Here is a 53,950-nt window from a genome sequence, read left to right as displayed (position 1 = left end):
GGAGCTGCTGCTGCTGGACGCCGACACCGCCGTGCAGGCCGTGGAGGGAAAGCCGCTGCTGGCACGTGCGATCATTTCTGACGTGGAGGCCCTGGCGAAAGCTGCAGAGCCGAAGGGGAAGCTGGTCATCCTCAACGCTGTCTGGTATGACCAAACTCTTAAAAAAGCAGTGGCAGCGAAGCCTGTGCCTGAGATGGAGTCCAAACCAAAGAATAAGGAAGTCCCTGCTTTTACCAGCAGCCAAAGCTATGCAGGCAAGGTCGTCGTCATTCCCGTGGGCCAAGATGATCTGATCCTGCCAGCGCGCTTTGAGTTCATGAAGCGAACGCTGACCCGCTGCAACAATGACGGCGCTGAGGCGGTGATCTTTGAACTCGACACCCCCGGAGGCCTGGCCTGGGACACGATCAGCCTGATGATGCAGGACCTGCAGAATCTCAAAGCGCGCAGCTTTGCCTTTGTGAACACGCGGGCCATCTCTGCCGGCGCCATGATCGCGATGGCAACGAATACCATCTACATGGCACCCGCCAGCGCCATCGGCGCCTCCACGCCGGTTTCAGGTGATGGCACACCGCTGGCCCAGGCGGAGCGTGCGAAGAACAACTCTGCCTTCATGGGTATGGCCCGCACGGTGGTGCGTGAGAAGGGGCACGATGTCCGTATCATTGAGGGGATGATCGACATGGACCGTGGACTCAGCATCAACGGGCAGGTGATCATTCCCAAAGGGGAGATTGTGACGCTGGATTCCGCGCAGGCGACGATGCAGATCGATGGCAAGCCGCTGCTGGCCAAGGGGATCGTCAAATCGATCGAGGAAATCAAACAACTCGAATCCCTGAAGGGAGAGGTCGTTACCGCCGAGCCGACGGGTTTTGAAATGATCGCCATTTGGGTCACGCGCTATGCGGCGATCTTGATCCTGATCGGTCTCGCAGGGGGGTATCTCGAAATGCAGACGCCCGGTTTTGGCCTGCCTGGCTTCGTTTCCGTCGCGGCTTTTGCGCTTTTTTTCTTTGGGCACTACGTGGCCGGGAGTCTGGCTGGGCAGGAGACGATGGTCGTGGCGGCTATTTTTGTGGTGGGCATCGTTTTGATCGGCGTGGAGCTGCTGGCGGCACCCGGGACGATTCTGCCGGGGATCGCGGGCTTTATCTGTGTGATGGTGGCGCTGGTCTATGCGATGTCCGGCTGGGAGGTGCTGCCCCCGAGCGGGGCCAGCGCGGACAGCTTTAACCTTGCTGCGTATGCCACCGGTTTCCGCAATTTTGCGCTCGGAGTGACGGGGGCAGCGGTGATCATCACGCTGGTGTGCCTATGGCTGCCGGACCTGCGTCCGTTCCGTTCGCTGATCCTGCAAACTTCCGCCGGTGGGACCCTGATTGATGCCCCGGCGATGCGGGACGCCATCCGGGCGCAAGTGGGAGACAGCGGCACGGCCCGGAGCGCCCTGCGCCCTTATGGAACCATCGATATCGGCGGACGGCTTATCGAGGCGATGGTGGAAGGGGGCTATGTACAAAGCGGTACCCCCGTGCGAGTGCGGGAAATCAGGGGCGAAAAGATCATCGTGGAAGCGGTTTAATCTCAATTTTTGAGCATGCATTCGCAGGTTTTGGTCGTTAATCTTCGCCTACCAACGCATGTCCAAAAATCTCAGTGCCCTCTCTTTCCGCAAAGGTGTCGAAAAAAACGTCTTTGAACGCATGGTCGATGCCGCCGACAAGGCGGGAACGGCTGAGAAGAATGACGTGGTGCACCAGATGGGGCAGGATCACCTCTTTGGGGATGCCATGACGCTTGGCGCAGTGTCCTTCTATGATTTCCTAAAAAAGGAGAACGAGGGCAAGAAGGTGTTCGTCTGCAACGGCAGCGCCTGCCTGTGTGCGGGCACGCAGGACAAACTGCACCACACGCTGGAGACGCATTTCAAAAAAGAGGAGATCGGGCACATTTGCTGCCTGGGCCGCTGCCATGAGGGCGGGGCGCTGCAATATCAGGGCAAGAATTATTCTGGCCAGAGTGATGAGGCGCTGGCCGAGCTTGTGAAGACGGGGAAGGGGGATGCGGAAGACCGCTATGCGGTGGTGTCGCATCTTCAGCCGCCTCAGCTCACGGCGGAGTTTCCTGGCATTGACGCGTATTACGCGCCGTTTAAAAAGCTCATCGCAGGCGGTGATCGTGACGCGCTGGGTGTTGAGCTCAAGGAGAGCGGATTGCGTGGCCGAGGCGGTGCGGGTTTCCCGCTGCATTTCAAATGGTCTTCCTGCCGCGCTGCTGAGGGCAAGGACAAATACATCGTCTGCAATGCGGACGAAGGAGATCCGGGGGCCTACATCGACAAATACCTCATGGAGAAGCAGCCGCACAGCGTGCTGCTGGGCATGATGGTGGCGGGATGGTTTGCAGGGGCGGAGAACGGCATCCTTTACATTCGCGCTGAGTATCCAGATTCGGTCACGATCATCAATGAAGCCATTGAAGACCTGCGAGCTGCAGGTCTGCTGGGGAAGAACATTTTGGGCAGCGGCTTCAACTTCATGCTGAAGTCCATCAAGGGTGCGGGAGCCTACATCTGCGGCGAGGAAACCGCGCTGCTTGCCAGCCTGGAAGGCCAGCGCCCGGAAGTGCGTACGCGTCCGCCGTTTCCCACCATCGAAGGGCTTTTCCGCAAGCCGACGATCGTCAATAACGTGGAGACCCTGGCGAACATCCACGCGATCCTCACGCTGGGCGGAAAAGGTTACGCGCAGATCGGCACCAAGCAGTCCACCGGGCCGAAGCTCCTCTCGCTGGATTCCCATTTCGTGCGCCCCGGGATCTACGAGGTGGCCATGGGTACACCGTTGCAGACGGTGATCGACCTGGCGGGCGGCTTTAAAACGAAGGTCAAGGCTCTTCAAATTGGCGGGCCGCTAGGCGGCATCGTGCCGATGAGCCACGTGGGCAAACTCACCATGGATTTCGAGTCCTTCAAGTATGAGGGCTTCATGAAAGGCCATGCCGGCGTCGTCAGCATTCCGGAGTCGATGCCGATGATCGAATACATCCAGCATCTCTTCCAGTTCACCGCTGACGAGAGCTGCGGCAAATGCTTCCCCTGCCGCCTCGGCAGCACGCGCGGCAAGGAACTCATCGCCAAGGCGCGGAGCGACAGCAGCTACAAGATCGACCGCGAGCTCATCACCGACCTCCTCGACACCATGGAGCAGACCAGTCTCTGCGCCCTTGGCGGCGGCGTGCCGCTGCCCATCAAGAATGCGCTGGAGCATTTTGGTGCCGAACTTAGTCCCTATTTCAAAGCCTAGCCTTCATCCCAAACCACCTCTTTTATGGTCAAGGATCTATCCACTCTCACCGCTTTCATTGATGGCGATGCCTGTCAGTTCAATGAAGGCGACACGCTGCTGAATTTCATCGACCGCCACCGCGGGCGCGGACATGTCCCGACGCTCTGTGATGCACCGCAACTGGAGCCGTATGGCGCGTGCCGCGTGTGTTCGGTCGAAGTCGCGCTGCAGGCTGATGGGCCGCGCCGGGTGGTGGCCTCATGCCACACGCCTTTGACGGCGGGCATGCATGTGTTTACCGAATCGCCCAAAGTGCGGAAGCTGCGCAAGAACATCGTGGAACTGGTGCTGACGGATCATCCGCTGGACTGCCTGACTTGTGAGGTGAGCGGGAACTGCGAGCTGCAAACGGTGGCTGCGAAGGTGGGCATCCGTGGGGTGCGCTACCCAGCGGGGGCAAACCATTTGGACCGTAAGAAGGATCATTCGCATGCCTACATGACGTCCGAGCTTTCGAAGTGCATCAACTGCTCACGCTGCGTGCGTGCGTGCGATGAAATCCAAGGGCAGCATGTGCTTTCGATGCATGGTCGCGGTTTCAACGCGAAGATCATCAAGGGGCTGGATGAATCGTTTGCGGACTCCGAGTGTGTGTCCTGCGGTGCGTGTTCTCAGGCTTGTCCGACCTCGGCCATCAGTGATGTGTTCTTTTCGAAGTCCATTGAGGCGACGAAGAAGACGCGTACCATCTGCACCTACTGCGGTGTGGGCTGCAATCTCAATGTGGCGACAAAGGGTGATCAGGTGCTGAGCATCCAGGCTCCGGTGGATGCCGAAGTGAACCATGCGCACACCTGTCTGAAGGGCCGCTTTGCCTTCAAGTTTTACAATCACAAGGACCGCCTGCGCACGCCGTTGATCAAGCAGCCGGATGGTCAGTTCAAGGAATCGACCTGGGAGGAAGCTTACGATCACATCTTCGCCAATCTGACACGCATCAAAAACGATCACGGCGGGCAGGCAGTGGCGGGGATTTCTTCCGCACGCTGCACGAATGAGGAGAACTATCTCATGCAGAAGTTCATCCGTGGCGTCATGGGCACGAACAACATCGACTGCTGCGCCCGCGTCTGCCATTCGCCGACGGCCTGGGGCATGCAGAAGAGCTTTGGCACGGGTGCGGCCACGAACTCGTATGAGGACATTGAGCATACTCGCTGCATCATGGTCATCGGTGCGAACCCGACGGAAGGCCACCCCGTGACGGGTGCGCGACTGAAGCAGCACATCATGAAGGGAACGCCGCTGATCGTGATCGATCCGCGCAAGATCGAACTGGTGCCGTATGCGAAGCATCACCTGCAGCTGCGTCCTGGAACCAATGTGGCGCTGCTGAACATGTTTGCACGCTGCATTCTCGATGCCGGTCTCGTGAAGACCGAGTTCGTGAAGAAGCGCTGTGAGAACTGGGACGAGTTTGAGAACGGGCTGCGTGCGCTGGACCTGCCGGCGTTGGAAAAAATCACCGGCGTGAGTTTGGAACTCGTGCGCGCCGCCGCCATCGAATACGCCTCCGCTGAGGCTGCGATGAGCTTCCATGGTCTTGGGGTCACGGAGCATGAGCAGGGCGCGAAGACGGTCATGCTTATCTCCAATCTCGCGATGATGACCGGCAATATTGGTCGCCCTGGTGTGGGTGTGAATCCGCTGCGCGGCCAGAACAACGTGCAAGGTGCTGCGGACATGGGCTGCCAGCCGCATCAAGGTGCCGGTTATTTTGAAATGGCCGACGTGGAAGTGCAGAAGCGCTATGCCGATTTCTACGGTGTGCCGAGCCCGAGCGAACCCGGCTGGAAAATTCCGCAGATGTTTGATGCTGCCGTCGAAGGCAAGCTAAAGGCACTGTGGCTCATGGGCGAGGATGTGGTGCAGACAGATCCGGATGCGCACCATGTGCGCCATGCGATGGAAAGCCTCGAATTCCTGGTGGTGCAGGAAATCTTCATGACCGAAACGGCGAAGTATGCTGATGTGATTTTGCCTGCGTCCTCCTTCCTGGAAAAGAGCGGCACCTTCACCAATGCCGAGCGCCGAATGCAGCGCGTGAACGCCGCCGTGAAGCCGCTCGCGGGCACCAAGCCCGACGGCCAGATCATGTGCGAAATCTTGCAGCGTTTTGGTTTCCCGCAGGCGGACTACACGCCAGATGGTGTGCTGGCGGAGATCGCTCAGATTGTGCCTTTCTTCAAAGGAGCCACCTGGGAAAATCTGGGCATCAATGGCAAGCAGTGGCCGGTGAAAGAAGGCGGTGTGGACACGCAGATCATGCACCAGGAGCAGTTCACTCGTGGCAAAGGTCACTTCCACTTCTTCCCGTGGGTGGAGTCCAACGAGTTGAAGACGAACGGGCAGGAGTTTCCCTTCATCCTCACGACGGGGCGCATTTTGGAGCATTACAACTGCGGCACCATGACGCGCCGCACGGGCAACAGCGAGATCGTGACGCAGGACCTGCTCTCCATCAATCCCGAGGACGCGAAGCGCAAAGGCATCCGCACGGGAGACATCACGCGGCTTTCCAGCGCGCGCGGTGAGGTGGAACTGGAAGCCCGCGTCACCGATGAGGTGAAGCCTGGTATTCTTTACACCACCTTTCACTTTCCCGATGCCATGGTGAACAACGTCACCGGCCAAGGCTGCGATGGCGACACCCTTTGTCCCGAGTACAAGGTGGTGGCTGCGGATGTGGAACTCGTCCGCATGGGCAAGCTGAAGAAGAAGCAGAAGGATGGCTTTGCGCCTGCGATGGTGTGAACAATTCCCCAACTTTCGAAGGCATGAGGCATGTCATCACAGGGCTGCTGGTCAGTGTGTTTGGCTGCGCAGTCCTGCATGCCGAAATCCTGACCATACCCGTGGTGGGTCAGGGCTGGCAGATCAAGTTTGAGGGGCCAGTGCTTGCCGTGGAAAGTCAGGAGTTCAAGGCTGAAGGGCTGACCTATCGGGGCAATGCAGGGCGGTTCAATGTCTCAGCTTTTGTAGGCGCACCGGCTGGCAAGGGGGGAGACAGCAAAGCCTGCCGCGATCACTTCTGGAAGCTGGCCAGCCAGAACCCGATGATTCAGCAGGACAGCGTCAAGCAATGGAGCACGCCCATGTGCGAATGCGTGGAGTCTGTGACCAAGGATGAGAGCCAGGGAGAGGAATCGACCCAGGCCCATATCAACTGCTACTTCGAACTGCTGGGCAAATGGGTGGATGTGCACGCGTCGGTCATCTCACCGACGAACGACGACAGGCAGATGCTGAAGAAACTGGGGGAATCTCTCTTTTACTGCACCTTTTCCAGGTTCAAGGGGCCGGGGCAGCAGTTTGATCTGGGCAGCATGGGCCGGGTGCAGATTGATGTGCCTTCGACATGGCGGGTCGGGAACCATTGTGTGACCCAAGGCCTCGGAACCGGGGAGCAGCATACGCTGTCGTTTTTTTCCATCAATGACCCCAGTAAGAGCTGGCAGATGACCTTCTTCAATAGCTCAGTGCGCTACAAGACCCTGAACGACATCCAGCAAACGGCCCAGCGGTTTGCAGCAGCCGGTTCGGTGGAAGGGGAGGGGCAGATGCAGGAAATCAAGCTCAAGCAGGGTGTCGGGTGCCACGCTGAATACACGGACACTTCCCCCGCTGACGATCCCGCTGAAGCGGGTAAAGCCAAAGCCGTCTCAACGGCCTTCGTGGCCCCCGTGCCGGATATTCTCGGCACGATCAGCATCGTTGCCAATGACACGAAAGACCCTGATTTTCTGGCGGCGATTCAGGCGCTGGGAACGATTGAGTGGGAGCAGGCGAAGGCTTCGAAGGGTAAAGAATGAAACGGGAGAGATGGCTGGTAGGCATGCCATTTTCACATCCATTTCACACGACTGGCCTTGGAAGGGATGCCATTTAGAGAAGACTGAGTCAGCCGAGAATCTTCGTGCCTTGGCCCAGACAATCATGAGCAGCCAGCAGACAGCGCCAATCCAATCTGCCCTCAGTAGGCGGCGCATCCTGCGGCTGCTCGTGCTGATCCCGATGATGAGCATCGGGCTGTTGATGGCTGGCGTAGGCCTGGTGTTTCTGCGCTCAGACGTGGCGTCATTTCGGCCTCAATTATCGAAGATCCGGCAGATGATTGAGGTGCAAAAAGAGGTGACGCCTACGCTGCCGCGTTTTCTGATTCAGTGCTTGCATGCGGGAGGCGGCTTGCCGAATCATTTCACCGCCCGGTATTTGCTTGTGAGATATGGCCTGAGTGAAACCGATGCTTTGCACTGGCATACAAGGACGCTTTTTTGGAGCTGGTCTCTATACTGGCATTTGTCCGAGGCAGAGCGAGACCTGCTCTACTGCGCATGTCTGAACGATGGAGCGGGCCAGACGGGCATTCATCATCTGTCCTTGCGCCTTCACGGTAAGCCGGTTGAAAAACTCACCGAGCCAGAACTGGCGGCGCTGGCCGTGGCCAGTCGTTCGCCGATTATCTTTCTCAGGGACCGCCAGCGTCTGGATACTCTTAGCGGGGATCTCTTGCGCCGCGTCAAAGCCGGGTGATGAATGGAACCATGTCGCGAATTCTCATCGCCACGGATCTTCATCAGCGTGCCGTTCTCTATGCAGCGCTGTTGAAGCTGGCCGCTGAGATCAAGCCGGACGCGGTCATCCTGGGCGGTGATTTTCTGCATCATACAGGTCTGTCGCCATATGGGGAACCCCCACAGCTCATACCTATGCAATGCGCTGTGGAACTCCACGCGATTGAAGCACCGCTATTGTTTGTGCGCGGTAATCACGAGGATGAGAACTGGTTCGAGTTTCGGGATGCGTGGAAGTCGCTGCGCACTTCCACTCCAGCGCGTTTGAATGGAAGCTTTGCCATGATCGGAGGTGTTGGCTTGGTGGGATTTCCATGTTTCATGGGGTATCAGCAGCCGTTCAGCGAAGGTGAACCACTTGGAGGTAAACACTACCAATTCTGGTTCAAGCACCTGCTTGCCGATCATGGCGACGAGGCGAAGCGGCTTTGGATCATGCACGAGCCGCCGACGAGAACACAAATCTCGGAGGCAGGTTCACCCGTTGAAGGCAATGCCTGGTGGCGGGATGCCATCGAGGAGCAGCAGCCAGAACTCGTCGTCTGCGGCCACGACCACACCACGTCGATCCGACGTGGTGTTTGGCAGGATCAAATCGGTGCGACGAACGTCATAAACGTGGGGCAGAACATGGACGGGCCGCTGCACGCCACGCTCGTCGAAGGCTCAGGATCAGGTCGGCTGAAGTATGAAAAAATCGTGATGGCTTGATCCGCCCTCAGCCAAACCTCACGCAGTACACCGGCGGCAGATCCGCGCTGAGCCGGTCCCATGAGTCGCCGCCGTTTTCGCTGATCCAGACGGAGCCTGTGGTGCTGCCGAAGGCGAGGGTTCGGCCATCGCCGGTGACATCGAGGCAGTGGCGATAGACCAGATGATACGCATGCTCCTGTGGCAGGCCATGACGCAGTGGTTCAAAGGTCTGGCCACCGTCTCGAGTACGCATCACGCAGAGGGCACCGTCGCAAGCCACGCGGACTTCGTCTTTGATGCCGGGCACAAACCACGCGGTTTGCGGGTCCTGAGGATGCATGGCTACGGCGAAACCGAAATTGGAGGGGTTGTCATTCAGGATCTCGCGCCAGTTTTTACCGCCATCAGTGGAGTGGAAGATGCCGTTGTGATGCTGCATCCAGATCGTGTCAGGATCCGCAGCGCTCCAGGCGATGCGGTGCGGATCTTGAATGCCGGGATCATAGACCAGTTCTGGCGGTACGTATTCCGCACGAATGCCGGTGCCGATGTTGGTCCAACTTGAGCCGTTGTCGGTGGACTCCCACACGCCGCCGCAGGAGACGGCGATGAGCAGGCGGTGGCGGTTGCGGGGATCAACGAGGATGGTGTGAATACCGGGCCAATCTGCACCGCCGCCCATCCATTTGGCACGTCCGGGATCATTCCACAGGCTTTCGACGAGCTGCCATGAGGCGCCGCCATCGGGTGAGTGAAACAAGCCGCCGGGCAGTGTGCCGCACCACAACTCGCCTGGCGCAGCTCCGGCTTCCAGTGCCCAGACTTTTTTCAGGTCCCATGGGATGGTCTGCTGGCTCACGAAATTGACCACGTCTGGCGTGGCCTCCGGCTTGGGCGGGAAGGCTGGGCAGGCGCGCTCCTCCCAGCTCGCGCCTGCATCGTGAGAGGCATGAAATTTGGTGCCGAAATGCCCGTGCTCCACGGCGGCGTAGAGCGTGCCGTCGCGTGCATCCGGCAGCAGCATGGGCACCTGCACGCCGAGAAACGAATTGCGGGTGATGTGCCAGCCTGTGGCGCTGCGTTCTGCTTCGATGAGTCCTTTGCGGGTGCCGAGGTAGAGTTTCGTGCTCATGATTTCATCCTCCTGAGAGTGCCTGCATCACAAAGATTTCCGAGTCCGGCCGCACGGCATCCGCCTGCTTCTGCCGGTCTGTGATGGCCGTGCCATCAACAAACACGACCACATGCTGCCTCACGGCTCCTTGGTCATCCAGCACGTAGCTGCGCAGCGTGGGATGTTGTGTGAACACGGCGTGCAATGCCTCGCGAACCGTGATTCCTTCCACCTTGCTTGCAGGTGCTGCGGTCTGACTCGCGAGATTGGCGGTGAATTGGACCGTGGGCATGGCGCGTGTTACTCTGGCAAATCTTCTCCTTGTGTCTCCGGCAGACAAGTGAGGAAAATCAGGCCGAGGAGAAAAAAGCCGCCGAGGCAGGTGATGGCGGTGCGCAGGTCCATCGTGGATTTCATCCAGGCGCTGAGCCAGATGAGCACGGGCGCAGCGAGCAGGCGGCCCGTATTGAAACAGAAGCCGGAACCCGTGGCGCGCAGATGGGTGGGAAACAGCGCCGGGAAAAACGCTGCGTAGCCAGCATGGATGCCTTGGGCAAAGAAACCGAACACCGGCAGCAGCAGGAGCAGAAGCGTGTAGCTGCCGACGTAGGATGGGAGCCAGCAAACGATGGGCGTCATGGCCAGTGCGGCGAGGTGCATGATGACAAAGGTTTTCTTGCAGCCCCAGCGTGCACTTAGAGGACCAAAGGCCAGCATGCCTGCGCCTGCGCCTGCCGTTTGAATGAAGCCAAAGGCGATCTTGGATTTGCTGGCCCAAGCGGGATCTCCTGCACGCTTGAGAAAATCAGCGGCGATGTCCTGCCCTGCGACCACCACGCCCCAGAATGTGGCGAGACCGACCATGGCGAGCAGCGCGCCAAAGATGGCACGCGAGCGCCAGCGCGGTGTGCCCAGCAGTTCGCTGAAACTGCCCATGCGTTTGGGCTTGGACTGCCGCGCCTCCTTCCATGCTTCGGGCTCCTTGATGCTCAGGCGTACCCACAGCACCAGCAGGGCGGGGACGACGCCGAGCATGTAGGCGGTGCGCCACTGGGTGCCGACCCACAGGCCGGCGGCGGCGGCGAGCCACAGGCCTGCCACACTGGTGGCGTGAAAAATGCCGCCCGCGCGCTCCCGTGCTTCTTTGGGAAACACTTCTGCCACCAATGCTGCGCCCACGGCCCATTCGCCGCCCACGCCCATGGCCACAAGGAAGCGCAGTACTCCGACTTCCCAAATCTCACCGGCAAAGGCGGTGATGCCGGAGAATACCGAGTAGAACAAGATCGTCAGGGCCATTACGGGATTGCGCCCCCATTTATCAGCGAGCGAACTGAAGAGCAGTCCGCCAAAGGTGCCGCCGAGAAGGAAGATGCCGAGAAAGCGCTCTCCCCATATTTTAACGAGAGGATCGTCGGCCTTCACATGCAGCAGTTCCGGCAGCATGTCTGCCCGCGTCAGATTGTAGATCTGCCCTTCAAACGCATCGAAGACCCAGCCGAGTGAAGCGACGAGCAGCACCAGCCACTGGTAGCGGGTGACGGTGGAATACCATTTGGGGGACGCGGAGGGCATGGTGAAATGAGTCAATCTGAAGGCTGAAGAAATGTCGAAGCTGAAATGCGGAAAAGTGTTATGGGAGGGACTCCTGCCATGAATCTTGATCCATCACCCTGTCAGAGCTGTGGGGCGTGCTGTGCGCACTACCGCGTCTCCTTCTACTGGCAGGAGGCGGCGCAGCGTGGTCTGGATGAAAGCATGCTGGTGCAGGTGAGTCCGTGGCAAGTTTGTTTTCGAGGAACAGAAGTGAAGCCGGTGCGCTGTGTGAACCTGGAGGGCGAGGTGGGCTCGTGTGTTTCATGTCTCATCTATGAGCAACGAACGACGCCTTGCCGAACTGTGGAGATTGGGGATGAGAAGTGCCTGCAGGCCCGGGCTGCGCATGGGATGCGGGCATTGGCATGAGGGGTGAACTCACAGCGGCATCGTCGTTCCTGGAATGGCCACGGGATACCAGCCTTCCTCGTCTGGCTTCACGGGCGGTTCGGTGGCCCAGGTGATATTGTCGGGGACGAGGGCTTCCTGTGAATTCATGGCCTGCTCCCAGGTGATGACCTGGCCGGTGTAGCTGGCCATGCGGCCCATGACGCCCATCATGGTGCTGTGCGCCGCGTAGTCTGCATCGTTGCGGACTTGGCCGGTGCGGATGTTTTCAAACAGGGCATCGTGTTCGAGCTGATAGGGGTCTTCCTTGTTGCGCAGACGTTTGCCGCCGGGTGGCTGGCCGTTGATGAGGAACTTGCCGCCATTCGCCAGATCGGCCGCGCCCTTGGTGCCGTGGAAGTGCTCGCTGACATCGCGTGCGCATTTGCCGCCAATCTGGCAGCACTGGCTGAGGATGCGCATGCCTCTTTCGTATTCGAACTCGACGGTGTGGTGGTCAAAGATGGTGCCGTTTTCCCGGGCACGGCGCACCTGACGTCCGCCCTGGCCCACGGCTTTGATGGGCATGACGCCCTTCATCACCCAGTTGGCCACGTCGAGATTGTGGCAGTGCTGTTCCAGGATGTGATCACCGCTCATCCAGGTGAAGAAGTACCAGTTGCGGATCTGGTAGTGCATTTCGCTCTCCTTGGGTTCGCGCACAAAGCCCGGGCGCGAGGTGCCATTCCAATAGACTCGGCCAAAGACGAGGTCGCCGATTTCACCTGCATGAATGCGGTCGATCATGTCCATATAGCTGGGCTGATAGCGGCGCTGAAAGCCCACGCAGACATTGAGATTCTTTTTCTTCGCCTCCTCCGAGGCGGCCAGCACACGGCGTACGCCAGCGGCATCCACTGCGACGGGTTTCTCCATGAAGACGTGTTTGCCGGCCTTCACGGCCTGCTCAAAGAGAAAGGGGCGCGGGCCGGGAGGAGTGGTGATGAGAACGACGTCTGCGAGGGCGAAGGCCTTCGCGTAGTCCTCGAAGTTTGTGAACACCTGATCTGGTGGCACATCGACCTGGCCTTCGTGCTTCGCTTTGAGAATATCCAGCGCCGCCTGGGCCTTGCCTTCCAAAGGATCAACCACCGCCACCAGCTTGATGGTGGACCCTGCGGAGAGCGCCTGATTGCAGGCCCCGGTGCCGCGCCCGCCGCAGCCGATGAGGGCGATCTTGATGTCGTTGTCTTTTGGCGCCGCAAACGCATGCGTGGCGGCGGTCAACGCGGTGGTGGTAATGAATGTGCGGCGGGTGGTCATGGTGGCTGGTTGGACGCAGCTGTGAACCGTCCAAGACCACCCAACCTTTCATCTGTCCGCTGATCAACGCAGCAGCCCTGCCCAGGCCTTGCGTTCGGACCAGAGCAGAAAAAGAGCGAGAAGGGAGATGCCGATGAGCATTGGCTGGAAGATGCCATCGCCTGCGACGAAATGATGGAAGGCGAGGATGTTCAGGATGATGGGGCCGAGGCAGAGGAGGCCGAGATTCCGTGTCTTGGGAACGAGGAGGAGAATGCCTCCAATGAGTTCAAACACCTTCACAAACTTCATGTAACCCGTGGGGCCAAAGGCAGCCATGAAGTGGAAGATGGGAGTGTCCTTCGGAAGCTCTGGCATGGGCGCGAGATTGAACAGGACCATGCAGGCGCTCATGATGAACAGAAGTCCGAGGAGGATGGATGCGACTAGGGGGGCGTATTTCATGTGTGGAGAGGGGATTGCGAACTGTACGAATCGGGAATGTTTGAGGCTGTATTTAATTTTTAGCGGGCATTCATGGGGTGAGTCCGCCCTATCCGAGATGGGCGGCGAGTCGATCAAAGTTTTCTTCGTTGGCCGGGACGCAGATCGGTTTGAAGCGTTCGCAGATTTCGGCGGTTTCAAACTGCATGCACCAGGTCATGTGTGTGCCGGTTCCTGCATCGGCGAGGGTGATGGTCATGCGGAAGTGTGGGGCGACGTGTTCATAGACGATGCGCTCGTCTGGGACGATTTCGATGAAGCGAGTGTGATTGGCGTAGTCCTTGCCATCGGGGCCGTGCATGGTGAATTTCCAGTCGCCACCGGGGCGGAGGTCGAATTCATCGAAGGTGTTGGTGAAGCCCTTGGGGCCCCACCATTGGGCGAGTTGGTTGGGATCGCTGAAGGCGGTGTAGATGCGGTCGCGACTTGCAGGGAAGATGCGGGTGCTGATGATTTCGGTGGAATGGTCTGGAGACTGACTCATGGGAATGAATGACGGTTTTACTTGGAAGCAGCGGCTTGCTGGAGTGTTGCGATATCGAGCTTGATCATTTTCAGCATGGCCTGGGTGACGCGGGAGCAGAGGGCATGATCGCTGGAGGCCATGAGGTCTGCCAGCACCGTGGGAACGATCTGCCAGGACACACCGAATTTGTCCTGCAGCCAGCCGCATTGCACGGGCTTGCCGCCATCGGCGGTGAGAGCGTCCCAGTAGCGGTCCACTTCCTCCTGGGTGTCACACGATACCACGAAGGAGATGGCCTCATTGAATTTGAAGATGGGGCCGCCATTCAAGGCGGTGTAGTTCTGGCCGAAGAGTTCAAACTCCACGGTCATCACGGTGCCCACGGGCGGGCATGGCGGTCTGTCTTCGGCCGGCACCTCGGCGTAACGGGCCTTGCGCAGGATTTTGCCGTCTTGAAAGATGGAGATGTAGAAGTCCACCGCCGCTTCGGCGTTGTCATTGAACCACAGAAAAGGGCTGATTTTTTGCATGGATTTAAGGGGTGAGGTCAAGCAGGCTTTGATTCTGCACTGGGAGCCACGGTGACCATCCAGCCCATGCCAAACTTGTCCTGCAGCATGCCGAAGCGAGATGACCAGAAGGTCTTGCCGAGGGGCATGTTGACGGCACCGCCTTCAGCAAGCGCATTGAAGGCACGCTCTGTCTCGGCTTCGGTGGGCAAAGCGAGAGAAAGGGAGAAAGCGCGAAAGCCTTTGCTCTCTTCACCACCGCAGCCATCGGAGGCCAGGATCACGCTGCCACCGACCTTGAAGCTGGCATGCATGACTTTGTTTTCATAGCCGGCAGGCAGGGTGTCGGGCGGCATTGGATCGGGGCTGTCGCTGTAGCGCAGAAGCATCTGCACTTCGGCACCGATGGCGGATTTGTAAAACTCGAGGGCCTCCTCGCAGCGGCCGCCGAAGAAGAGGTAGGGGTGGATGTAGGGCTGGGACATAGGGGTGGTCAGGCTTTGGGTTGCATGCAATTGATCATCCAGTGGATGCCGAACTTGTCTGAGAAGGAGCCGAAGTAGGCGCCCCAGAGCATGTCCTGGATGGGCATTTCGACTTTGCCGCCTGCTGAGAGGGCGGTGAAGAGACGGTCCGCTTCTTCGCGGGTGTCGGGTTCGAGATTGATGTGCACATTGTTGCCTGGGGTGCACTTGAAGCCCATCGACTCGGGGGAATCGGTGCCCATGAGGACGTGGTCGCCGAGGGTGGGCAGGGCTATGTGCATGACGAGGTTCTTGTCGGCCTCAGCGGCGGGCGGGCAGTCCGGGCTGGCAGGAATATCACCGAAGCGGGCGATGTGACCGACGTATTCGGTTTTGAAAACCGACTTGTAGAAGGCGAAGGCTTCTTCGGTGTTGCGCGGGAAATTGAGGTAGGTGCTGACGCGGGACATGGTAGGGCAGTGGGTTGAAGTGTTACTTGCTCATGAGTTCAACGAGTTGATCAAATGCCTTGCCCCAGCCGTCCATGAAGCCCATGGCGGCGTGCTTTTCGCAGGCCTCCTTGGTCCAGTGGCGGGCGCGGGCCGTGTAGCGAGTTTTGCCATTGGGCAGGGTTTCCCAAGTGAGAATGGCGGTGAAGAAGAGATTGGGATTGGGCTCCCAGTTTGGCAGATAGCCGTCGGTGAAGACGAGTTTTTCGTTTGGCACGACTTCGAGATAGACGCCGACATTGGGGAACTCCTGGCCTTCCGGGCTGCGCATGGTGGTTTTGCAGGTGCCGCCGGGACGGAGGTCGATCTCGCAAGCCGTGGTGGTCCAGGGCTTGGGGGTGAACCATTGGACGACGAGGTCAGGCTGTGTCCATCCAGCGTAGAGTTTCGCGGCGGGAATGTCGGTCTCGCGCACGAGGACAAGTTCTCGTTCGGAGAGGGGGGATTCGATGGGGGTGGGGAGTGGCATGGTGAGATGGAGGATGGATGCAAGAGACTAGATGCTGGATTTGCGAAAAACGTCGAAGTGGCGAACGAGGCAGAGGATGCAGAGAGGCAGGCAGAGGATGATGAGCGTGGCATGCAACACGGTGGCAGTGGTGACCGATATACCGATGCCAAGCATGAGGCTGAGCCATGCAGCGAGGCATAGCGGGCACTTGGGAAGGAGAGCCAGCATGACTCCGGGGATGAACCAGCCGGCGCAGTGTTTCACAGCGCGCAGCTTTTTCCCGAAGGAGCAATGGCAGGCTGTGGTATTCATGCGGCTTTGGGGGTGGCGCTGCAGCCGCAGCATTCTTTGCCGGTGGTGCGGCCGTCGTTTTCATAGCGGTCGTGGCGCTTCACCCAGTCCATGAGATTGCCATTCACATTCTCCATGCGGCCCTTCGGCGTCTGATCGATGAACTGATAGGCGCCCAGCAGGACCTCGCCGCCACGGCTGAAGGAGGAGTAGGTATGGTAGATCTGCCCTTCCGCGTCCTTGTAGAAGACGCTGAAGCCTGGCAGTTCTTCGCAATCAGGGCTGTAGTCCTGGGTGGTGAAGTTGTAGGTGATCTTGCCGTCCTTCACGCTCTTCGGTGGGAAGGAGACTTGGAAGTCCTGGTTGAAGTCGGTGTGCGCAGCGGAAACCCAGCGAAACTTCCAGCCCATGCGTTTGCGATAGGCCTCCAGTTTGTCGATGGGGCCGTGCGACACGGCCACGAAGGAGAGGTCGTGATGTTCAAAGTGCTGGCGCGCGCCATCCACGTGATCGCACAGAAAGGAGCAGCCGGTGCAGCCCTCTTCCCAATCGGGGCCAAACATGAAGTGATAGAGAAACAACTGGCTGCGGCCGTCGAAGAGATCGGCCAGCGTTGCCTGGCCGGTGGGTGTGTCGAAGACGTAGGGCTTGGTGATTTTCACCCAGGGCAGTTCGCGGCGTAGGCGTGCCACCTCGTCGCTGGCTTCCATCTGGGCTTTTTCCCTGGCCAGCAGGGCACGGCGTGCCGTCAGCCATTCTTCGGGAGAAACAATGGAATGGTCTTTCATGGTATGATGGTTTGATTGAGTTCGGTGCGGAAGGTGGAGGAGTCTTGACTAGACTCAGGGCCGGAGAGGTAGCGTTCCCAGAGATTGGGTCCCAGCTTGTGGCCTTGGGATTCGATGATGTCCTGAAAGTCTCCCCAGGCCTGGCCGAGTCCTTCATACGGACCGGTGTAAACGGTGCGCACGATGGTGGTGCCGGGGATTTCACCGGGCTTAACCCGCCCCACTGGCTGCATTGCGCCCGATATGGGCACGCCGACTTCAAAATTGAAGATGCCAGGTGTCATGCCGAAGTGATGTGCAAAGACAGGTCCTTTGGGACCGATGCCCTGGGCCTGAGTTGCGGCGATGACTTCGTTGATGGCCGGGCCCATCACTTCCTGAATTTGATCACGCGGCACGGTGATGTGGATCACGGCGGCGGGCTGGGACTCAGTGACAATGGGGGCTGTGGGCTGGTCGAGCATGGTGGTTCCTTGTTCGAAGTTTGCAGGTCAAGCCTTTGGGGCTGCTTCAGCGACCTTCTTCAAATTGGCGAGTCCTTCTAGGAACTGGTCGCCGCACATTTTTTCGCAGTCCATGAACATGCCCATGATCTTGCCGATGAAGGGTTTCTTGCTCTGCATGGCCCAGGTGATCTTGGTGCCGGTGCCTTCGGGGGTGAAGGTGAACTGGACATCGCTGGTGCCGGCAAAGGGACGCACAAAGGCCAGCTTCATGCCGACTTTTTCATTCGGCTTGCTCTCCACCAATGTGGTGCTGCCTTCGCCAACTTCATTGTTGCCGGACCACTTGTAGATGGCGCCGACACCTTCGGGCGGGCCTTCGAGGCTCTTCTTCATGTTAGGATCAATCTTTGCCCATGGCGACCACGAGTCCCACTGGCGAAAGTCGTTCACGATTTTGAAGACTGCCTCAGGGCTGGCGGTGGTGGTGGCGGAACGGGTGACGTTCATGTCATCGGACTGGAAAGAGGCGATGACGCAGATGACGGCGATGATGAGGACGAGGCCGAGGAGAATTTTTTTGATCATGGTGTGCGTGTTGTGTGTTGAAGGTTGAAAGTGGATTACTTGGCGGCTTCCTTTGAGGACGGGCATTTTCCGAGCATGGCATCCCAGCGCTTTTGCATTTCTTCGGGAGATACTTTTTCGATCTCGTGCTGGAGCAGCCATTCATGGCCGAAGGGATCGCGCACGGAGCCGCTGCGGAAGCCGTAGAATTGATCGCTGGCTGGCATGAGCGGAGTGGCACCAGCGGCGACAGCTTTCGCAATGGCGACATCTGCGTTTTCAACCATGAGGCAGAATTTCACGGGTGTGCCGCCGAGTGTTTGAGGGGACTTGTTCCAGGCGGGATTTTCATCCGAGAGCATGAGCAGGCTGCCTTGGAGATCGAGCTCGGCATGGCCGATCTTGCCGGACGAGGCATCGGCGAGACGGAAGCGTTCGCTAGCACCAAAGGCTGCGTGATAAAAAGCGATGGCCTCTTCGGCATTGTGCACGGTGATGTAGGGGCTGAAGGATGGGTAGGCGAGTGTGCTCATGGTGGGTGGTTGGTTGGAGTTGGTGTGTGTTTTGATCAGGACTGGGAGGTGGATTTGACTTCGGCCATGGGGCGGCAGAGATCGGCAATGGGTCGGACTTCAATGGTGGCGCCGTATTGGAGGATGGGGCATTCCTGGGCGATGCGGACGGCTTCATCCATGCTGCCCACAGCGATGCGGAAGTATCCGGCGATGGCTTCCTTTGACTCGGCAAAGACGCCGTCGGTCACGGTTGCTCCCTTGGGGCCGGAGACCAGCTTGCCCTCCTCCATCAAGGGCTGTGCGCCGCGATGGATGCCGGTTTTGCCGAGGCGATCAACCCAGGCGTAAAAGTCAGTCATGACGTGCTGGAGTTCAGAGGGAGACATGCCGTGGTTCCAGTGAGTGCCTCGAATGAGCAGCAGGTATTCGTCAGTGGGGTTTTGGGGATTCATGCGGGCGGGGTTTCGTTGGTGATGTCTGAGGCTGTGCAGAGTTCGGGATCGAGCGGGCGGACCTCATAATGGAGTCCGCAGGGAAGGGTGGGGCTGTGGGAGAGCAGATCAGCGGCCTCACGCAGGCTGCCTGCGCTGACGAACCAGTAGCCGCCCACGACTTCCTTGGCCTCGCCGAAGGGGCCGTCGGTGGTGACGCCCGCCTTTGAGACGTTGGCGCGGTCCGTGCCTAGGCGACTGCCGGGGCGCATACGGCCTGCCTCGATGTGGCGGTTCAGCCACGCATAAAAGTCGGTGATGGCGGTGTCGATTTGCTCCTTGGACTTGTCTTTGTCCCAATGGCCGCGCGAGATCACGAGATAGTCATGGAGGGAAGTTTCAGGGCTCATAGGGAGGGGCGGACGTGGGGCGTTTAGGAATGAATTGTCGGGGTTTCAAAAGGACGACGAACGGGCCAGACGAAAAAGGACATCGAAACAAAATTATTTTTGAGCGGGGTTATTTTCTGACTACAGCGGTTTCACATGCGGCCAGCTGCCGCTCCAAAAAGCTGCGTTCGGAGGTCAGTGCCGCGAGGGCCAGTGCCTTGCGGTAGTGAGCGGCGGCGGCCTCTGCTTGGCCGAGTTCGGCGGCGAATGCACCGCGTGCTGCGTGCAGGGAGAGGTAGGCATCAAGTCCCTGTACGGCTGCAAGTGCCTCCAGCCCGCTCTGCGCACCATGCACACGCCCCACGGCGATTGCGCGATTCAAAGCCACCACGGGCGAGGGCGTAAGCAGCACGAGCTGATCATACAGCATGAGAATGCGTGCCCAGTCGGTGGTTCCATGATCGGTGGCCGTGCTATGGCATGCGGCGATGCCTGCCTCCAGATGATATTCCGTGAGGGTGTCCCCACGTGCGGAGTGCTGCAGGTGCTGAAGCCCGCGCTGGATGAAAGACTGATTCCAGAGGCTGCGGTCCTGTTCATGCAGGCGCAGAATTCCGCCGGTATCATCGGTGCGTGCCGGCAGGCGAGCGGCACTCAGGAGCATGAGGGCCAGCAGAGCGTGGCACTGCGGCAGGCCGGTGTGCTGATGGGTGGCCAGCAGCTCGGTAAGACGGATCGCCTCATGGCAGAGATCGGAGCGTACCAAGTGCTCGCCACTGCTGGCCTTGTAGCCTTCGTTGAAGAGCAGATAGAGGGAGGTCAGCACGGCATCAAGGCGCTGCGGCAGTTCATGCGCCGCAGGCAGTTCAAAGGGCAGCGCCAGCTCGCGGATGCGCTGGCGTGCGCGTACGAGCCGTTTCGAGATGGCGGCCTCACTGGTGACGAACGCCGCCGCGATCTCCGCCGGACTGAGACCGCAGAGAGTCCGCAGTGCGAGGGCGATCTGCGCCTCGGCGGACAGCTGCGGGTGGCAGCAGACAAACATCAGCCGCAGGGTGTCATCTCGCAGGTTGGCATCATCCGGTGCTGCTTCCAGCGGCACGGCCATCCAGCGTGCCTGCTCTGCCGAGATGCCCTCCTCACGTTCGTTCCAGCGCTGTTCGCGGCGCAGTTGATCCAGCGCCAGATGGCGGGCGGTCTGAGTCAGCCATGCGGCGGGATTGTCCGGCACACCGCGATAGGGCCACGTCTGTAGTGCGCGCACGAGGGCCTCCTGCACCACATCTTCGATCCACTGCAGCCGCTGCGCGCCGAACTGACCAGCCAGTGTCGCGACGAGGCGCGCGGACTCATGCCGGAAGAAATGCTCCGTGGCAAACTGAGCACTAGCAGTCGTGCTGGAGGGTGCGTCAGACATCGCAGATTCGATTATGCAGAGTCGCCACGTGGAGTTCCATTGGCCTGAAACAGACCGTCCACATAGTCGCGGGCGAGTTTGAGATTGTGACGAATCAGTTCCTGAGAGCGGCAAGTTTTGCCGATGAGCATGGAACCTTGCCAGAGGCTGTTGAGGAACCACGCTACTTGAATGGGATCAAATTTGGTCTTTGGCTTGTGCAGTTTCTTGGCGGCGGTGAGGAGCTTGGCGACGTTTTCGGTCCAGAGTTTCAGTTCCTTCTCGCATGCTGCCTGAAACGCCGGGTTTGTGGCGGACATCTCCTGGGACATCATGCCCACCATGCAGACGACGGCATCATCATTGCGCCGCGTGAAGCCGATCATGATATCAAACATGCGGTGCAGCTGTTCCAAGGGATCGAGTAAGGCGTCCTGCCAAGATTCGGCGTAGAGGGCGGTGCCCATGCGTCCCCACCATTCGATGGCTGCGATGCCGAGGGCTTCTTTGTTTTCGAAGTGGTGGAAAAAGCCACCCTTTGTCATGCCTGCTTCTTTGCAGATCTGATCGACCGAAGTGGCGGAGAAGCCCTGCTGCAGCATGAGGCGCACGGTGGCGTCGATCAACCGCTGACGTGTAGCGGCAGGATCGCGTTCGCGCTTGGTGCTGGTTGCTTTCTTTGACATACAAACCGGTTGGTATGTAACGAAAGGGGCGAGCCCGTCAAAGTTTTTTGCTCTTAGGCGTGGATCAGGGAATCACTTTGCTGCCTCGCCTACGCACCACAGATATTCCTGGCGGGTTGGGCTGGTCTTGGCGGAGCGAAGGTAGATGCGGTTGTCGCAGATGGCGGGAGTGCTGAAGGATTCATCGCCCAGCTGGTTTTGCGAAAGCAGGGTGAACTTCTCTGGAGTCGCCTCAAAAACGGAAGTGATGCCGCCTTTGCTCGTGACGTAGATGCGCGAATCGGCCATGACGGGGGAGCCATAAAACTCGCGGTCCACTTTCTCTGACCACAGCTCTTCACCGGTGGCGGACTTCCAGCAGGTGGCTCGTCCGCCATCACCCACGGCGAAGACATGGCCGTTCTTCACAATCATAGATGGCACGTAGGTGCGGGTGACGTTCTCCCAGGCGATTTTGCCTGAGCCATCGGCTTCAACGGCCATCGTGTGAGTTTTCGGATAGCCACCGCCGAGGAAGATGCGGCTGCCATCGGTCACGGCGGTGACCACGGTTTCTTCGGTGCTGCCGTCGATGCTCCAGAGTTTTTTGCCAGTGAGGGGATCAAAGCTTTCCACCTTGTTGCAGCCTGCGAGCACGGCCTGCGTTTTGCCTGCGGCGTTGACGACCGCGGGGGATGCGTAGTTCGCCACGGGCGGGCGGTCCTGCTGCCAGACGATCTCGCCGGTGAGTTTGTTAAGGCCGGACATTTTGCCGCCGCCGCGATGATCTGCGGAGACGAGCACGATAGACTGATAGATGACCGGAGAGGAGCCAAAGCCCTGATGCACCTGGAAGTCGCACACGCGGCGCTGCCAGAGCTGCTTGCCGGAGAAATCGAGCGCGGTGGTGAAGATGGCGCCGTTGTTGAGGAAGTTGACGAACAAGCGCTCGCCGTCGCTCACGACATCGGACGAGGCCTGCGAGGAGATTTTGTGGCCTTTGGTGTTGAGGTTGCCGCGATGCACGACGGCTTCCCATTTCTTCTTTCCGGTGGCGCGGTCATAGCAGAGGACGAGCTGCTCCTCGGTCTCCATGTCAGCCGTGGCGAGATAGACATGGTCTGCCACGATGGTTGGCGAGCCATGGCCACGACCACGAACCTCGGCCTTCCATAGGACATTTTCAGCTTCATTCCATTTTAACGGAAGCTTTTGTCCGGCTGCTGCATGACCATCCATCGTGGGGCCGCGCCAGGCTGGCCAGTCGGCGGCGATGAGGTGAGTAGAGAGGAGCGCGGAAGAAAGCAGGAGGGCGTGGATTTTCATGCAGACGTTGCATAACGCCGCGAAAAGAGGAGTGCTGTCAAAAGCACCCTTGGCCGCACTTATTTCGCAGCGACGGGTTTCATCAGACCGGTGAGGGGATGATGAGTGATGGTGTTCCAGGCAATTTCTTGCAGCAGCTTGTTGAGCTTTGCCTTGTCTTCATCGCTCATGTCTTTGAGGGCTTTGAAGGCGTTTGGCACCGGCAGGCCTGCGGGGTTGCGGCGATAGATGACGGCGAAGTGGCAGTAGCTGGAGAGGATCTGAAGCGGCGCCAGCGCGTGGCCCCAGTTGTCGCGGAAGAGTTCGGCCTGGGTTTTCAATCCGGGTGCTTCGCCTTTGAGGATATTCTCACGCAATGTCACGGCCGCCATGCTTACTGGTACGATGAAAACGGACTGCTTTCCCAGCCGCTGGTTGATGCCCTGGACATAGTCCTCGATGTCCTTTGCGTAGCGCATGGTCGCATCGCGAAGTTTGGTGATGTCGGTGGCGTTTTGATCGGCCTTCTTTTTTGTGTCGAGAGGATAGACGGGGTTGTACTCATCACTCGGCATCCAGAACTCCTGCACGGTAATGCGCAGCGCGGGATTGTGCTCGATGCCGAGTTTTACAAACTGCTCGATGGCATCGTCCGGCAGCCAGATGGGGGAGATGGTGAGCACGTCAACCTTGCCCGTTTTCAGCACCTGCTTTACGGCGCTTTTTCCTCGGGCACGTCCCAATGCTTCTGCACCGTGGAGCCGCCGATGCTCGACAGGCCCACAGGCTGATGCGCCAGCCCGGCAGATTTTGCGATCTCGTCCACCTGCTTGTAGGTGAAGACATGAAAGCTGTGCCCTCAGGTGGCCACGCGCTGCCCAGTGGTGATCGGCGGCAGCAGGTCACCTGCGCGAACGGTGGATAGGGTCAGGCAAAAGGCGGCGAGAAGGAGCGAGGCTTTGGCTGCTAGAACGACCGTGAGACAAAAATCCACCCTCAAATCGGCTCTCTAAAATTTCAGCATTTCACCCACTGGCAGCGGTTTGTTCTGACGGATGGATTCCTCTGCCACGAGGCAAAGGCCGGCGCTCCAGAGACCGTCCATGCCTGATGCGATGGGCTTTTTGCCGGTGCGTACCATGTCGATGCATTGGGCGATTTCTTCGCGCAGTTCAAAGACTTCGCCGCTATGCTTTTCGAGCTTTACCGTTTCGAGATTTTCACCGTCGAAGACTTTGAGGAAGTATTCGGGTTCGAGGGTGCGATCAAGCGCGCCGCTCCAAGCGGCCCAGAGCGCGCCCTTGGTGCCGCTGACTTTGACGGTTTGGTGGTGCTCGAAGGCGGCGAGTGTTTGCGATACCACGGCGTAGCTGCCGTTGGCGTATTTGAACATGGCGCTGAAGTTGTCGAACAGCGTTGGCCGCTGGGGATCGCGGGAGTTCGCGTAGGCGTGGAGTTCCACGGGATCGCCGCTGCTTTCGAGGTACCAGCGGGCGAGGTCGAAGAAGTGGATGGGCTCTTCGAGAACCCAACTGCCGACGCGATTTTGATCATAGCGCCAGCCGCTGGCTCCCTGGCGGTAGGGTTTGCGGGAGAGTTCGACGAGGACGTACTGCGGATCGCCGATGGTGCCAGCGTCGATGATTTCTTTGATGCGGCCCCACTGGCTGGAAAGGCGCAGTTCGTGGCCGACGGCGAGATGGACGCCGTTCTGCTGAGCCCCGGCGACGATGGCTTTGCAGTCTTCCAAGGTGATGGCCATGGGTTTTTCCAGGAGGATGTGTTTGCCTTTCGCCATGGCGGCGAGGGCGATCTCTCGGTGCGTGTGGCTGGGGGTGACGACGTCGATGATGTCGAACTCGGACTGAGCGATCATTTCGAGGCTGTCCGCAAAGATCTGCGCCGTGGGGTAGAGCCTGCGCGCTTCCTCACGTGAGGCTTCTGAAGGCGCGGAAATGGCAACGAGGTGGGCGTCAGGATTTCCTGCGATGGACTGGGCGTGGAATTTGCCCCAGGCGCCGAAGCCGGCGAGAGCGAAGCGAACAGGCGAAGACATATCAATGGCGAGGAGCGGTGGTGAGCGGTGTGACGGGATCAGGAACGCGCCGACCCTGCACTTCATTCAGGCGGCATGCCGGCAGATGCGGCAGGACATGCTTGGCGAAGAGGTCGCACTCTTCGAGATGCGGGTAGCCGCTGAGGATGAAGGCACGCATGCCCATGTCCATGTAGCGGTTGAGCTTGGCGAGCACCTGTTCGGGATTGCCGACAATGGCACTGGCGCAGCCGCTGCGGGCGAGACCGATGCCGCTCCAGAGATGGGGCTCGATGTAGAGATCGGTACTCTGGGCGCGGAGCTCGTCCTGGCGCTTGACCCCGGCGCTCTGACTGTCTTGGGAACGTGCTTTGATCTCGGCCCCTTTTTCGGCAGTGAGTTTGGAAATGAGACGGTCTGCTGCGGCGCGGGCCTCGGCTTCGGTTTCGCGGACGATGACATGGGCACGGAAGCCGAAGTCGATTTTGCGACCGTAGCTGGTGGCTTTTTCGGACATAACGCGCATGGTTTCGGCAATGCGGTCCTCCGTCTCGGGCCACATGAGGAAGACATCACAGTGTTTGGCGCACAAATCCTGGGCTGCAGGCGAGATGCCGCCGAAGTAGAGCAGGGGGCCGCCGTTTTGCTGGTAGGGCTTGGCGGGCTCGGTGGTGGGCAGGCTGATGTTGTAGAAGTCGCCTTTCCATTCAAACGGGCCGTCGGTGCGCCACAGCCCCTGCAGGATCTGGATGATCTCGCTGGCACGGGCGTAGCGGACTTCATTGCTCTCCTTGATGCCAGGCATGTCAGAGGAGATGATGTTGATGCATAGACGGCCTTTGGCGATGTGATCGACGGTGGCGAGCGCCCGTGCGAGCATGGGGGGCCAGACTTCGCCCATGCGCAGGGCGACGAGCTGATTGATCTGCGTGGTGAGCGGCGCCATGGCGGCGGCAAAAGCCAAGGCGTCCTGTCCGGCGATCCAGCCGGAGGGAAGGAGGATATTCTGGTAGCCGAGAGCGTCGGCTTTTTTGACGATGTCGCCGCAGTGTTCGAAGTTGGAGCGGATGGAGCCATCTGGAATGCCGAGGAATTTGTAATCGTCGGAGCAAAGTGCGGCAAACCAAGCTACTTCACACTTGCGATCAGGGGTGCGAATGGGTAAGTCACTCATGAGAAGATTTTTGACGGGAGGACATTGATCCTGCTGGACAGGGAGAGATCAACAGGCTTTTTATTCGAATGCGAAAAAACCCAATAGTCCAACGTGAAACGCTAGGGGCTGCTGTGCTGCAGGTTCGCAGCGGGCGTGCGACCTCGCGTACGACTCTGGCCAAGGCATTAGGAATTTCGCCTTCGACGACCGGGTTGTATGTGGATCATTTGATCGCCGAAAAGTACCTGAATGAATCGGGCTTGAACCAAGGGCCGATGGGCCGTCCCCGGCGCATTTTGAGTACGCAAGCGGAAGCGGGCTGGTTTGCCGGCTTGGAATTTAATGCCCAGCGCATTCAGGCCGTGGGCGTGGATTTTTCCGGCAGCGTGAAGATGACCTTGGAGCTGCCCTTGCCTGTAGATGTGTTGGCAGATCAGGTGATCAAGTCGATTCTCACCTGCGTGGCCCGGTTGGCCGAGGCGATGCAAGGTCCGCTGCTTTCGGTTGGTCTGGGAGTTCCCGGGCTGGTGGATGCGCATGCAGGTGTGGGGTTGTATTATGCATTCATCCCTGATTGGAATCGGGTGCCGGTGGCTGATGAGATCGGATCCAAATTGAAAGTTCCTGTCATTTTGCAGAACAACCTGAGGGCGATTGCGCTGGCTGAGCGTTGGTTCGGTCTCGGACATGGCTTGAATGATTATGTGATCCTCGGACCTCGGAGTGGTTTTGGCGTCGCCATCGTTCAGGACGGCAAAGTGATCGAAGGTTCGAATCATGCCGCCGGAGAGGTGGGGCGCTGGCCGTGGCCCTTGATGGGAGGAGCGGGTGACGGCAAGGAATTGCACCATGCGCTGAGCGCCCCCGCGACATGGCGGAGGCTGGCAGGAGTGGATGGGCTGGCAACGCTGCCTGAAGATCTGCGCGCAGGTCTCGCGGCTGTTTCTGATTCAGCAGGGCCGGAATGGGAAGCCGTGTGTGCCGACTACGCACGAGTGATTGGCTTGTTGCATATGATCATCGACACCGGGGTTTTCATCCTTCATGGCCCCTTGACGATGCTGGGGGAGCGTTTTTGCCAATCGGTTACAGATACCGCATGCGCGCTGATGCCTGCTTTGCGTGGGGGAGGACTGAAAATCGTGCCTTCGACGCTGGGTGATAATGCAGGTGCCCTCGGGGCGGCGAGTCTGGCCATGGAGGCTTGGTCTCCTGCCTGAGCATTCCGGCTGCGGGCACAAAAAACCGGGTGGCAGGATTGGTTCCCGCACACCCGGTGAGTGGAGTCTCTTGAAGTATTACTTCTCCAGAGGTTCTTTGGCGGCCTTCCAGCCGGAGATGCCAGCGGAGAGGTGTTTCACGTTCGTGTAGCCGAGCTGGCTGGCGGCGTTGGCTGCGGCCTTGTAGGCGCTGCAGGCAGGACCACCACAGTAGGCGACGACGAGAGCACCCTTGTCAGCAGGCAGGGCGCTGGCGAGGTTGGAGCCCTGGGTTGCGAAGTCGATGGCGGTTGGCACATGGCCTGCCTTATAGGAGGCGGCGCCGTTCACGTCGATGACGGTGACTTTCTTGTCAGCGATGGCCTTCTTGAGATCGGCAATGCTGATGTCCGGGAACTCGGCTGCGAAACCGGCGGAGGCGACGAGGGCGAAGACGAGTGCGATGAGTTTCTTCATGATTGGATTTGGGTGGGTTGAGTTGAGTGGTGCGCGTTAGACTGTGCGCGGCAGCGGCCCCGTTTTCCGGGGCAAAGGTTTCAGGTTCGAGAGTATGATGACATCATGCGTGCGAGTGAGATGCAGGAGCCGGCGGGTTTATTCCCGAAAAAAAACAAATTCTGACCTGCTGCGGCAGCGGCTGGAGCAGGGGAGGCGTGGGGGAAACCTGGGAGACATCATGGCAGGCTGTAGATTACAACGTTCCTAGATACGGTTGGTTTTGCCAAAAGATTCAAAAGTTCTTAGAGTGCTGGAATGAAGAGGCGCGCAAAGCCGTTGCGCAGGCGATGCAGGACCGGCGCATTTTCCAGCATCTCGTGTGTGATTTCACGGCTGTGGGCCAGCTTGGCATCCATCTCCGCCGCGAGCCGCTGGCATAGTTCAGCGTCGTGGCAGGCGAGGTTGAATTCAAAGTTCAGGCGCAGGCTGCGTGGATCCCAGTTGGTGGACCCAAGGAAGGACCACACTCCATCGATGAGGAACAATTTGGAGTGATCAAACGGCGGGGGGGATTCAAAGATGCGGCAGCCCACCGACAGCAGATCGGGATACAAGGTCTGTGCAGCCCATCCTACGAATGGGATGTTGTTCTCCGCCGGTGTGAGGATCGTCACTTTCACGCCACGTACAGCACACAGGCGCAGCGCCGCCATGAGAACTGCGTTGGGAAGAAAGTAGGGGGTAACGATCTTCACCTCTTCACGCGCGGCATTGAGCGCGGCGAAAAATGCAGCAGGCATCACTTCCATGTCCTCGTCGGGACCATCGACAATACCAATGGCGGTCGTGCTGCCCGTGGCGGCCAGATCAGGGAACCACAGCGGTCCTTCCAAGGATTCACCCGTGCAAAAGGACCAGTCTTCGGCGAACACCCGCTGAATTTGCGCCACGCATGGCCCGGTGACAGCAAAGTGCAGATCAAGAACTGCGTGCTTCGGCTTGCGGGCGACCATGTTTCCTTCGCGGATGTTCATTCCACCGGTGAAGGCCGTCTTGCCGTCAACCACCAGGATCTTGCGGTGATTGCGCAGGTTCATGGTGATCAGACGCAGGACCAGCCGGCTGGGCATGAAGCGGCGTGCAGTGACTCCGGCTTTCGCCAGGGACTCAACCACTGGCGGCCAGGAGTAGCGTGTGCCGGCGTCATCCACCATGACACGCACCTGCACGCCGCGCTTAACTGCCAGGGAGAGCTCACTTATAAAGTCTGCGCCGATGCCGGTGGCTTCAAAGATGTAGCTGGCCAGCGTGATGCTTTGTTGCGCTCCACGGATCGCCTCCAGCATGCGCGGCATCGCCTCGTCGCCATTATGGAGGATATCGAGGTGGTTTCCCAGCATGTGGCTGAAGCGCGAGATGCGGTCCAGCGTGCGTGCCAGCTGCTGGTGCTCCTGCATGGCACAGCTGTCAGTGGCAGTGACGGGCAGCGGCTGATCTGGCACCGGATCACGCCATGGTTCATTGATGCCGCTGCGGTAGCGCCGGCCGCTGCGACGCAGAATATTGATACCCAGCAAAAGGTACAGCAGGGGGCCGATCAGTGGTGTGAAGACCACCAGTGCCGTCCAAAATGCTGCAGAACGGTAGTCGCGATGCCGCAGGAGCAGATGAATCAGCGCAATGACGGAGCCGACGATCGACGCAATCGCCAGCACCACCGTCCAGAAATTGTGTTCAAACCAAGTCATGGCGCAGCATGCGCGATTCATGAAGAAGTGCAAAGCACAACCCCGACTCGGGGAGTTTCAGGCATGCTCAAACTTCCGCCAATACAGCAATGCAATCGGGATCATGCTAAGGCATTCCTGACCGGCCTTGGCGACGCCTGCCATGGTGTGCGTGCTCCATGCGCCAAGGATGAGGGAGATGGCTATCAAAACGGCGGAGCCAAAGGTGAAGACGGCCCGTGGTGCGATGGTGAGATGCACGGGGCGGGTTTCCTCACCGAGGAGATCAATGAAACGTGCGGCGCAGAGAATGAGCACAATGACGGAAAGCCAGCCGTTGTCATCAAGCCTGCCGGGAGAGAGGTAGTCGTAGGCACCGTGAGCAATGACGGCCAGCAGGAAGGTGGCGATGAATTCATCAGCACGGGCGAAGCGGGTGAGCAGCATGCGGTAGAGGCTGTGTGCGCAGATGCCGGTGAGGGAAATATGGAGGAAATTGGCGGATAGGAAACGCGTCCAGGCGACGCTGCCGCCGAAATTCTGGTAGTAGCCGATGTTTTCCTCCAGCGAAAACCCCAGTCCAACAAAAGCACCCGTGAGCAGTGCCAGACCCGGCGTGCGACGCCACATCAACCATGGCAGGAAAAGTGAGAAGAGCAGAAGCTTGCAGCCTTCTTCGCGCAGTCCGACTCCCGCGATGTAGTAGATCAAATCATGAGGAAAGGGGGCGGCAGCGGTCATGCCCTGATGGAACTCCTGATAGGCGAGAATGGTGAGCGTGGGCCAAACGCTGGCCACTCCGGCCATGAGGGCGACGATGGGGCGCGCCCAGCGCCAGCGTTCGCGGTCACTGTGCTGCACCAGGATGAAGTACCACAGAGCGGCCGCGAAGAAAGCGAGGCCGAGCATGCCATAGGGGATTTCATCGAGACGATGACGAAAAAGGCCATGCCACTGCATCCAAACATCGCCCAGAAGTGAACCTGCATGGTGCTGGAGCAAGGGAGGGCAATGCTCGATCCATCCGGGCTGGGCAGCAAGGGTGCGCAGGAACTTAATGTCATGCTGTGTGACAGCCAGGTGGAGTGCCTCTTCACGCGAGGTGGTGGCATCCGCAAAGTGAAGGCCTTCGGTGTAAAATGCCTCCATGGCCGCCGGGATGTTGTTGCGGCGCTTCTGTACGCTGCCGAGAAGCTCTGCGGCGAGCATTTCAGGCGGCAAGGCCCGGGCATTTTGCTCGAGCTGCTGCTGCGCTGCCGGATCTCCGGCGAGTGCTGCGGCAAGAAAATTCTGGAACAAACCTGCCGGGGCATCTGTGGTGGCATGCTGCTGGATGAGTTGCGCCACATCATAGCCGCCAAGCTTGCCAGTCTGAATGAACATGGGAAACACAGACTCGTCGTTTTCCTCCTCGATCTGCGGGAGTTGGGCGAGAAGCATGCGCAGCCAGAGGGCGAACTGGCGCGGCTGCGGGGTGGTTTCATGCCGCAGGCGGTTAAACTCTTCATGCAAGCGGCTTAATGCGGAGAGGTCGGCTTGACTCTGTTTGGGCTCCCCCTGGCTGACATCGCCGATCACGATCACACAGGCGATGATCATGCCTGTGGCGGTGATGCTGGCGGCGGTGCGCAGCAAAAAGCGACGATTGCGCGTGAGGTAGTGGGTGCGCGCACGCCAGCCATGAAAAAGAGAACGCTTCTCGCTCATGCTGCATTCAAGGGTCCACTTTCTTCCACCAATCAGGGGTCTGCTCCCAAGGAGCACGCGTTTCAGTCTCTACCTCTGGCATTGTCGTGCGGGCTTCGACTTCAGATTCATCCTCGAGTTCCATGAGCAGTTTGATATGCGGCTCCGGCTTTGTGGTGCGCCGCCAAATAAGCCAGGCCCACATGGCAAATGCGCCCAGCAGAAACAGCAGAGTGCCAAGGGTGAAGAGTACAAACCAGTCGGAGGCCTCCACCCACTCACGTGACACCTTCATCGTGGCGCCTTCGGGCCGGGGGAGGAAGGCGAGAAACGCGTGCATAGGGAGAGACTGCTTTAGGGTTCGTTAAAGACGAGGCGCATCGGGATCATCTTGGAAAACTGGAAGCCGTGCTGCTGAAAGAAGGACTGCGAGTCTGCGCTGATGCGATCGGTCAGCAGGGTGATACGGCGGAAGTGTTTTTCCCGCGCGAATTCGATGGCGTGATCCAGAAGGCGTCCTCCATATCCCTGACGACGATGCTGCGGATGCACAATGACGTCCTCCATGATGAGGACCAGGCCACCTTCCGCCGTGCTGATGGTGAAGAGCAGGTTGATCATGCCGATGACCTTGTGTTCTGTGCGCAGCACAAAGATGCGGCCGCGGTTGGGCTGCTCCAGAATGAGGCGCAGGCCGTGCTCCTGCTTGGAGCGGTCCGGCTTGAAATCCTCTTCTTCACTGAACAAGGCAAGAAGCAGTTCCACCAACTGGGGCAGGTCTTCGATGGTTGCCGGTTCGATATGGGGCTCAATGTCGTTGGCGGGCATAATTTACAGAATAACGGGCTCGTGGACAAAGGCAATGCGTTCGATGCATCGACTTCGGCAAGCTGCTCAATCTGCCCCAAAATGAAGCAGATTTTATCCAATGCCTTCAGTCTGCCCTTGCCTATGTCTTTTGCATGGCCTCCCGCAGGTTTTCCCAGGCACGGCGAAAATCCTGTTTCATCATGTAAAGTGTGGCGATTTCCTGGCGGACGTACGCAGGGGCATTGGGGAATGCGGCCACTTTTTCCAGAGTACGCAGGGCGCCGTCAATGTCGCCCTGTGTCTTTTGAGCTTGGAATAAATCAATGCCACTTCTGGCATCGGTTGGATTGTAGAGCAGGGCGCGCTCCAAGGCTGGGATGTTGCTGCTGGTTCCTGGTGCAGTGCGAATGACCGAGGGGAGATAGGGGATGGCTGTCTGACACGCGCGCTGGAAATCTGAATTGCGAGCGTAGTGTTCCGCGAGGGTACGCCAGCCATCCTCCTGCCATTTGCGGTTGGTTTCCAGAGCAATAATGAGCGCTTCTTGATTGCCATACTGGTACCACATGCTGAAAAGGTTCTTCCTTTGCTCTGGATCCAAACCCCTTAGGTCTGGTTGTTGAGCCAGCAGGCTTTTCAAGCAGCGGTCGAATTCATCGCGCGTCTGAACACTTTTCAGGAACTCGAATTTCAACTCCGAAGTTGTGGCCAGTGTCCAGAGCGGTTCGCGCAGTCCGGGGTGCTGGTAGGAATAATTGAGCATTTGGCGGTAATAGCCATACTCACCGGGTGCCGCCTCCGGATAGCGGCGCAGAAACTCGCGCCAGCCGACGACTGCGTACTGAGGGTCGAAATCGAGCCAGAAAAGGCCTTCGGTGTAGCAGGTCAGTGCGTAAGTCGGATCGAGCACACGCGAACGAGAGAAATCCAGCAAAGCCGCTTCTTTCGGCTGGCCGAGACGAAGGCGCAGACACGCCCTTTCGTAGTAGTAGCGAAAATCCATCGGCGCCATTTCAATGGCCTGATCCATGAGCGGCAGCGCGCCTGCAGGAGAACCGGAGTCAGCCAGTTTTCCCGCCCGGCTTCGCAATGCATTCGCCGCACTCGAGCCCGGCAAAACCGGATGTCCCAGCGCAATGGCCGTCCAAGCCGCACCCAGTGCCAGCAGCATCACTCCGCCCAGCCGGAAGGCCAGACGCTGTGGCATGCCGGATGCGTTTGGCAATCTGCGTGGTCGAATCGCGATTCCCGCCAGCAAGGCCATGAAGAGCGCATAGCCGAGACCATGATTGGGCACATCACCCAGTCCATGGATGGCTCCAAGACCGAAGACGATGGCGGCAGCATTGCGCAGACGACGATCCTGCATGCCTGATTTGCGTTTCTTTTTCTTGCCATACCAGGGGCCGGTGGACACAAAAATCCAAAACAGCACCAGCATGGCGGGCAGCAGGGTCAGCAATCCGCCCTCAGCCAGGAGCCAGAGCAGGTCGCTCTCAGGATGGATGAAGCGGCGTATGTGCTCGGACATGCCGGAAAATTGTGGAAACACAGCAGCGAAATTTCCCAGCCCGATGCCAGTCCAAGGGGAATCCAGGGACATCTTGAGAGTTTCCACAAACAGGGAGCCTCGGTTGCTGTCTGAAACAAAATCTACGAGGCCTCCTTCAGTAAGCCGCTTGGATACATTCCCTCCGGACATGACCAGCAATGAGGAAATAATGAAGATGAGAGAAGTGGAAACGGCCAGTTTCTGAAAGAAACCACGCCGCATCGCAATGGTGCCAAACCAAGCTGTCATACCAAGAAACAGCAAAATCAGACCTGCGCGCGAACTGTTCATGTAAAGGCAGATAAGAGGAGGGATGAACCCCAGCAAACATGGGATCCACAAACGTGATTTGCGCCGATGAGCATCAAAGCCGGTTGCAGCACAGAGGACGCATGTCATGGCGGCGATGCTGCTGATGTGATTACGATTGGCAAAGGGGCCAAATGCATTGCCCCATTCCAAAGGATTGCGCGGCCACCAGGGAATGTGGATCACTCTCGTGCCTTCTAAGATGGAGAGCAAACAAAGCAGGATTCCACCAAAGGTGAGGATTTGGATCATGGCCCGACGTTGGCGGTCTGAAAACCCCCGGGTCAGACACCAGGCCAGCCAGGCAATGCAGGTGGCAAAAAAGAGCCAGGCCTCCATCGTTACGGCGGCCTGAGGAGTCAGTGTTTTGGACAGATGGATGTCCCAGTCCTGAACCAAGGTGGTCTGCCATGCTGGAGACTTGAACAGCCAGTTTGACGGTAGAAAGGAGAGCAACGGAGCGAGCACAGCCCCCAGCAGGCCGAACAACGCTATCGGCGGTAGTTTGCGCTTGGGCGCAAAGAAGATCAACACCAGGGCCAGCAGAAGAGTGATGCTTCCTTTGGACCAAGCTTCGCGCCCTGCGCCGAACATGCAGGCAGCAACAGGCAGTAAGGCAAAGACATATCCCTGCCATGCGGGACCGGGGACATCATAGCTGCGCTCTTGAGCCGTGGTGCCATCGTCTTCAAAGTCGTCTTCCTGCAAGTCACCCATCCGAGGTGCTGAATCCACCTCTTCGACTTCATCTCCGGCAAGCTGTGGAAGTTTTTTCACTGGCTCTTCAAACTGGTCGGACTCTTTGTTCATGTAGTGACTGAGAGCGGGAGATTGGGGGGCGCTGCAGCAGATTCGATTTCATTGCTGGAGGGTAGAGACTTCCATTTCTCCAGGCAGCGTTCGAGTGCAGGCAGCAGCACATCAAGACGGAGATGCCATTCAGCAAGATCGGTGGAATCCACAGGACGATGGATGGTAAAATGCCTGCCCCCTCCCAGTGCCAAAATTTCTGGCTGACTGCCGGTTTGAGGGTGCATGCTCAAGCCCATGCGTTCCAGCCCGTGCTGAAACAAGATGGCAAAGCTTGGCAGGTCAGCGCAGCGCTCCACCTCAAAATCCAGCACGCGTCCGTAGGCACGAAAGAATTCCCGCTGCCTGCGCCGCTCCATCGTTTCGTTGATTTGAGCGCGGAAATTGGACCAGCTCCGAATGTATCCCAGATAGCGGGCTGCACCCAGAGCCAGCAAGAATAAAATGGCACCGACCATTGGCAGCGCGATGCCCTTGATCATCAAAATGCTCAATCCCACCAAGCTCAGAGCGAGACAGACGGCATACATGGCGGCAAGCGCACCACCCTTGCTGTAGCCAAGCAGAATCAGCCGATGATGGATGTGTTCAGCATCCGCGTTGAAGATGGAAACTCCCCGGATGGCTCTTCGAATGATGGCAAACAGGGTGTCCAAAATCGGCACCCCAAGGGCAATAATGATGACCAGCAGCGCGCCGATGATCGATCCTTTGTTCGAAGTGAAGAGGGAGACTGAAGCGATAAAAAAACCGATCAAATAAGCTCCTCCATCACCCAGGAATATCCTGGCAGGAGGAAGATTAAAAATCAAAAATCCTCCCAGTGCGCCGGCCATTGCCAGCGAGACAACCAGGACGTCGGGCTGGCCGCTGTAATAGCCCAGAAATGCCAGGGTCAGGCTAAGAAACAGGCCGAAGCCGCCCGCCAGCCCGTCCATTCCGTCGATGAGGTTGACGATGTTGGGGATGCTCACCAGCCAGAGCAATGTCAAAGGCAGGCTCCACCATCCCAGAGAAACTGACCCCTCTCCGAACGGATTGCTGAGAATGTCGATCGAAACCCCCAGGGAATACAAAATCAACGCCGTACCGATCTGGCCAATCAGCTTCACTTTGGCGCCTAGAGGTTTAAGATCGTCCACGAAGCCCACGCTGAAAATCAAGGCATTGCAAATCGCCACCGGCAGCCAGCGAGTCCAGCCAAGTCCGCCAATGTAGCCTGCCACCAGCGAGGCCAGACCCACGGCCAGGAAAATGGGGGCGCCACCGAGTCGCGAGATCGCCTTCTCATGCAGTTTGCGGCGGGTGTCTGGTTCATCCAGCCCGATTTGTCCACCACGATGCAATATCCACCATGTGCCAAGCGAGGCCACCAGCAAGGCACCGCCAAAATAACAGGCCATTTCCAGCCATGAAACATGCCGCGGAGCCCATGGGCCCATGGCGGTGTATTGAATGGCAGGTTCAAACATGCGTGACTGGAGATTCTAGTTGGAAAGCGGCCAGCATAAGCGTTGCCCAATCAGGGATCAAGACTTCAGCGTTGAAGAAGTCTTTTGTTGCAACTTCCTGGAACGCTTCTTGAACTTCTGCCGCGCACCCCTCACCATCGCCAATGCTTAACGACACTATCGCTGCCATTTCGACCGCCTTGGGAGAGGCTGCAATCAGTGTGGTGCGCGTTTCCGGCCCGCAGGCGCTGCAAATCGCTGCCCGGGTCGCCCGATTGCCAGTGAAGGTCATGCCAAGAATGGCGCATCTCGCTCCCATTGTGGACGCAGACGGAGGTGATCTGGATCATGGATTGCTGCTCTACTTCAAGGGGCCCGCAAGTTACACGGGTGAAGACGTCATCGAATTCCATGGCCACGGTGGCGTTCTTGTCACCCAGCGTGTTCTGGACCGTTGGCTTGCGTGTGGGGCGCGAGCCGCTGATCCCGGTGAGTTTACCCAGCGTGCCTTTTTGAACGGCAAAATGGACCTTACGCAAGCCGAGGCCGTGATGGATTTGATTCATGCGCAAAGCACGCTCGCCCTCCGTGCTGCCAATGAGCAGCTTGGCGGTGCTATCGGCCGTGAAGCTACAGCCATGCAGCAGGAGATCATTCCAGTGCTCGCCCATATCGAGGCCTACATCGATTTTCCAGAGGAAGACATCTCGCCCGAAACGGGGGCCGATCTGCTGCGTCGTATCGATGCCGTGCTCGGGCGCGCGCAAAAACTCATCGCGACTTCCGAGCAGGGGCGCATCCTGCGGCATGGTGCACGGACAGTGATCTCAGGCGCTCCCAATGTTGGTAAAAGCAGCCTGCTGAATGTCCTGCTGGGGTTTGAGCGTGCCATCGTGAGTCCCACCGCAGGAACTACCCGCGACACCATTGAAGAAATCATCCAGGTCCATGGCATCCCGCTGCGCCTCGTGGATACCGCCGGTCTGCGTGAGGCCGGCGACGACATCGAACGCGTTGGCATTCAGCGAACTGAGCGTGAATTGGAACGAGCCGACCTCGTGATTGAAGTTGTTGATGGCAGTCGTGCATCGAGTGGGTCCCGACTGGTGCTCTCGCCCGAAGTTGCCCGCCGCCGCATTCTCATCCTCAACAAAAGCGATCTGGGCATTCATGCTGATTGGAACGGCGAGCCTGGGGCCATCCCGCTGTCCTGTCTGACAGGTGACGGCATTGAACCGCTGCGCGATGCCATCCGCGATGTCATTGCCACGGCGGGGCCGCTCGCTGCGGATCATCCCATCGCCATTAATGCACGGCACAAGGCTGCCTTCGAACGCAGTGCAGAGCGTCTCCTGGCCGCCAGGGCGGCTCTGGAACACAATGAGGCTCCCGAATTCATCGCCCTTGAGATTCGTGAGGCGCTCCAGGCCCTTGGCGACGTCATTGGCCAGGTCGATGTCGAACGCATCCTGGATGTCATCTTCTCCACCTTCTGCATAGGAAAGTGATCCTGGCACCGTTTGACTTCTCCAACCATGAACCGTCGTCATTTCTTCGCCTCAGCTCTTGCTGCCACCGCTGCTTCACGTCTCAGCGCTCAATCCATCGATAAAGCGGCGGCTGATCCTGCCTACGTCATCAAAAACCACGGCATCAAGCACACCGTCATGGGCTGGTGTTTCAAACCCATGGACACGATGGTTCTGGCCAAGCACTGCAAGAACATTGGCCTTGTCGGCATGGAGGGCATCGACAGCAAGTACTACCCTGATGTGAAGGCCCTCGGCCTCGACATCTCACTCGTCGGAAGCCACGGCTTCGCCAAAGGGCCATGCAATCCCGAATTCCGGGATGAGGTCGTCACCAAGCTGACCGATTCCATCAACCTCGCCGCCGATGTCGGCAGCAAAAAGGTCATCACCTTCACGGGCATGAAGTTTGAGGGAATGGACCGCGACCAGGCTATCCATTCATGTCTCGATGTCTGGAAGCATGTGCTGCCGCTCGCCGAAAAGAAAGGCATCACGCTGGTTTTGGAGCACCTGAACTCCCGCGACAGCTCCCATCCGATGAAGGGGCACCCCGGCTACTTCGGCGATGACGTGGACTTTTGCGTCGATCTTATCAAAAACATCGGCAGTCCCAACTTCAAGCTGCTCTTCGACATCTATCACGTCAGCATCATGAACGGAGACATCATCCGCCGCTTGCGTCTCCATCAGGACTACATCGGCCATGTTCACACTGCTGGAAATCCTGGCCGCTGCGAGCTCGACGAGCATCAGGAGATCAACTACCCCGCCGTCATGCAGGCGCTGCTCGAAATCGGCTACCACGACTTCGTCGCTCACGAATTCATCCCCACCTGGGACGATCCGATTCTGGCGCTGCGCCACGCCGCGATGGTGTGTGATGTATGATTCCTAGGCAGCCTGTAAAAGCTGCCAGGTGAGAACAAACGAAAAAACCCCGCCGAGTGAAACTCGGCGGGGTTGGAAATAGATTAACGAGATGGGATCAGGCTTCGCCAGCGACCTTGCTGATCACCTGACGACCGCGGTAGTATCCGCAGGAGGGGCAGGCGACGTGGCCAGGGACTGAGGTGCCGCATTCTGGGCAGCTCTTGAGGGTGGGCGCCTTCCAGCGGTTTGCGCCTTGACGCATGCGTTGGCGGCTCTTGGATTGTCTGCGCTTCGGATTGGCCATGAGAGTATCGAGGTGGGGTCTGTTCTTCTAATTTAACTTGTTCAAAGCTTCCCATACACCCGGACCCGCACTTTGAGGCTCGTCGGGAGCTGTTTCCAGCACCGGTTCAAACCTGCCTTCGGCGGGACACTGACGAGGATGGACATTGCCAGCATCGCAGCGTGGGTAGCTCGGAAGGGCAAGCAGAGTATCTTCCCGTACCGTATCCGTCAAGTTGATCGTTTCATCCTTTGCAATCTCGACTTCGGAATTGTAGTCGGGCAGATCGACTTTGTAGTCGAAGCGTTCCATGCAGGTGCCGCATTCCAGGCTGAAAGTGGCCTCCAACTTACCGCTGATGAGAAGCTCGCTGCCGTCACGCTCGACGTGGAGGTCATATTTCAACGGGGAAATGGCCTGAATGGAGTCTTTGGGGTCGAGGTCAAAGAAAGCCGGCAGTTCCTGCCCGGAGATGTCCTTGCCGCCATCGGGCAGGGTGCGAAGGTCAATGAAAAAGGGACGGTGCATAAGGGGATTGGGGAAAAATCAGGCCTTTTGTAATTTGTTGCAGAGGGCTGCCACGACATTGGGCGGAACGAACTGCTCGATGTGACCGCCGAGCCGGCAGATTTCCTTGACCAGCCGGCTGCTGATGTAGGTGTATTCTTCGCGGGGCATGAGAAAGAGTGTTTCGAGATTGGGCTCTAACTTACGGTTCATGAGGGCAAGTTGGAACTCGAATTCAAAGTCCGACACCGCGCGCAGACCACGCACGAGGGCGCAGGCCTGATGCTTGCGGGCGAAATTAACCAGCAGACCATCGAAGGGCATGACCTCGATGCCAGGAATCTCGGCGGCGGCGTTGCGGATGAGTTCGACACGTTCTTCGACGGTGAAGAGGCTCTCTTTGGCATTGTCGCGTGCAACGGCAATGATGAGATTGTCAAAAATACCGGCTGCACGCTGCAAGACGTCGAGGTGGCCGTTGGTGATGGGGTCAAAGCTGCCCGGATAGATCGCGCGTCGCATGTGGATGAAGGCCGATTGTAGCGGCTGGGAAGGGGAGTGAAAAGCAAAAGCTCACGCGAGCAACACCTGCGCCATGGCCAGCTCGCGTGTATGAGTGAGACTGACGAGGCAGGTGGCTTCACCGGCGTGCTGTTTGGCAGCGCCGTGCAGGAGGACGGAGGGTTTGCCGTTGGCTGCACGCACGACCTCGATGTCGGTCCAATTCACGCCTTCCGCCCATATGCCAGTGCCAAGTGCTTTGGCCACCGCTTCTTTGGCGGCAAAACGTGCGGCGTAATTCATGGCGGGCTCGGCGCAGGAATCACAGTAAGCGATTTCGCCAGCGGTGAAGGTGCGCTCTTTGAAGCGCTGGCCGTGCCGCTCCAGCATCTCGCGGATACGGGACACTTCCACGAGATCAATGCCGATGCCGGTGGCTTTCATGTGGGATCAATTGCGATAGGTCGCCATGACGGCGAGCATCTCACGCACCGCTCCATGCAGGCCGATGAAAATGGCGCGCGAAACGAGGTGATGGCCGATGTTCAGTTCCGCCAAGTGGGGCACGGGCCACAGGGCTGGGAGGTTTTTCGTGGTCAGGCCATGTCCGGCATTGATCTGGAGGCCAAGGGCGTGGCCCAACTCGGCAGCGGCGCAGAGGCGCTCGACCTCGGCGTCGCGTTCTGCGCCGGTGTGGTTGGCAAAGGTGCCGGTGTGGAGTTCGATCATGGCCGCGCCGATTTCTGCACTGGCTCGAATCTGTTCGAGGTCTGGATCAACAAACATGCTGACTCGGGTGCCGTTGTCGCTGAGCGCCTTCACAGTGCGGCGAAGTGCGTCACGCTGACCGGCCACATCAAGGCCTCCTTCGGTCGTGACCTCCTCCCTGTTTTCCGGCACCATGCAGACGAAGTCCGGGCGTACCTGGAGTGCAATGTCCAAGATCTCCTGGGTGTTGCCCATTTCCAGGTTCAGCTTGGTGCCGATGCTTTTGCGGAGCAAATACACGTCCGCGTCCTGAATGTGGCGGCGGTCAGCCCGCAAATGCACGGTGATGGAATCAGCGCCCGCCACCTCGGCTGCCAAGGCGGCAGCCAGGACCGAAGGCTCCGCATTGGGGGAATCCGGCATGGCGCGGTAACGTGCCTGACGCAAGGTCACGACATGGTCGATATTAACTCCAAGGAGCAGGTTGGTTTGGGGCATAAGGGCTATGTAGCGCAGCCCTTCCCGCCCGCAAGCTTCCGGTCTATGAGTCTTTTGACGCAAACTTTACAGAAAAATGTAACTGCGATCCCAAGAAATTGAAGTACTCAATCGCTGTATCATGCGGTGACGCATGAGCATTTATCTATCAATACTCCCATGAAATCTCTATTCTATACTATCCTCATCATTGGCGGTGCCTTTCTTGCATACGACTATTTCGGGGCGCCTCCCGGCAAGAAGCTGGTTTTCAAAAGCCTCAATCCTCCCGTGAAGCCCAAGGCTCTGCCTGTCAAGCCAGCCGAGGAGGAAAAACCCGTTGTGGTTGTCAAGGAGAGCCCGCCCCCGCCTGTGAAGCCTGTCATGGTGGAGAAGCCGGTGGAAAAGGCCCCTGCGCCAAAGTCTGAATCGGTCTCCTCAGGCCCGAAATTTGAGCCCATCGAAGCACTGACCGGCAACTGGTTGAAGATTCCGGCGTCCGCCTTTCCTCGGGAGGTGAAGCTCATGCAGGACGCGATGTTCAAGATGAGCGTGGGATCGAGCAAGATTGCCGCGGGTGGCAAGGCCTATGCTCTGGCTGCAGAGAACGGGGTGCTCACCCTCGCGCCGACTGCCTCTTCGCCTGCACGTGCGCAATTGCCCGTTGATGGCACAGACTTGAAGGCGCAGCTCAATGAGTCCTATGAGAAGTGGAAGATCACACGCGCGGAGGAGCTCAAGGCCATTGCCGCGAACAAACGTCAGAGTCAGCCCGAGGCATCGGTGGCAGATGCCAGCCCTTCCAGCAGCGAAGTGGAAGCTGACGGCAAGCCGGTTCGAGATTCCACCAGCGGTTATCCACTGCTGATTGCCAGCATGAAGCGCGGGCAGATCACCGAAATCAAGCCGGAGAATATCACCAGCTGGCAGGACCCGCAGCCAACCGTGATCCAAGGCAAGCCAGGCTGGGCGGTGAAAGTGGGCTGCAATGTGAAGACAGTGTTTGGGCTGCAACCAACCGAAGCGCAGGCGCTGGTGCTCAATGGCAAGGTTGTCGGCTGGTATTACACCGGCTCAGGCGAAGAGGTGCCGTGATGATTTTTTACAACTATGTAAGTTTCCGTTTGCCAGCATGCGATGAGCGTTTACTATCGCGACCCCAAACGGCAAAGGAGCGGTAGTTCAGTTGGTTAGAACGCCAGCCTGTCACGTTGGAGGTCGCGGGTTCGAGCCCCGTCCGCTCCGCCAGTTGGGTTATATAGGCCGCCTTGCATTTTTGCAGGCGGCCTTTTTTCTTTGCTGCTGTCTTCACCGGCTAGACCTGGCCATGAACTCCGAGAATTTCGAAGCTGCTCAAAACCTTAAAAGCTTCTGATTAATGCATCATCCTGCCATCAGCCGATGAGGATGGCGTGGACTGCTGATGCTTGTGAGAGACCTTACTTTTTCACTAAAACGCTCTCAAAGCAGCGTTGCTCCTCTGGCAGCATGCTGGCCTTGGGATTGATGGCTTTGATCACCCCCAGTGCTTCGTCATGAAATCCACCGCTGTTGGCGATGGCTGCAAAAACGGCACGTTGTCCCTCAGTGAGAGGATTGAGATCAATGTATTGGAGATTTTGTACTGCCTGCTGAGTGTCTCTCAGTCGCCAGCGAGCAAGGGCGACGGTGAGTTTGCGCTGATTGTCTGCAGGCTGAATTTTGAGCAAATTGACGGCATTGCGCAGGGCTAGTTCGATGTTTTTGCCGGCCAGCAGGCTGACGTAGAGATAGTTCTCGACGAAATTGGTGTCATCCGGCCAGCGTGTCACCGCCTCCTGAGAGGCCTGGATCAGAGATTCAGTGCTGCGGTTGGCCAGGCACGCCTTAATCAGGCCGGTGAAGGCATCGCGTTCGATACGGGGCGAAGCTGAGGCGCGCTTCGCCGCCTTGATGGCAAGGCGGTAGGCATCCTCCGCGATGTCAAAATGGCCTCGTTCCTCGCCATATCTGGCGATTTGCAGCAGGGCATCATATCGCCCGTTGAACTGAGCGGCGTCTTTGGCGGTAATCAGTTTGGAACGGAGTTCTTCGGCAGGCTTTTTCAAAATGTAGGCCAGGTGAGCACGGAACATTGCGACCGTCGTAGGATCGAGCACTTCTGCTATCTTGGGATCGTTGACCAGTCGCTCCAAGTCATCAAAACGCTGCAACATGGTGAGGGCGTTGAGATAGTTCTCCAGCAGGCGCGGATGGGCTTTGGCTTCATCCTCAGGCAGGACGGAAAGCACCTGGCGGAATTCCCCTTCTTCCACCAGCCAGCGTATGAACGGCAGCAATTCATCACGCTTTTTGTCCCGGTACTTGGCCGTGGCAGCCATGACGATCTCTTTTTTATGTCCTGGGGACTGCTGAACTTCGCGCTTCAATGCATGTACGTAGTGACTGTCGTCCGCTTTGGGATGGTTTTTGAGGCGGTCGATCAACCGTGTGGTGTCTTCAGGCGTCAAATTGGGCAGGCTGTCGATGTACTCCAGGGTTTGCAGACTGATCGCGTCATCTGCGGAGGCCAGCTTCCAAAGTGTTTCCATGCCCAGTCCTGCTTCAGTCGAATTTCCGGAGGCCAGTTGCACTTTGGCGAACCGCAGTGCCCCTTCCTTGTCATCCGGATGTGCCAGAGTGTAGCTGCGCAGCACATTGAGCAGCTGTTTGTTCTGTTCACGCTGACCCCAGACTTCTTCGGCCAGCTTTATCAGCGCTTCACTGGGCTTCTCCACGCGCATCAGTTGTTCCAGCGCCTGGGCGGCCTCCTTGGGCTTTCCCAGGTTCAGGAGGCAGCGCACATGGAGCTGCTCGTCGGCGGGGGTTAGAACGTCTAGGTTCTTCAGCTTGTCATAAAAGTAGAGAGCTGTGTCACGCTTCATCATCGTGAAATACTCAAAGTTCAGCCGGATGGCCTCCTCGCTCTCCGGGGCTTTCGTGTAAGCTTCCTGGGCCTTCATCACCGCATTGACGCCCTGGCCGTTTTCCATCATCAGCCGCGCCTCCTTGACCATGCTTCCCGCACGCATGTTTTTGTACGAGTTTTTCAGCGGTCGCGCATAGACGATGCCGAGAATGAGCAGGGAGGTGCAGATGCTCAGGATCACAAAGGCGGCGATCCAGCGCGCCAGCGGCGACTGCCGGTCCCGATGCGCCACGGTCGGGGGGACCAGCCATTCCCAGGCGGCAATGAAAGGCCTCCACAAAATGAAGGGTTTTTGCGTGAGATCTTTGGTGGGATCAATGTTTTGGTTCCAAAGCATGAGGATTGGCGACTGGGGCGCAGAATGTAGGTGTGCTGGATGCGCCGTCACGTTGAAATTTATTCTGCAACCTGATTGTCAATTTTGGCGTTGAAGGCTCCCGCAACCCGAGAGAATTCAGTTGAAAAGCCCTTCGTACCTCCTAAAGCAGCACTCCGCGATTGAACGTCCGGAGGGGGCGAACAACCAGAACCGTCTCCCCGTGGCGTTCCGTTCTCCCAACCAACCGATCCAACGACGTTATGATCCAAGTTAAGAACCTCATCAAGGTGTTCGGCACCAAAGTGGCTGTCGATGATGTCTCCTTCTCCGTGGAAAAAGGGGAAGTCCTGGGTTTTCTCGGGCCGAATGGTGCCGGTAAATCCACCACCATGCGCATGGTCACCGGCTATTTCAGGCCCACCAGTGGCAGCGTGAATCTTTGTGGGATTGATATGCTTGAGGAGCCGGAACTGGCCAAGCAGCGCCTCGGCTATCTCCCTGAAAACGCGCCGCTCTATTCCGACATGACCGTGGCCAGCTTCCTCGGCTTCTGCGCCGAACTGCGCGGCCTGCATGGCGCGGCGCGAACCAAGGCCATCGACCGTGTCCTCGACATGTGCTTCCTCGACAGTGTGCGCAATCAGAGCGTGGACACCTTGTCCAAAGGCTACCGCCACCGCACCTGCTTCGCGCAAAGCATCATTCATGACCCGGATGTGCTCATTCTCGACGAGCCCACCGATGGTCTCGATCCAAATCAGAAGCATGAAGTGCGCAGCATGATCAAGCGCATGGGCAAGGACAAGGCGATCATCTTTTCCACGCACATTCTGGAAGAAGTCGAAGCCGCCTGCTCACGTGCCATCATCATTGATCGTGGCAAGGTGGTTGCCGACGGCACGCCCGAAAGCCTCAAGAAGCTGGTTCCCGGCGCGAACACACTCGACGAGGTATTCCGCAGCATCACCAAATCTGAAACAGCTGTCAAAAAAGCAGCCTGAGATCTTTTAGTTTTTTCACCCCCAATCCAACTAACGCATGAGCAATCGAGCAATCCAAAACACTCTGGCCGTCTTTAAGCGGGAGTTTATGGCCTACTTCAACTCTCCCGTGTTTTATGTCATCGTCGTCATCTTCCTGCTGGCGACGAATGGCTTCACGTTCTTTTTCTCCCGCCTGCTGGACAGTGACGACGTCTCACTGGCCACACGTTTCTTTGTCTGGCATCCGTGGATTTACACGGTGCTGGCTCCTGCTGTAGGCATGCGCCTGTGGTCAGAGGAGCACCGCCTGGGAACCATTGAACTGCTCATGACGATGCCGGTCTCCCCATGGCAGGCGATTGTGGGCAAATTTCTGGCGGCGGCAGTGATCTGGCTCATTGGCCTGGCTCTGACCTTTCTGATCGTGGGGACCGTGTCCTATCTGGGCGATCCTGACAGCGGCCCTATCATCAGTGGTTATGTGGCCAGCTACCTGTATGCCATGGCATGTCTGGCGGTGACGTCGGCCATCAGCGCCTTCACGCGCAGCCAGGTCGTGTGCTTTATCATCAGTGTCGCCTTCTGTCTGGTCATCGCCCTCATCGGCGATCCTGGCCTGACTCAGACGGTTGTGAACGCTGTCCCTAACGGGATGGAAGGAATCGTACGATTCATCAGCTACTTCAGCTTCATGGATCACTTTTTTGAAATGACCAAGGGCATCTTCGTCCTGCGTGACGTGCTCTACTTTGTATCAGTCATCGTTGTGGCGCTGCTGGTGACCGACCTGGGTCTCCGCTCCAAGCGTGCCTGATTTCCCGCCGAGCTTTCCTTTTCAACCAATCTTTTATCTCATCATGAGTGCTTCCAACAAGAACGCCGCAGCCGGCGTCACCACACTGTTGATCATTGCTGTCATTTTCGCCCTCAACTTTCTCGTTGGCGGGGTGGGATTTGGCAATCTTCGCCTCGACCTGACCGAGGACGGTTTGTTTACCCTCTCGCAGGGCACGAAAAACATTCTTAGCCGGATCAACGTCGACGAGCCGGTGACGATCAAATTCTATGCCACGAACGATGACCGGGTGATGCCGAACATCCTCAAGCCTCACGCACGCTCCATTGAGGACTTGCTGCTGGAATATGAGAAGCAAAGCAACGGCAGCGTTTCCCTGGAAGTCATCCATCCAAATCCGGACACGGATGATGAAGACAAGGCGAAGGACGACGAAATTCGTGGCATGCAGGTCAATCAGGAAGGCGACCAGATTTATCTGGGACTCACCGTCCAGTGCCTCGACCGCAAGGAAGTCCTGCCCTTCCTCAATCCTGAAGATGCCACGGCATTCGAATACGATGTGTCCCGTGCGATCTCGAAGGTCATCAAGCCCACCAAGACGGTCATCGGTCTCATGAGCGCCATGCCCATCGGCGGGGTGCCTTCCATGCCGTTCCAGCAGCAGCGCGGACCGGAAGCCTGGGCGATCATCCAGCAGCTTCGGGCTGACTACGAGGTGCGTGAGGTGCCAATGACGACTGATAAAATCGACAGCGACATCACCGTGCTTCTTGTGGTGCATCCGGCAGACATCACCAAGACCGCAGAGTTTGCCATCGACCAATACCTCCTCGGTGGCGGCAACGTGGTTGCCTTTGTGGATCCGCAGAGCCTGCTCGCTCAGGCCATGAGCAGCCAGCCCAATCCGATGACCGGCCAGCCGGGCAACATGATCAACACTTCCTCTGACCTGCCAAATCTCTTCAAGGCCTGGGGCATCGGCTACCAGAAAGACATGGTGTTGGCGGACATGAACTACAAAGGCAACCTTCAAGGACGCCTCATGCCGACGGCTCTGCAGCTCCCCGGCAAAGCCATCAATCAAGATGACCGTGTGACTTCCGGCCTGCAGGCCTTCACCCTCATCAACGCCGGTGTCTTGAACATTGATCGCAAGGAAGGGCTTGATGTGATCACGCTTGCCTCCAGTTCCGAGGCTTCGGAACTCATCGACACGGCAGCGGCTGACAAGCTGCGCCGCGAACCCATGGTGAACTTTACCGCCAGCGGCAAAAAGCAGGTTCTCGGTGTGCGCATCGCCGGCAAATTCAAGACGGCTTTCCCCGATGGCAAGCCTGCAGCGGCGGCTGGATCCAAAGAGACTGGCGGGCCTGAGCAGGATGCCAGCGCCCCAGGAGCAGCTGCAGCAGCGGCGAAGACGCCAGAAAAGAAAGCAGACAATTCGCTCAAAGAGTCCAAAGACAGTGAGCGCAATGTCATTCTCTTTTCGGATGCCGACATGCTCTATGATGCCTTCTGCCTGAAGCAGGGTGAACTTGGAGTCGGCCTCATCACCAATGGCGGCAACCTGCCCATGGTGCTCAACGCCATTGAAGTGCTCGTCGGCGGTGGTGACCTCATTCAGGTTCGCAATCGCAAGTCTCCGGTCCGCCCCTTCATCAAGCTGAAGGAAATGCGTGAGACGGTTGAGGAAAAATACCGCCCGCAGCTCATCGAGTTGGAGAAGGAACGTCAGGCACTGGCGGAAAAGCTCAGCAAAGCACGGCCTCAGCTCGACCTGAAGAAGGGTGCGTTGATCGTGGACCAGAGCACCATGAACAACATCAAAGAGATGGAGAAAAATTCGAAGACCATCGACAAGGAGGTTCGGAACATCCGTAAAGAGGTCAACAAGGAGGTGGAGTTCCGCAAGACTCTGATCAAGACCCTCAATGTCCTCGTCGTGCCTCTTTTGGTTGGCGTGGTGGGCCTTGTTTTCGCCATGCAACGCCGTACCCGCACAGCGGCGGCCTGATTTTCATTCAAAACCCGTTTTAAGCACTGTTCTTTTCCTCAACGCCATGAAGAAGATCGTCATCCTTTTGGTTTTACTCGTTGCCATCGTTGGCACCGCTTATTTTCAGTCCAACAAGCGCAACTCGCGTCTGAATCGTTCCGCCATGAACGTGAAATTGCGGGAGCTGCTGTTCCCGGAATTTGACATCAACGGCATCAAAAAAATCCGAATCAAGGAGGACAAGTCTGAGGCTACCCTCGCTGTCCAGAATGACACCTGGGTCGTCCTTGAGCGTGCGGGATATCCCGTGGAGAAAGAGAAGCTTCAGACCGCGCTGCTGAGCCTCAAGTATGAAAAGATCAAAGGTGGCCGCCATATCGGCAAGGATTCCTGGGGCAAGGTGGGGGTGAATTCTCCCGGCAATGCCACAGCCTCCGGCGCGGGCACTCTCGTCGAGTTGTTCGACGAGAAGGATGCTCTGAAATACTCCTTTGTGCTGGGCGGGCAGGTGAACAGCTCCGGCGGGTCCAACAATGATCAGATGCAGATGTTCGGCGGCCCTAAAGGCAACCGCTTTATCCGCATCCAAGGTGAGGACACCATCTGGGAGATCAATGACCAGCTGCCTGATCTGGTGACCAAGCCAGACGCCTGGCTGGCGAAGGGCTTTTTTGATGTGCAGAGGCTGAAGTCTGTCGAAATCACCGCTGCAAAACCGGCTGACTCCTGGAAAGCCTCCCGCACAGATGACAAGGCAGATTTCACTCTTGATGGCGCAGGGCCCGGTGAAAGCATTGACGCTGGCAAGGTCTCACTTGGCACCTTGCTCTCCAGCTCCACCTTCAATGACGTGCTCAGCAAAGACAAAGCAGCCGCCACCATGAAGGATGCAGTGAAGGCAAAGCTCTTCACCTTTGATGGCTTCACCTACAGCATCCAGGCAGTGAAGCAGGCCGGGCAGGGTGAGGGAGATAAATACTACCTCACCATGAGTGTCAGCGCCGAACTTTCCAAGGAGCGTGCCGCCGTGAAGGACGAAAAACCTGAAGACAAAAAGAAAAACGACGAAGCTTTCGCCGAAGAAAAGAAGAAGCTGGAAGAGAAGCTGGCCAACGAGAAGAGATTCGAAGGCTGGGTCTATGAAGTCACGGAATACACCGTCAGCAGCCTTCTGAAAAAGCGCTCTGAAATCCTCGCCGCCCCTGCGCCGGCAAAGCAGCAGCCTCCTGCCGCAGGTGGCAATGCCAGTCCGTCAGGGCTGCCTGATATCAAGAAGATGATCCCCGGCCTGAACATGGTCCAGCCTCCAGCCGGTTCAAGCAGCTCTGCGGCTCCCGCCGTTCCAGCGGCGAATCCCACCCCCCCCATCAGCGCGACCACGCCTGCTGTGCCACTGCCATCAGCTCCCAAGACCGAACTCAAGCCGGCCCCGTCTCCTGATGCCAACCCCGCCACGGGCACAAAACCCGCCCAGCCAGCTACAGACAAGTCGGCAGAGCCCGCCAAACCAGCGCCTGACAAGCCGGCAGAACCTGCCAAGCCAGCGGCTGACGCCCCGAAATAAGCTGAAGCAACAGACTGTTCCAACACGGAGTGATGCCATGCATCACTCCGTTTTTTTTGCCTGCCAGCCTCATGGCTGAGCATGCTGATGCAAAGCTGTCAGACAAGTCGCCACATCCTCAGGATGGAGAGGCCACTTGCTCTTCCCACCGTGCCAGCAGCCAAAGCACATCAGACAAGCGGTTGAGGAAGCGGATGATCTCTTCATTGGGCACATGATCGGCTGTGCCTTGCAGATCGATGACGTTGCGCTCGGCACGGCGGCAGGCCACGCGGGCGAGATCGGCATAGGCACCGCTCATCACACCGGCTTCGCCGGGCAGCGCCCAACCTTTGAACTTGAGCGCGCCACCAGCCTCCAGCTTTGCCACCCACTCATCCAGCCAGTCGACGTTGGGGGTGGAAATGCGATCGGGATGAGTGGCTGCATAGCGGCTTTCTTCGCCAGGCGGTGTGGCCAGCTCTCCCATGAGTTCAATGAGCCAGCGCTGCACCTTGGGTACGATTTGCTGCGTCTCCTCGCGTGCAGCGGCGATGCGCAGGGGGCCGAGGGCGGCGTTCAGTTCATCCACCGCACCAAGGGCGTGAACTCGAGGATGGGATTTGGCGAGACGACAGCCAAACAGCAGGTCGGTCTGGCCTTGGTCTCCTTTGCGGGTGGCGATGGACATGGGAAGAGACTTACGAATTCAGAAGAGGGAAAGACGGCTGAAAGCGATCACTCGTCAGGAAAGCTGCTGGGCGGCGTTTCGTGAAGCGGGACCGCGATGGGAGCTGGTGGCGGAAGGTTGGTCGTTTTTCCTTTGCGGCTGGAACGTACCGTCCAGCCAAACAGCAGGGCCAAAAGGAGCAAGGCGGCCAGACGTGCGGAACGTGTGGGAAGCATGGGACGGGGTGCTGTTTCAGCCACCTTTGGCCTGCCGGCGGCGATCCACTTCCCGGCTGGCTCGTTCCAAAGTGAGCAACTCCTCCGCCGTGAGGCTGTCTTTCCCGTGCAGGTTCATTTTATCCAGCAGAGGATTCACCACCTCCTCCATCCACGCTTCCACCGAGTCCAGCTGCCGCTGTGAGGCCAGGGGAACCGTGTCGATTTCGAGTTCGTTTGCCGGCCGTGAACGCGAACGGGCCATGGCCGGTTTGCGCGGCTGTCGGTACTGTGTCGGCTGCCACTGACTGGCGTAAGTCAGTGGTCTGCCGCCATAGCCGAGGCTGCGTGCATAAAACCAGCCCAGTGCCGCGCCGCCAAGGTGCGCAAAGTAAGCGATCTGCATCCCCTCGGGCAGGACATGAAACAGGATGCCGGCCAGGCCAAAGACCAGCTGGATGATGAACAAGCCTTTGGCCAGGGTCCAAAGGCGCAGCTGCACGGGAATGATGAAGTAGATGAACGCAGTGATTTTTTCATCCGGCAGAACCACCGCCAGCGCCATGAGCAAGCCAAAAACCGCCGCCGAAGCGCCCACGAGCGGTGTGGTCATGTCACCTGTCACAAAGCCATTCACGGCCATCTCCGTGGCGGCACCCACCACGCCGGAGAAAATATAGATGAGGGTGAAATGGCGGCTGCCAAACAGGTGCTGCACCCCGCGCCCGGCGAACCACAGCATCATCATGTTCAGGGCAAAGTGCACCACACTGCCATGCACAAACATGTAGGTGAAGAGCGTCCAGACATTGCCACGCATCAGTTCGTGCACGCTCACGCCGCCCAGGGGCATGTACATCTCCCCCGTCAGGGGGTGCCGGACCCAGCCGGTCTCAAAGACGAACTGCATGACGAACACCGCAATATTGATCCCAAGGATTACGTGGAATGCCGTAAAATCCCGCACCATTCCGGCAACGGAACGTGGCGGTCCTTCACGCATGTAGTCGCGGTCATACAGGGACATGGGCTGAATGTGCCCGTCTGCGCGCCTAGTGCGAGGTTTTTTTCGCGTTGGCGATGACAAGCGCCGACGGTTCGGTTACGCTTTTCTTACAGTATGAAATCGTCTTCTGAATCCCTGCTCGACGCCGTATCTCAAAGTGGGGCGCATGACGCCGCTGATCTGCTGGAGCAAGCCTCTGGCGAAGACGCCGCCAAGGTGCTGCAGCAGCTGAACCCCATGGTGGCTCAGCACGTGCTTGAGGAAATGCAGGAAGAGCCGCGGACTGCCGCCATGACGTTTGTGCCTTTGCAAAAGGCCAGGCAGTGGGCCAGTAACCGCGAACATCCCGAAGACAGTGTCGGCTGGCTGATGGAGGAGCCGGTGGCAGTCTTCCGCCCTGACGCAAGCGCGCGCGACACCATTGAAGAAGTGCGCAAGCTCGCGAAGAAGGCCTTTATCACCTACGGTTATATCACGGATGAACAAGGGCGCCTGCTGGGCCTGCTGGTGATGCGCGATCTAATGCTCGCCGAGCCGGATGCCAGGCTCAAAGACGTGATGGTGCGGGATCCCTTCAAGCTCGATCCCAACATGGAGCTAACCGAGGCGATGAAGCTGGTCGTGAACAAGCACTATCCCGTCTATCCTGTATGCAGCAAAGACGGCATCCTGCTGGGCTTGGTGCGCGGGCAGACCTTGTTTGAGGCGCGTGCCATCGAAATCAGTGCCCAGGTCGGATCAATGGTGGGGGTGGAAAAGGAGGAGCGACTCTCCACACCTCTGCTGCGCAGCCTGCGTTTCCGCCATCCATGGCTGCAGATCAATCTCGTCACCTGCTTCATCGCAGCGACGGTTGTCGGGGTGTTTGAGGGGACTCTTGGCCGCCTCGTGCTGCTCGCCGCGTTTCTGCCGGTTCTTGCCGGGCAGTCTGGCAACACGGGATGCCAGGCGCTTGCGGTGACCCTGCGCGGCATGACGCTGGGGGATCTGAAACCGGGAGATGAACGCCGGCTCGTGATCAAGGAAGGTTTGCTAGGTTTGTACAATGGCATGCTGGTGGGTATCTCCGCCGGCATCGGCATGGGGATCTATGCACGCATGAATCACAATCCCAACGCGCTCATGCTGGCGTTTGTGGTATGGGTCGCGATGACTTTCAGCTGCGTCGTCAGCGGCTTGAGCGGCGCGTTGATTCCGTTGCTGCTGAGGAAATTTGGCGCTGATCCAGCCACCGCATCCAGCATCTTCCTCACCACCGCCACGGATGTGATCAGCATGGGCACCTTTCTTGGACTCGCGACACTGCTGGTGCCATGATTATTTGGAGCAGGGAAGAGTGGCGGCAGCGCATGCATGAGCATGACGCGCGCGTGACCGCGCATGCGGATGCTTTTGTGGCCCGCCGCAGCCGAGATGCGAAACATCCGGTACATGATTTCCTCTTCACCTATTACAGCTTTGCGCCGGCGAAGCTCAAGCAGTGGGTGCCGCCATACGGTGTGGGCTTGAAAGTCACCAGCGCAGATCTCGAAGCATGTCCATGGTTGCAAAGCGAACGGTTCGTTTGTGAAAAGGGACTGCTGCGTGTGGATGCGAGACGTTTCATGCAGCGGGAACGCGAATTTGCCGCCTGGGTGGCCATGCTCTGCACGCGCATCCTCGGCAGGGCAGGGAGGTTCACCTGCTTCGGGTTGCATGAGTGGGCCATGGTGTACCGTCAGTCGGTGCAGCAGGTGCGGCATCAAGGCTATGAACTGCGTCTGCCACCGAATGAAGTCGCCGCCTTTGTGGAGTCTCTTCCCGTGTGCTGCTCACACTATGATGCCTTTCGTTTTTTTACGCCGGATGCACGGCCATTGAATGTCCTGCAGCCCACGCTTGATTCTCGTCCTGAACTCGAGCAGGCCGCCTGCCTGCATGCGAACATGGATTTGTACAAGTGGTCTTCCAAGCTCTGGCCCTGGACCGGCTCCGACTTGATCGGCAAGTGTTTTGAACTGGCGCTCAAGGGCCGGGATCTCGACATGCGGGCAAGCCCTTATGATCTGAGCTCTCTCGGCTATGAACCGGTGAAAATCGAAACGGTGGAAGGTCGTGCTCAATATGAACGCGAGCAGCGCGAGCTGGCGGCGCACGCTGCAGATCTTCGGCGGAGCTTGCTCGAAGTCTGCTCGGCGCTTTCACAGATTGTCGTTGCTCATCCGCCGGCCCACTTCCTCGCAAAGACCGATGAACGTGCGCTCGGGCAGGTTTAGCGGGCGGTTCTTGAGGGTGGAGACAATCCAGCGGCGTTTGAGTTTGGCTTTCGGCAGCGGCAGTGCGATCAACTGCCCGGCTTCGATCTCAGCACGCGCAATCCAGCGTGCGGCGATCGCCACGCCGATGCCCAGCTTGGCCAGTTCAACCGTGGCCTCGGAGCTTCCCAGTTCGATGAATGAGCTCAGACGCACGCCGTTCTTGAGAAAGTATTCCTGAATCATCGAAAAGTTCATGCTGTTGCGGCTCGCAACGATGAAGGTCTCGTTTGCTGCATCCTTCAGCTTTGGCCGCGTCTGAGCCCAGCGGTGCAGCGGAGAGACGAGAAACTCCAGCTCGTCATCAAAGATGGCGTGGCAGTTCATGCGCGAAACATCGAGCGGACGCAGGCTGACCGCGAGGTCGATTTCATTGCTCACCAGCCGCTCGATCGTGTCCGGGGTTTCTCCGCAGGTGACCTTGATTTCATAAAGAGGGAAGGACTCTTTGAAC

Annotated in this window: 58 protein-coding genes and 1 tRNA gene (2 of these 59 running past the window's edge); 18 read left to right on the top strand and 41 right to left on the bottom strand. The window is 58.3% G+C overall.

Features of this window, described 5'->3' with window-relative positions; translation table 11 throughout:
- The 6 genes from AC24GY_RS11410 to AC24GY_RS11385 all read left to right on the top strand — a co-directional run.
- Positions 1 to 1,588, top strand: partial view of an NfeD family protein gene (locus AC24GY_RS11410; protein WP_487682916.1) — the 3' portion only. 563 nt of this gene lie to the left of the window's left edge; the window shows 1,588 of its 2,151 coding nt (coding positions 564-2,151); its start codon lies beyond the left edge, outside the window; the stop codon is at positions 1,586 to 1,588.
- Between the two features lie 58 nt (positions 1,589 to 1,646).
- Positions 1,647 to 3,311 carry an NADH-ubiquinone oxidoreductase-F iron-sulfur binding region domain-containing protein gene (locus AC24GY_RS11405; RefSeq protein ID WP_487682914.1) on the top strand — a complete coding sequence of 555 codons (1,665 nt, stop codon included), beginning with the start codon at positions 1,647 to 1,649 and terminating at the stop codon, positions 3,309 to 3,311.
- 24 nt (positions 3,312 to 3,335) lie between these two features.
- On the top strand, positions 3,336 to 6,107 hold the full coding sequence (fdhF, locus tag AC24GY_RS11400) for a formate dehydrogenase subunit alpha (RefSeq protein WP_487682912.1): 2,772 nt from the start codon (positions 3,336 to 3,338) through the stop codon (positions 6,105 to 6,107).
- A 23-nt stretch (positions 6,108 to 6,130) separates the two neighbouring features.
- Positions 6,131 to 7,165 (top strand): hypothetical protein, encoded by a 1,035-nt coding sequence (locus AC24GY_RS11395; protein WP_487682910.1) that lies wholly within the window; start codon positions 6,131 to 6,133, stop codon positions 7,163 to 7,165.
- Between the two features lie 124 nt (positions 7,166 to 7,289).
- Positions 7,290 to 7,886 carry a hypothetical protein gene (locus AC24GY_RS11390; protein WP_487682908.1) on the top strand — a complete coding sequence of 199 codons (597 nt, stop codon included), beginning with the start codon at positions 7,290 to 7,292 and terminating at the stop codon, positions 7,884 to 7,886.
- Positions 7,887 to 7,897: 11 nt separating this feature from the next.
- Positions 7,898 to 8,638, top strand: a complete 741-nt coding sequence (locus AC24GY_RS11385; RefSeq protein WP_487682906.1) for a metallophosphoesterase family protein — start codon at positions 7,898 to 7,900, stop codon at positions 8,636 to 8,638.
- A 7-nt stretch (positions 8,639 to 8,645) separates the two neighbouring features.
- Here AC24GY_RS11385 and AC24GY_RS11380 read toward each other — a convergent pair whose 3' ends face one another.
- The 3 genes from AC24GY_RS11380 to AC24GY_RS11370 are packed head-to-tail and all read right to left on the bottom strand — an operon-like array spanning position 8,646 to position 11,309.
- Entirely contained in the window at positions 8,646 to 9,752 is a 1,107-nt protein-coding gene (locus tag AC24GY_RS11380) for a WD40/YVTN/BNR-like repeat-containing protein (protein WP_487682905.1), read from the bottom strand.
- 4 nt (positions 9,753 to 9,756) lie between these two features.
- Complete coding sequence (locus AC24GY_RS11375; protein ID WP_487682903.1) at positions 9,757 to 10,026, bottom strand: MoaD/ThiS family protein; 270 nt, start codon at positions 10,024 to 10,026, stop codon at positions 9,757 to 9,759.
- 8 nt (positions 10,027 to 10,034) lie between these two features.
- A complete protein-coding gene (locus AC24GY_RS11370; protein WP_487682901.1) occupies positions 10,035 to 11,309 on the bottom strand; it encodes an MFS transporter in 1,275 nt (424 codons plus the stop codon).
- Positions 11,310 to 11,354: 45 nt separating this feature from the next.
- Between AC24GY_RS11370 and AC24GY_RS11365 the strand changes: the two genes are divergently transcribed.
- Positions 11,355 to 11,699, top strand: coding sequence for a YkgJ family cysteine cluster protein (locus tag AC24GY_RS11365; protein WP_487682899.1), 345 nt, complete (start codon positions 11,355 to 11,357; stop codon positions 11,697 to 11,699).
- A 9-nt stretch (positions 11,700 to 11,708) separates the two neighbouring features.
- Here AC24GY_RS11365 and AC24GY_RS11360 read toward each other — a convergent pair whose 3' ends face one another.
- The 20 genes from AC24GY_RS11360 to AC24GY_RS11265 all read right to left on the bottom strand — a co-directional run bounded on the left by AC24GY_RS11360 (position 11,709) and on the right by AC24GY_RS11265 (position 25,861).
- The gene (locus AC24GY_RS11360; RefSeq protein ID WP_487682897.1) at positions 11,709 to 12,980 is read right to left on the bottom strand and encodes a Gfo/Idh/MocA family protein; all 1,272 of its coding nucleotides are present in this window, start codon (positions 12,978 to 12,980) and stop codon (positions 11,709 to 11,711) included.
- 63 nt (positions 12,981 to 13,043) lie between these two features.
- Entirely contained in the window at positions 13,044 to 13,424 is a 381-nt protein-coding gene (locus tag AC24GY_RS11355) for a hypothetical protein (protein WP_487682895.1), read from the bottom strand.
- Positions 13,425 to 13,512: 88 nt separating this feature from the next.
- Complete coding sequence (locus tag AC24GY_RS11350; RefSeq protein WP_487682893.1) at positions 13,513 to 13,947, bottom strand: SRPBCC family protein; 435 nt, start codon at positions 13,945 to 13,947, stop codon at positions 13,513 to 13,515.
- A gap of 17 nt (positions 13,948 to 13,964) precedes the next feature.
- Positions 13,965 to 14,459 carry a VOC family protein gene (locus AC24GY_RS11345; RefSeq protein WP_487682891.1) on the bottom strand — a complete coding sequence of 165 codons (495 nt, stop codon included), beginning with the start codon at positions 14,457 to 14,459 and terminating at the stop codon, positions 13,965 to 13,967.
- A 17-nt stretch (positions 14,460 to 14,476) separates the two neighbouring features.
- Positions 14,477 to 14,923 carry a VOC family protein gene (locus AC24GY_RS11340; RefSeq protein ID WP_487682889.1) on the bottom strand — a complete coding sequence of 149 codons (447 nt, stop codon included), beginning with the start codon at positions 14,921 to 14,923 and terminating at the stop codon, positions 14,477 to 14,479.
- An 8-nt stretch (positions 14,924 to 14,931) separates the two neighbouring features.
- Complete coding sequence (locus AC24GY_RS11335) at positions 14,932 to 15,372, bottom strand: VOC family protein (protein ID WP_487682887.1); 441 nt, start codon at positions 15,370 to 15,372, stop codon at positions 14,932 to 14,934.
- Positions 15,373 to 15,394: 22 nt separating this feature from the next.
- On the bottom strand, positions 15,395 to 15,880 hold the full coding sequence (locus AC24GY_RS11330) for an SRPBCC family protein (protein ID WP_487682885.1): 486 nt from the start codon (positions 15,878 to 15,880) through the stop codon (positions 15,395 to 15,397).
- Positions 15,881 to 15,907: 27 nt separating this feature from the next.
- Positions 15,908 to 16,174 carry a hypothetical protein gene (locus AC24GY_RS11325; RefSeq protein ID WP_487682883.1) on the bottom strand — a complete coding sequence of 89 codons (267 nt, stop codon included), beginning with the start codon at positions 16,172 to 16,174 and terminating at the stop codon, positions 15,908 to 15,910.
- On the bottom strand, positions 16,171 to 16,941 hold the full coding sequence (locus AC24GY_RS11320) for a DUF899 domain-containing protein (RefSeq protein ID WP_487682881.1): 771 nt from the start codon (positions 16,939 to 16,941) through the stop codon (positions 16,171 to 16,173). The genes AC24GY_RS11325 and AC24GY_RS11320 overlap by 4 nt, the downstream gene beginning before the upstream one ends.
- Positions 16,938 to 17,405 carry a GyrI-like domain-containing protein gene (locus AC24GY_RS11315; protein WP_487682879.1) on the bottom strand — a complete coding sequence of 156 codons (468 nt, stop codon included), beginning with the start codon at positions 17,403 to 17,405 and terminating at the stop codon, positions 16,938 to 16,940. Before AC24GY_RS11315 ends, AC24GY_RS11320 begins: the two co-directional genes overlap by 4 nt.
- A gap of 27 nt (positions 17,406 to 17,432) precedes the next feature.
- Positions 17,433 to 17,972, bottom strand: coding sequence for an SRPBCC family protein (locus AC24GY_RS11310; RefSeq protein WP_487682877.1), 540 nt, complete (start codon positions 17,970 to 17,972; stop codon positions 17,433 to 17,435).
- A gap of 35 nt (positions 17,973 to 18,007) precedes the next feature.
- On the bottom strand, positions 18,008 to 18,484 hold the full coding sequence (locus AC24GY_RS11305) for a VOC family protein (protein WP_487682875.1): 477 nt from the start codon (positions 18,482 to 18,484) through the stop codon (positions 18,008 to 18,010).
- 35 nt (positions 18,485 to 18,519) lie between these two features.
- A complete protein-coding gene (locus AC24GY_RS11300) occupies positions 18,520 to 18,918 on the bottom strand; it encodes a YciI family protein (protein WP_487682873.1) in 399 nt (132 codons plus the stop codon).
- Entirely contained in the window at positions 18,915 to 19,307 is a 393-nt protein-coding gene (locus AC24GY_RS11295) for a YciI family protein (RefSeq protein WP_487682871.1), read from the bottom strand. Before AC24GY_RS11295 ends, AC24GY_RS11300 begins: the two co-directional genes overlap by 4 nt.
- A gap of 109 nt (positions 19,308 to 19,416) precedes the next feature.
- The gene (locus tag AC24GY_RS11290; RefSeq protein ID WP_487682869.1) at positions 19,417 to 20,703 is read right to left on the bottom strand and encodes an RNA polymerase sigma factor; all 1,287 of its coding nucleotides are present in this window, start codon (positions 20,701 to 20,703) and stop codon (positions 19,417 to 19,419) included.
- Positions 20,704 to 20,714: 11 nt separating this feature from the next.
- Entirely contained in the window at positions 20,715 to 21,368 is a 654-nt protein-coding gene (locus AC24GY_RS11285) for a TetR/AcrR family transcriptional regulator (protein WP_487682867.1), read from the bottom strand.
- Between the two features lie 72 nt (positions 21,369 to 21,440).
- Positions 21,441 to 22,673, bottom strand: coding sequence for an outer membrane protein assembly factor BamB family protein (locus tag AC24GY_RS11280; protein WP_487682865.1), 1,233 nt, complete (start codon positions 22,671 to 22,673; stop codon positions 21,441 to 21,443).
- 59 nt (positions 22,674 to 22,732) lie between these two features.
- Positions 22,733 to 23,335: a hypothetical protein gene (locus tag AC24GY_RS11275; protein ID WP_487682863.1), complete on the bottom strand. Its 603-nt coding sequence runs from the start codon at positions 23,333 to 23,335 to the stop codon at positions 22,733 to 22,735.
- Positions 23,336 to 23,661: 326 nt separating this feature from the next.
- Positions 23,662 to 24,708, bottom strand: a complete 1,047-nt coding sequence (locus AC24GY_RS11270) for a Gfo/Idh/MocA family protein (protein ID WP_487682861.1) — start codon at positions 24,706 to 24,708, stop codon at positions 23,662 to 23,664.
- A gap of 1 nt (position 24,709) precedes the next feature.
- A complete protein-coding gene (locus tag AC24GY_RS11265; RefSeq protein WP_422322955.1) occupies positions 24,710 to 25,861 on the bottom strand; it encodes an LLM class flavin-dependent oxidoreductase in 1,152 nt (383 codons plus the stop codon).
- 68 nt (positions 25,862 to 25,929) lie between these two features.
- On the opposite strand from AC24GY_RS11265, the gene AC24GY_RS11260 reads away from it, so the two are divergent.
- Positions 25,930 to 27,063, top strand: coding sequence for an ROK family protein (locus tag AC24GY_RS11260; RefSeq protein WP_487682859.1), 1,134 nt, complete (start codon positions 25,930 to 25,932; stop codon positions 27,061 to 27,063).
- A gap of 78 nt (positions 27,064 to 27,141) precedes the next feature.
- Here the strand turns inward: AC24GY_RS11260 and AC24GY_RS11255 are convergent, their stop codons facing one another.
- The 8 genes from AC24GY_RS11255 to AC24GY_RS11220 form a co-directional block, all read right to left on the bottom strand.
- Positions 27,142 to 27,519, bottom strand: a complete 378-nt coding sequence (locus AC24GY_RS11255; RefSeq protein WP_422322959.1) for a rhodanese-like domain-containing protein — start codon at positions 27,517 to 27,519, stop codon at positions 27,142 to 27,144.
- A 284-nt stretch (positions 27,520 to 27,803) separates the two neighbouring features.
- A complete protein-coding gene (cls, locus tag AC24GY_RS11250) occupies positions 27,804 to 29,249 on the bottom strand; it encodes a cardiolipin synthase (RefSeq protein ID WP_487682857.1) in 1,446 nt (481 codons plus the stop codon).
- Positions 29,250 to 29,306: 57 nt separating this feature from the next.
- Positions 29,307 to 30,935 carry a PrsW family glutamic-type intramembrane protease gene (locus AC24GY_RS11245; protein WP_487682855.1) on the bottom strand — a complete coding sequence of 543 codons (1,629 nt, stop codon included), beginning with the start codon at positions 30,933 to 30,935 and terminating at the stop codon, positions 29,307 to 29,309.
- 7 nt (positions 30,936 to 30,942) lie between these two features.
- Positions 30,943 to 31,254: a hypothetical protein gene (locus AC24GY_RS11240; RefSeq protein ID WP_487682853.1), complete on the bottom strand. Its 312-nt coding sequence runs from the start codon at positions 31,252 to 31,254 to the stop codon at positions 30,943 to 30,945.
- A gap of 14 nt (positions 31,255 to 31,268) precedes the next feature.
- Positions 31,269 to 31,742: a GNAT family N-acetyltransferase gene (locus AC24GY_RS11235; protein WP_422320470.1), complete on the bottom strand. Its 474-nt coding sequence runs from the start codon at positions 31,740 to 31,742 to the stop codon at positions 31,269 to 31,271.
- 121 nt (positions 31,743 to 31,863) lie between these two features.
- Positions 31,864 to 34,395, bottom strand: a complete 2,532-nt coding sequence (locus tag AC24GY_RS11230; RefSeq protein ID WP_487682851.1) for an O-antigen ligase family protein — start codon at positions 34,393 to 34,395, stop codon at positions 31,864 to 31,866.
- Complete coding sequence (locus tag AC24GY_RS11225) at positions 34,392 to 35,798, bottom strand: MraY family glycosyltransferase (RefSeq protein WP_487683023.1); 1,407 nt, start codon at positions 35,796 to 35,798, stop codon at positions 34,392 to 34,394. The genes AC24GY_RS11230 and AC24GY_RS11225 overlap by 4 nt, the downstream gene beginning before the upstream one ends.
- 61 nt (positions 35,799 to 35,859) lie before the next feature.
- A complete protein-coding gene (locus tag AC24GY_RS11220; RefSeq protein WP_487683027.1) occupies positions 35,860 to 36,138 on the bottom strand; it encodes a hypothetical protein in 279 nt (92 codons plus the stop codon).
- Here AC24GY_RS11220 and mnmE point away from each other — a divergent pair.
- The gene (gene mnmE, locus AC24GY_RS11215) at positions 36,068 to 37,354 is read left to right on the top strand and encodes a tRNA uridine-5-carboxymethylaminomethyl(34) synthesis GTPase MnmE (protein ID WP_487683021.1); all 1,287 of its coding nucleotides are present in this window, start codon (positions 36,068 to 36,070) and stop codon (positions 37,352 to 37,354) included. The two genes, AC24GY_RS11220 and mnmE, sit on opposite strands and share 71 nt — an antisense overlap.
- Positions 37,355 to 37,381: 27 nt before the next feature.
- A complete protein-coding gene (locus AC24GY_RS11210; RefSeq protein WP_487682849.1) occupies positions 37,382 to 38,266 on the top strand; it encodes a TIM barrel protein in 885 nt (294 codons plus the stop codon).
- A 97-nt stretch (positions 38,267 to 38,363) separates the two neighbouring features.
- Here the strand turns inward: AC24GY_RS11210 and rpmF are convergent, their stop codons facing one another.
- The 5 genes from rpmF to AC24GY_RS11185 are packed head-to-tail and all read right to left on the bottom strand — an operon-like array spanning position 38,364 to position 40,745.
- Positions 38,364 to 38,552, bottom strand: a complete 189-nt coding sequence (gene rpmF, locus AC24GY_RS11205; RefSeq protein WP_300203639.1) for a 50S ribosomal protein L32 — start codon at positions 38,550 to 38,552, stop codon at positions 38,364 to 38,366.
- Between the two features lie 27 nt (positions 38,553 to 38,579).
- A complete protein-coding gene (locus AC24GY_RS11200) occupies positions 38,580 to 39,059 on the bottom strand; it encodes a YceD family protein (protein ID WP_487682846.1) in 480 nt (159 codons plus the stop codon).
- Between the two features lie 18 nt (positions 39,060 to 39,077).
- The gene (coaD, locus tag AC24GY_RS11195) at positions 39,078 to 39,560 is read right to left on the bottom strand and encodes a pantetheine-phosphate adenylyltransferase (protein ID WP_422314734.1); all 483 of its coding nucleotides are present in this window, start codon (positions 39,558 to 39,560) and stop codon (positions 39,078 to 39,080) included.
- A 51-nt stretch (positions 39,561 to 39,611) separates the two neighbouring features.
- The gene (gene acpS, locus AC24GY_RS11190; RefSeq protein ID WP_422314732.1) at positions 39,612 to 39,983 is read right to left on the bottom strand and encodes a holo-ACP synthase; all 372 of its coding nucleotides are present in this window, start codon (positions 39,981 to 39,983) and stop codon (positions 39,612 to 39,614) included.
- Positions 39,984 to 39,989: 6 nt separating this feature from the next.
- On the bottom strand, positions 39,990 to 40,745 hold the full coding sequence (locus AC24GY_RS11185) for a pyridoxine 5'-phosphate synthase (RefSeq protein WP_487682844.1): 756 nt from the start codon (positions 40,743 to 40,745) through the stop codon (positions 39,990 to 39,992).
- Positions 40,746 to 40,904: 159 nt separating this feature from the next.
- Here AC24GY_RS11185 and AC24GY_RS11180 point away from each other — a divergent pair, with 159 nt between their 5' ends.
- Both AC24GY_RS11180 and AC24GY_RS11175 read left to right on the top strand, forming a co-directional pair.
- Positions 40,905 to 41,819 carry a hypothetical protein gene (locus AC24GY_RS11180; protein WP_487682842.1) on the top strand — a complete coding sequence of 305 codons (915 nt, stop codon included), beginning with the start codon at positions 40,905 to 40,907 and terminating at the stop codon, positions 41,817 to 41,819.
- Between the two features lie 76 nt (positions 41,820 to 41,895).
- A tRNA-Asp gene (locus tag AC24GY_RS11175) sits at positions 41,896 to 41,972 on the top strand.
- A gap of 191 nt (positions 41,973 to 42,163) precedes the next feature.
- On the opposite strand, the gene AC24GY_RS11170 is transcribed toward AC24GY_RS11175, so the two are convergent.
- Positions 42,164 to 44,008, bottom strand: a complete 1,845-nt coding sequence (locus tag AC24GY_RS11170) for a hypothetical protein (RefSeq protein ID WP_487682841.1) — start codon at positions 44,006 to 44,008, stop codon at positions 42,164 to 42,166.
- Between the two features lie 242 nt (positions 44,009 to 44,250).
- Here AC24GY_RS11170 and AC24GY_RS11165 point away from each other — a divergent pair, with 242 nt between their 5' ends.
- Genes AC24GY_RS11165 through AC24GY_RS11150 form a run of 4 tightly spaced genes read left to right on the top strand, consistent with a single transcriptional unit; the run spans position 44,251 to position 49,332 of the window.
- Entirely contained in the window at positions 44,251 to 44,991 is a 741-nt protein-coding gene (locus AC24GY_RS11165) for an ABC transporter ATP-binding protein (RefSeq protein ID WP_487682839.1), read from the top strand.
- Positions 44,992 to 45,028: 37 nt separating this feature from the next.
- Positions 45,029 to 45,787: an ABC transporter permease gene (locus AC24GY_RS11160; RefSeq protein WP_397381769.1), complete on the top strand. Its 759-nt coding sequence runs from the start codon at positions 45,029 to 45,031 to the stop codon at positions 45,785 to 45,787.
- Positions 45,788 to 45,830: 43 nt separating this feature from the next.
- Positions 45,831 to 47,786: a Gldg family protein gene (locus tag AC24GY_RS11155; RefSeq protein ID WP_487682836.1), complete on the top strand. Its 1,956-nt coding sequence runs from the start codon at positions 45,831 to 45,833 to the stop codon at positions 47,784 to 47,786.
- 46 nt (positions 47,787 to 47,832) lie between these two features.
- Positions 47,833 to 49,332, top strand: coding sequence for a DUF4340 domain-containing protein (locus AC24GY_RS11150; RefSeq protein WP_487682834.1), 1,500 nt, complete (start codon positions 47,833 to 47,835; stop codon positions 49,330 to 49,332).
- 118 nt (positions 49,333 to 49,450) lie between these two features.
- Here AC24GY_RS11150 and AC24GY_RS11145 read toward each other — a convergent pair whose 3' ends face one another.
- Genes AC24GY_RS11145 through AC24GY_RS11135 form a run of 3 tightly spaced genes read right to left on the bottom strand, consistent with a single transcriptional unit; the run spans position 49,451 to position 51,223 of the window.
- The gene (locus AC24GY_RS11145) at positions 49,451 to 50,002 is read right to left on the bottom strand and encodes a cob(I)yrinic acid a,c-diamide adenosyltransferase (RefSeq protein ID WP_422314718.1); all 552 of its coding nucleotides are present in this window, start codon (positions 50,000 to 50,002) and stop codon (positions 49,451 to 49,453) included.
- 47 nt (positions 50,003 to 50,049) lie between these two features.
- A complete protein-coding gene (locus AC24GY_RS11140) occupies positions 50,050 to 50,217 on the bottom strand; it encodes a hypothetical protein (protein WP_487682832.1) in 168 nt (55 codons plus the stop codon).
- A 16-nt stretch (positions 50,218 to 50,233) separates the two neighbouring features.
- Complete coding sequence (locus AC24GY_RS11135) at positions 50,234 to 51,223, bottom strand: rhomboid family intramembrane serine protease (RefSeq protein WP_487682830.1); 990 nt, start codon at positions 51,221 to 51,223, stop codon at positions 50,234 to 50,236.
- A 93-nt stretch (positions 51,224 to 51,316) separates the two neighbouring features.
- Here AC24GY_RS11135 and AC24GY_RS11130 point away from each other — a divergent pair, with 93 nt between their 5' ends.
- Both AC24GY_RS11130 and AC24GY_RS11125 read left to right on the top strand, forming a co-directional pair.
- Complete coding sequence (locus AC24GY_RS11130) at positions 51,317 to 52,519, top strand: magnesium transporter (RefSeq protein WP_422314712.1); 1,203 nt, start codon at positions 51,317 to 51,319, stop codon at positions 52,517 to 52,519.
- Positions 52,520 to 52,551: 32 nt separating this feature from the next.
- A complete protein-coding gene (locus tag AC24GY_RS11125) occupies positions 52,552 to 53,457 on the top strand; it encodes a hypothetical protein (RefSeq protein WP_487682828.1) in 906 nt (301 codons plus the stop codon).
- Here the strand turns inward: AC24GY_RS11125 and AC24GY_RS11120 are convergent.
- Positions 53,383 to 53,950, bottom strand: partial view of a LysR family transcriptional regulator gene (locus tag AC24GY_RS11120; protein ID WP_461526063.1) — the 3' portion only. Its footprint extends 347 nt past the window's final position; the window shows 568 of its 915 coding nt (coding positions 348-915); the start codon falls outside the window, past its right edge; its stop codon occupies positions 53,383 to 53,385. The genes AC24GY_RS11125 and AC24GY_RS11120 overlap by 75 nt on opposite strands.

Source organism: Prosthecobacter sp. Pr1 (genome assembly GCF_057652315.1).
This window is presented reverse-complemented; position numbering and strand designations above follow the sequence as displayed.

What these genes read in the sequence shown, in the direction of transcription:
- AC24GY_RS11405 (WP_487682914.1), top strand. Translation starts at nt 1,647, where the DNA reads ATGTCCAAAAATCTCAGTGCCCTCTCTTTCCGCAAAGGTGTCGAAAAA.
- fdhF (WP_487682912.1), top strand. Translation starts at nt 3,336, where the DNA reads ATGGTCAAGGATCTATCCACTCTCACCGCTTTCATTGATGGCGATGCC.
- AC24GY_RS11395 (WP_487682910.1), top strand. Translation starts at nt 6,131, where the DNA reads ATGAGGCATGTCATCACAGGGCTGCTGGTCAGTGTGTTTGGCTGCGCA.
- AC24GY_RS11390 (WP_487682908.1), top strand. Translation starts at nt 7,290, where the DNA reads ATGAGCAGCCAGCAGACAGCGCCAATCCAATCTGCCCTCAGTAGGCGG.
- AC24GY_RS11385 (WP_487682906.1), top strand. Translation starts at nt 7,898, where the DNA reads ATGTCGCGAATTCTCATCGCCACGGATCTTCATCAGCGTGCCGTTCTC.
- AC24GY_RS11380 (WP_487682905.1), bottom strand. Translation starts at nt 9,752, where the DNA reads ATGAGCACGAAACTCTACCTCGGCACCCGCAAAGGACTCATCGAAGCA.
- AC24GY_RS11375 (WP_487682903.1), bottom strand. Translation starts at nt 10,026, where the DNA reads ATGCCCACGGTCCAATTCACCGCCAATCTCGCGAGTCAGACCGCAGCA.
- AC24GY_RS11370 (WP_487682901.1), bottom strand. Translation starts at nt 11,309, where the DNA reads ATGCCCTCCGCGTCCCCCAAATGGTATTCCACCGTCACCCGCTACCAG.
- AC24GY_RS11365 (WP_487682899.1), top strand. Translation starts at nt 11,355, where the DNA reads ATGCGGAAAAGTGTTATGGGAGGGACTCCTGCCATGAATCTTGATCCA.
- AC24GY_RS11360 (WP_487682897.1), bottom strand. Translation starts at nt 12,980, where the DNA reads ATGACCACCCGCCGCACATTCATTACCACCACCGCGTTGACCGCCGCC.
- AC24GY_RS11355 (WP_487682895.1), bottom strand. Translation starts at nt 13,424, where the DNA reads ATGAAATACGCCCCCCTAGTCGCATCCATCCTCCTCGGACTTCTGTTC.
- AC24GY_RS11350 (WP_487682893.1), bottom strand. Translation starts at nt 13,947, where the DNA reads ATGAGTCAGTCTCCAGACCATTCCACCGAAATCATCAGCACCCGCATC.
- AC24GY_RS11345 (WP_487682891.1), bottom strand. Translation starts at nt 14,459, where the DNA reads ATGCAAAAAATCAGCCCTTTTCTGTGGTTCAATGACAACGCCGAAGCG.
- AC24GY_RS11340 (WP_487682889.1), bottom strand. Translation starts at nt 14,923, where the DNA reads ATGTCCCAGCCCTACATCCACCCCTACCTCTTCTTCGGCGGCCGCTGC.
- AC24GY_RS11335 (WP_487682887.1), bottom strand. Translation starts at nt 15,372, where the DNA reads ATGTCCCGCGTCAGCACCTACCTCAATTTCCCGCGCAACACCGAAGAA.
- AC24GY_RS11330 (WP_487682885.1), bottom strand. Translation starts at nt 15,880, where the DNA reads ATGCCACTCCCCACCCCCATCGAATCCCCCCTCTCCGAACGAGAACTT.
- AC24GY_RS11325 (WP_487682883.1), bottom strand. Translation starts at nt 16,174, where the DNA reads ATGAATACCACAGCCTGCCATTGCTCCTTCGGGAAAAAGCTGCGCGCT.
- AC24GY_RS11320 (WP_487682881.1), bottom strand. Translation starts at nt 16,941, where the DNA reads ATGAAAGACCATTCCATTGTTTCTCCCGAAGAATGGCTGACGGCACGC.
- AC24GY_RS11315 (WP_487682879.1), bottom strand. Translation starts at nt 17,405, where the DNA reads ATGCTCGACCAGCCCACAGCCCCCATTGTCACTGAGTCCCAGCCCGCC.
- AC24GY_RS11310 (WP_487682877.1), bottom strand. Translation starts at nt 17,972, where the DNA reads ATGATCAAAAAAATTCTCCTCGGCCTCGTCCTCATCATCGCCGTCATC.
- AC24GY_RS11305 (WP_487682875.1), bottom strand. Translation starts at nt 18,484, where the DNA reads ATGAGCACACTCGCCTACCCATCCTTCAGCCCCTACATCACCGTGCAC.
- AC24GY_RS11300 (WP_487682873.1), bottom strand. Translation starts at nt 18,918, where the DNA reads ATGAATCCCCAAAACCCCACTGACGAATACCTGCTGCTCATTCGAGGC.
- AC24GY_RS11295 (WP_487682871.1), bottom strand. Translation starts at nt 19,307, where the DNA reads ATGAGCCCTGAAACTTCCCTCCATGACTATCTCGTGATCTCGCGCGGC.
- AC24GY_RS11290 (WP_487682869.1), bottom strand. Translation starts at nt 20,703, where the DNA reads ATGTCTGACGCACCCTCCAGCACGACTGCTAGTGCTCAGTTTGCCACG.
- AC24GY_RS11285 (WP_487682867.1), bottom strand. Translation starts at nt 21,368, where the DNA reads ATGTCAAAGAAAGCAACCAGCACCAAGCGCGAACGCGATCCTGCCGCT.
- AC24GY_RS11280 (WP_487682865.1), bottom strand. Translation starts at nt 22,673, where the DNA reads ATGAAAATCCACGCCCTCCTGCTTTCTTCCGCGCTCCTCTCTACTCAC.
- AC24GY_RS11270 (WP_487682861.1), bottom strand. Translation starts at nt 24,708, where the DNA reads ATGTCTTCGCCTGTTCGCTTCGCTCTCGCCGGCTTCGGCGCCTGGGGC.
- AC24GY_RS11265 (WP_422322955.1), bottom strand. Translation starts at nt 25,861, where the DNA reads ATGAGTGACTTACCCATTCGCACCCCTGATCGCAAGTGTGAAGTAGCT.
- AC24GY_RS11260 (WP_487682859.1), top strand. Translation starts at nt 25,930, where the DNA reads ATGCGAAAAAACCCAATAGTCCAACGTGAAACGCTAGGGGCTGCTGTG.
- AC24GY_RS11255 (WP_422322959.1), bottom strand. Translation starts at nt 27,519, where the DNA reads ATGAAGAAACTCATCGCACTCGTCTTCGCCCTCGTCGCCTCCGCCGGT.
- cls (WP_487682857.1), bottom strand. Translation starts at nt 29,249, where the DNA reads ATGACTTGGTTTGAACACAATTTCTGGACGGTGGTGCTGGCGATTGCG.
- AC24GY_RS11245 (WP_487682855.1), bottom strand. Translation starts at nt 30,935, where the DNA reads ATGAGCGAGAAGCGTTCTCTTTTTCATGGCTGGCGTGCGCGCACCCAC.
- AC24GY_RS11240 (WP_487682853.1), bottom strand. Translation starts at nt 31,254, where the DNA reads ATGCACGCGTTTCTCGCCTTCCTCCCCCGGCCCGAAGGCGCCACGATG.
- AC24GY_RS11235 (WP_422320470.1), bottom strand. Translation starts at nt 31,742, where the DNA reads ATGCCCGCCAACGACATTGAGCCCCATATCGAACCGGCAACCATCGAA.
- AC24GY_RS11230 (WP_487682851.1), bottom strand. Translation starts at nt 34,395, where the DNA reads ATGAACAAAGAGTCCGACCAGTTTGAAGAGCCAGTGAAAAAACTTCCA.
- AC24GY_RS11225 (WP_487683023.1), bottom strand. Translation starts at nt 35,798, where the DNA reads ATGGCCTGTTATTTTGGCGGTGCCTTGCTGGTGGCCTCGCTTGGCACA.
- AC24GY_RS11220 (WP_487683027.1), bottom strand. Translation starts at nt 36,138, where the DNA reads ATGACCTTCACTGGCAATCGGGCGACCCGGGCAGCGATTTGCAGCGCC.
- AC24GY_RS11210 (WP_487682849.1), top strand. Translation starts at nt 37,382, where the DNA reads ATGAACCGTCGTCATTTCTTCGCCTCAGCTCTTGCTGCCACCGCTGCT.
- rpmF (WP_300203639.1), bottom strand. Translation starts at nt 38,552, where the DNA reads ATGGCCAATCCGAAGCGCAGACAATCCAAGAGCCGCCAACGCATGCGT.
- AC24GY_RS11200 (WP_487682846.1), bottom strand. Translation starts at nt 39,059, where the DNA reads ATGCACCGTCCCTTTTTCATTGACCTTCGCACCCTGCCCGATGGCGGC.
- coaD (WP_422314734.1), bottom strand. Translation starts at nt 39,560, where the DNA reads ATGCGACGCGCGATCTATCCGGGCAGCTTTGACCCCATCACCAACGGC.
- acpS (WP_422314732.1), bottom strand. Translation starts at nt 39,983, where the DNA reads ATGAAAGCCACCGGCATCGGCATTGATCTCGTGGAAGTGTCCCGTATC.
- AC24GY_RS11185 (WP_487682844.1), bottom strand. Translation starts at nt 40,745, where the DNA reads ATGCCCCAAACCAACCTGCTCCTTGGAGTTAATATCGACCATGTCGTG.
- AC24GY_RS11180 (WP_487682842.1), top strand. Translation starts at nt 40,905, where the DNA reads ATGAAATCTCTATTCTATACTATCCTCATCATTGGCGGTGCCTTTCTT.
- AC24GY_RS11170 (WP_487682841.1), bottom strand. Translation starts at nt 44,008, where the DNA reads ATGCTTTGGAACCAAAACATTGATCCCACCAAAGATCTCACGCAAAAA.
- AC24GY_RS11165 (WP_487682839.1), top strand. Translation starts at nt 44,251, where the DNA reads ATGATCCAAGTTAAGAACCTCATCAAGGTGTTCGGCACCAAAGTGGCT.
- AC24GY_RS11160 (WP_397381769.1), top strand. Translation starts at nt 45,029, where the DNA reads ATGAGCAATCGAGCAATCCAAAACACTCTGGCCGTCTTTAAGCGGGAG.
- AC24GY_RS11155 (WP_487682836.1), top strand. Translation starts at nt 45,831, where the DNA reads ATGAGTGCTTCCAACAAGAACGCCGCAGCCGGCGTCACCACACTGTTG.
- AC24GY_RS11150 (WP_487682834.1), top strand. Translation starts at nt 47,833, where the DNA reads ATGAAGAAGATCGTCATCCTTTTGGTTTTACTCGTTGCCATCGTTGGC.
- AC24GY_RS11145 (WP_422314718.1), bottom strand. Translation starts at nt 50,002, where the DNA reads ATGTCCATCGCCACCCGCAAAGGAGACCAAGGCCAGACCGACCTGCTG.
- AC24GY_RS11140 (WP_487682832.1), bottom strand. Translation starts at nt 50,217, where the DNA reads ATGCTTCCCACACGTTCCGCACGTCTGGCCGCCTTGCTCCTTTTGGCC.
- AC24GY_RS11135 (WP_487682830.1), bottom strand. Translation starts at nt 51,223, where the DNA reads ATGTCCCTGTATGACCGCGACTACATGCGTGAAGGACCGCCACGTTCC.
- AC24GY_RS11130 (WP_422314712.1), top strand. Translation starts at nt 51,317, where the DNA reads ATGAAATCGTCTTCTGAATCCCTGCTCGACGCCGTATCTCAAAGTGGG.
- AC24GY_RS11125 (WP_487682828.1), top strand. Translation starts at nt 52,552, where the DNA reads ATGCATGAGCATGACGCGCGCGTGACCGCGCATGCGGATGCTTTTGTG.